This is a genomic window from Shewanella sp. 0m-6 (assembly GCF_052977325.1).
On the sequence record NZ_JBRIMD010000016.1, the window covers coordinates 1 to 57,671 of the forward strand.

At 42.6% G+C, this 57,671-nt stretch carries 52 protein-coding genes and 1 other RNA gene (1 of these 53 running past the window's edge); 28 read left to right on the forward strand and 25 right to left on the reverse strand.

What is annotated here, in order from left to right:
• Positions 1 to 390: 390 nt before the first annotated feature.
• The 7 genes from fabV to pspF form a co-directional block, all read right to left on the reverse strand.
• Positions 391 to 1,593, reverse strand: a complete 1,203-nt coding sequence (gene fabV / locus ACVBJC_RS13055) for an enoyl-ACP reductase FabV (RefSeq protein ID WP_447161204.1) — start codon at positions 1,591 to 1,593, stop codon at positions 391 to 393.
• Between the two features lie 178 nt (positions 1,594 to 1,771).
• Positions 1,772 to 2,557: a peptide ABC transporter ATP-binding protein gene (locus tag ACVBJC_RS13060; protein ID WP_447161205.1), complete on the reverse strand. Its 786-nt coding sequence runs from the start codon at positions 2,555 to 2,557 to the stop codon at positions 1,772 to 1,774.
• Complete coding sequence (locus tag ACVBJC_RS13065; protein WP_447161206.1) at positions 2,538 to 3,545, reverse strand: peptide ABC transporter ATP-binding protein; 1,008 nt, start codon at positions 3,543 to 3,545, stop codon at positions 2,538 to 2,540. The genes ACVBJC_RS13060 and ACVBJC_RS13065 overlap by 20 nt, the downstream gene beginning before the upstream one ends.
• Positions 3,546 to 3,549: 4 nt before the next feature.
• Positions 3,550 to 4,440 carry an ABC transporter permease subunit gene (locus ACVBJC_RS13070; RefSeq protein ID WP_447161207.1) on the reverse strand — a complete coding sequence of 297 codons (891 nt, stop codon included), beginning with the start codon at positions 4,438 to 4,440 and terminating at the stop codon, positions 3,550 to 3,552.
• The gene (locus ACVBJC_RS13075; RefSeq protein WP_447161208.1) at positions 4,427 to 5,458 is read right to left on the reverse strand and encodes an ABC transporter permease subunit; all 1,032 of its coding nucleotides are present in this window, start codon (positions 5,456 to 5,458) and stop codon (positions 4,427 to 4,429) included. The genes ACVBJC_RS13070 and ACVBJC_RS13075 overlap by 14 nt, the downstream gene beginning before the upstream one ends.
• The gene (locus ACVBJC_RS13080) at positions 5,458 to 7,086 is read right to left on the reverse strand and encodes an ABC transporter substrate-binding protein (RefSeq protein ID WP_447161209.1); all 1,629 of its coding nucleotides are present in this window, start codon (positions 7,084 to 7,086) and stop codon (positions 5,458 to 5,460) included. Before ACVBJC_RS13080 ends, ACVBJC_RS13075 begins: the two co-directional genes overlap by 1 nt.
• A gap of 64 nt (positions 7,087 to 7,150) precedes the next feature.
• On the reverse strand, positions 7,151 to 8,224 hold the full coding sequence (pspF, locus tag ACVBJC_RS13085) for a phage shock protein operon transcriptional activator (RefSeq protein ID WP_447161210.1): 1,074 nt from the start codon (positions 8,222 to 8,224) through the stop codon (positions 7,151 to 7,153).
• A 177-nt stretch (positions 8,225 to 8,401) separates the two neighbouring features.
• Between pspF and pspA the strand changes: the two genes are divergently transcribed.
• The 6 genes from pspA to ACVBJC_RS13115 all read left to right on the forward strand — a co-directional run bounded on the left by pspA (position 8,402) and on the right by ACVBJC_RS13115 (position 14,034).
• Entirely contained in the window at positions 8,402 to 9,079 is a 678-nt protein-coding gene (pspA, locus tag ACVBJC_RS13090) for a phage shock protein PspA (protein WP_447161211.1), read from the forward strand.
• A gap of 21 nt (positions 9,080 to 9,100) precedes the next feature.
• Positions 9,101 to 9,334 (forward strand): envelope stress response membrane protein PspB, encoded by a 234-nt coding sequence (gene pspB, locus ACVBJC_RS13095; protein ID WP_447161212.1) that lies wholly within the window; start codon positions 9,101 to 9,103, stop codon positions 9,332 to 9,334.
• Positions 9,335 to 9,399: 65 nt separating this feature from the next.
• Entirely contained in the window at positions 9,400 to 9,792 is a 393-nt protein-coding gene (gene pspC / locus ACVBJC_RS13100) for an envelope stress response membrane protein PspC (RefSeq protein WP_447161213.1), read from the forward strand.
• A gap of 105 nt (positions 9,793 to 9,897) precedes the next feature.
• Positions 9,898 to 11,343 carry a YcjX family protein gene (locus ACVBJC_RS13105; protein WP_447161214.1) on the forward strand — a complete coding sequence of 482 codons (1,446 nt, stop codon included), beginning with the start codon at positions 9,898 to 9,900 and terminating at the stop codon, positions 11,341 to 11,343.
• A gap of 42 nt (positions 11,344 to 11,385) precedes the next feature.
• Complete coding sequence (locus ACVBJC_RS13110; RefSeq protein ID WP_447161215.1) at positions 11,386 to 12,501, forward strand: TIGR01620 family protein; 1,116 nt, start codon at positions 11,386 to 11,388, stop codon at positions 12,499 to 12,501.
• Between the two features lie 351 nt (positions 12,502 to 12,852).
• Positions 12,853 to 14,034, forward strand: coding sequence for a trans-sulfuration enzyme family protein (locus ACVBJC_RS13115; RefSeq protein WP_447161216.1), 1,182 nt, complete (start codon positions 12,853 to 12,855; stop codon positions 14,032 to 14,034).
• An 86-nt stretch (positions 14,035 to 14,120) separates the two neighbouring features.
• Here ACVBJC_RS13115 and ACVBJC_RS13120 read toward each other — a convergent pair whose 3' ends face one another.
• Positions 14,121 to 15,515: an SLC13 family permease gene (locus tag ACVBJC_RS13120; protein WP_447161217.1), complete on the reverse strand. Its 1,395-nt coding sequence runs from the start codon at positions 15,513 to 15,515 to the stop codon at positions 14,121 to 14,123.
• Between the two features lie 387 nt (positions 15,516 to 15,902).
• Between ACVBJC_RS13120 and ACVBJC_RS13125 the strand changes: the two genes are divergently transcribed.
• On the forward strand, positions 15,903 to 16,217 hold the full coding sequence (locus ACVBJC_RS13125) for a ComEA family DNA-binding protein (RefSeq protein WP_447161218.1): 315 nt from the start codon (positions 15,903 to 15,905) through the stop codon (positions 16,215 to 16,217).
• Between the two features lie 212 nt (positions 16,218 to 16,429).
• An RNA gene (gene ffs, locus ACVBJC_RS13130) (signal recognition particle sRNA small type) lies at positions 16,430 to 16,526 on the forward strand.
• Positions 16,527 to 17,178: 652 nt separating this feature from the next.
• On the opposite strand, the gene ACVBJC_RS13135 is transcribed toward ffs, so the two are convergent.
• From ACVBJC_RS13135 to dinG, 6 genes are read right to left on the reverse strand one after another with little or no spacing between them, the layout of a single operon-like run.
• Positions 17,179 to 17,439 (reverse strand): late competence development ComFB family protein, encoded by a 261-nt coding sequence (locus ACVBJC_RS13135; protein WP_447161219.1) that lies wholly within the window; start codon positions 17,437 to 17,439, stop codon positions 17,179 to 17,181.
• A 47-nt stretch (positions 17,440 to 17,486) separates the two neighbouring features.
• Positions 17,487 to 18,389 carry a histone deacetylase family protein gene (locus ACVBJC_RS13140; RefSeq protein ID WP_447161220.1) on the reverse strand — a complete coding sequence of 301 codons (903 nt, stop codon included), beginning with the start codon at positions 18,387 to 18,389 and terminating at the stop codon, positions 17,487 to 17,489.
• A 25-nt stretch (positions 18,390 to 18,414) separates the two neighbouring features.
• Entirely contained in the window at positions 18,415 to 19,116 is a 702-nt protein-coding gene (locus ACVBJC_RS13145; RefSeq protein ID WP_447161221.1) for a DUF2057 domain-containing protein, read from the reverse strand.
• A 9-nt stretch (positions 19,117 to 19,125) separates the two neighbouring features.
• The gene (locus tag ACVBJC_RS13150; RefSeq protein WP_447161222.1) at positions 19,126 to 19,788 is read right to left on the reverse strand and encodes a primosomal replication protein; all 663 of its coding nucleotides are present in this window, start codon (positions 19,786 to 19,788) and stop codon (positions 19,126 to 19,128) included.
• Entirely contained in the window at positions 19,785 to 20,558 is a 774-nt protein-coding gene (locus ACVBJC_RS13155) for a sulfite exporter TauE/SafE family protein (protein WP_447161223.1), read from the reverse strand. Before ACVBJC_RS13155 ends, ACVBJC_RS13150 begins: the two co-directional genes overlap by 4 nt.
• 8 nt (positions 20,559 to 20,566) lie before the next feature.
• Positions 20,567 to 22,639, reverse strand: a complete 2,073-nt coding sequence (gene dinG, locus ACVBJC_RS13160; RefSeq protein WP_447161224.1) for an ATP-dependent DNA helicase DinG — start codon at positions 22,637 to 22,639, stop codon at positions 20,567 to 20,569.
• A 100-nt stretch (positions 22,640 to 22,739) separates the two neighbouring features.
• Here dinG and ACVBJC_RS13165 point away from each other — a divergent pair, with 100 nt between their 5' ends.
• The 11 genes from ACVBJC_RS13165 to ACVBJC_RS13215 all read left to right on the forward strand — a co-directional run bounded on the left by ACVBJC_RS13165 (position 22,740) and on the right by ACVBJC_RS13215 (position 37,318).
• Positions 22,740 to 25,175 (forward strand): DNA polymerase II, encoded by a 2,436-nt coding sequence (locus ACVBJC_RS13165; protein WP_447161225.1) that lies wholly within the window; start codon positions 22,740 to 22,742, stop codon positions 25,173 to 25,175.
• A 234-nt stretch (positions 25,176 to 25,409) separates the two neighbouring features.
• Positions 25,410 to 26,624 (forward strand): porin, encoded by a 1,215-nt coding sequence (locus tag ACVBJC_RS13170; RefSeq protein ID WP_447161226.1) that lies wholly within the window; start codon positions 25,410 to 25,412, stop codon positions 26,622 to 26,624.
• An 849-nt stretch (positions 26,625 to 27,473) separates the two neighbouring features.
• The gene (locus tag ACVBJC_RS13175; RefSeq protein ID WP_447161227.1) at positions 27,474 to 30,443 is read left to right on the forward strand and encodes a TonB-dependent receptor domain-containing protein; all 2,970 of its coding nucleotides are present in this window, start codon (positions 27,474 to 27,476) and stop codon (positions 30,441 to 30,443) included.
• Positions 30,444 to 30,565: 122 nt separating this feature from the next.
• Positions 30,566 to 31,078 carry a TonB-dependent receptor gene (locus ACVBJC_RS13180; RefSeq protein WP_447161228.1) on the forward strand — a complete coding sequence of 171 codons (513 nt, stop codon included), beginning with the start codon at positions 30,566 to 30,568 and terminating at the stop codon, positions 31,076 to 31,078.
• Positions 31,011 to 31,541, forward strand: a complete 531-nt coding sequence (locus tag ACVBJC_RS13185; RefSeq protein ID WP_447161229.1) for a hypothetical protein — start codon at positions 31,011 to 31,013, stop codon at positions 31,539 to 31,541. Before ACVBJC_RS13180 ends, ACVBJC_RS13185 begins: the two co-directional genes overlap by 68 nt.
• A gap of 825 nt (positions 31,542 to 32,366) precedes the next feature.
• Positions 32,367 to 33,149, forward strand: coding sequence for a DUF3450 domain-containing protein (locus ACVBJC_RS13190; protein WP_447161230.1), 783 nt, complete (start codon positions 32,367 to 32,369; stop codon positions 33,147 to 33,149).
• Positions 33,149 to 34,504 carry a MotA/TolQ/ExbB proton channel family protein gene (locus ACVBJC_RS13195; protein WP_447161231.1) on the forward strand — a complete coding sequence of 452 codons (1,356 nt, stop codon included), beginning with the start codon at positions 33,149 to 33,151 and terminating at the stop codon, positions 34,502 to 34,504. Before ACVBJC_RS13190 ends, ACVBJC_RS13195 begins: the two co-directional genes overlap by 1 nt.
• On the forward strand, positions 34,504 to 35,028 hold the full coding sequence (locus tag ACVBJC_RS13200; RefSeq protein WP_447161232.1) for a MotA/TolQ/ExbB proton channel family protein: 525 nt from the start codon (positions 34,504 to 34,506) through the stop codon (positions 35,026 to 35,028). Before ACVBJC_RS13195 ends, ACVBJC_RS13200 begins: the two co-directional genes overlap by 1 nt.
• A gap of 13 nt (positions 35,029 to 35,041) precedes the next feature.
• Positions 35,042 to 35,446 carry an ExbD/TolR family protein gene (locus ACVBJC_RS13205; RefSeq protein WP_220759443.1) on the forward strand — a complete coding sequence of 135 codons (405 nt, stop codon included), beginning with the start codon at positions 35,042 to 35,044 and terminating at the stop codon, positions 35,444 to 35,446.
• Between the two features lies 1 nt (position 35,447).
• Entirely contained in the window at positions 35,448 to 36,068 is a 621-nt protein-coding gene (locus ACVBJC_RS13210; protein ID WP_447161233.1) for an energy transducer TonB, read from the forward strand.
• A 2-nt stretch (positions 36,069 to 36,070) separates the two neighbouring features.
• On the forward strand, positions 36,071 to 37,318 hold the full coding sequence (locus ACVBJC_RS13215; RefSeq protein ID WP_447161234.1) for a tetratricopeptide repeat protein: 1,248 nt from the start codon (positions 36,071 to 36,073) through the stop codon (positions 37,316 to 37,318).
• Positions 37,319 to 37,378: 60 nt separating this feature from the next.
• Here ACVBJC_RS13215 and ACVBJC_RS13220 read toward each other — a convergent pair whose 3' ends face one another.
• Entirely contained in the window at positions 37,379 to 37,885 is a 507-nt protein-coding gene (locus ACVBJC_RS13220; protein WP_447161235.1) for a GGDEF domain-containing protein, read from the reverse strand.
• 65 nt (positions 37,886 to 37,950) lie between these two features.
• Between ACVBJC_RS13220 and ACVBJC_RS13225 the strand changes: the two genes are divergently transcribed.
• The 6 genes from ACVBJC_RS13225 to ACVBJC_RS13250 all read left to right on the forward strand — a co-directional run bounded on the left by ACVBJC_RS13225 (position 37,951) and on the right by ACVBJC_RS13250 (position 43,567).
• Positions 37,951 to 39,783, forward strand: coding sequence for a DUF885 domain-containing protein (locus ACVBJC_RS13225; RefSeq protein WP_447161236.1), 1,833 nt, complete (start codon positions 37,951 to 37,953; stop codon positions 39,781 to 39,783).
• A gap of 131 nt (positions 39,784 to 39,914) precedes the next feature.
• Complete coding sequence (locus ACVBJC_RS13230; RefSeq protein ID WP_447161237.1) at positions 39,915 to 40,193, forward strand: peptidylprolyl isomerase; 279 nt, start codon at positions 39,915 to 39,917, stop codon at positions 40,191 to 40,193.
• Between the two features lie 31 nt (positions 40,194 to 40,224).
• Positions 40,225 to 40,758 (forward strand): GNAT family N-acetyltransferase, encoded by a 534-nt coding sequence (locus ACVBJC_RS13235; RefSeq protein WP_447161238.1) that lies wholly within the window; start codon positions 40,225 to 40,227, stop codon positions 40,756 to 40,758.
• Positions 40,759 to 40,836: 78 nt separating this feature from the next.
• Positions 40,837 to 41,067 (forward strand): RNA-binding S4 domain-containing protein, encoded by a 231-nt coding sequence (locus ACVBJC_RS13240; RefSeq protein WP_447161239.1) that lies wholly within the window; start codon positions 40,837 to 40,839, stop codon positions 41,065 to 41,067.
• A 19-nt stretch (positions 41,068 to 41,086) separates the two neighbouring features.
• Positions 41,087 to 41,473: a ribonuclease E inhibitor RraB gene (locus tag ACVBJC_RS13245; protein WP_447161240.1), complete on the forward strand. Its 387-nt coding sequence runs from the start codon at positions 41,087 to 41,089 to the stop codon at positions 41,471 to 41,473.
• Between the two features lie 117 nt (positions 41,474 to 41,590).
• Complete coding sequence (locus ACVBJC_RS13250; protein WP_447161241.1) at positions 41,591 to 43,567, forward strand: NERD domain-containing protein; 1,977 nt, start codon at positions 41,591 to 41,593, stop codon at positions 43,565 to 43,567.
• Between the two features lie 23 nt (positions 43,568 to 43,590).
• Here the strand turns inward: ACVBJC_RS13250 and gcvA are convergent, their stop codons facing one another.
• Positions 43,591 to 44,481 (reverse strand): transcriptional regulator GcvA, encoded by an 891-nt coding sequence (gene gcvA / locus ACVBJC_RS13255; RefSeq protein ID WP_447161242.1) that lies wholly within the window; start codon positions 44,479 to 44,481, stop codon positions 43,591 to 43,593.
• A gap of 120 nt (positions 44,482 to 44,601) precedes the next feature.
• Here gcvA and ACVBJC_RS13260 point away from each other — a divergent pair, with 120 nt between their 5' ends.
• The 3 genes from ACVBJC_RS13260 (at position 44,602) to ACVBJC_RS13270 (ending at position 46,865) form a co-directional block, all read left to right on the forward strand.
• Positions 44,602 to 45,375 carry a TSUP family transporter gene (locus ACVBJC_RS13260; RefSeq protein WP_447161243.1) on the forward strand — a complete coding sequence of 258 codons (774 nt, stop codon included), beginning with the start codon at positions 44,602 to 44,604 and terminating at the stop codon, positions 45,373 to 45,375.
• 203 nt (positions 45,376 to 45,578) lie between these two features.
• Positions 45,579 to 46,448, forward strand: coding sequence for a class D beta-lactamase (blaOXA, locus tag ACVBJC_RS13265; RefSeq protein ID WP_447161300.1), 870 nt, complete (start codon positions 45,579 to 45,581; stop codon positions 46,446 to 46,448).
• A 165-nt stretch (positions 46,449 to 46,613) separates the two neighbouring features.
• A complete protein-coding gene (locus tag ACVBJC_RS13270) occupies positions 46,614 to 46,865 on the forward strand; it encodes a GlsB/YeaQ/YmgE family stress response membrane protein (protein ID WP_447161244.1) in 252 nt (83 codons plus the stop codon).
• A gap of 200 nt (positions 46,866 to 47,065) precedes the next feature.
• Here the strand turns inward: ACVBJC_RS13270 and ACVBJC_RS13275 are convergent, their stop codons facing one another.
• The 9 genes from ACVBJC_RS13275 to ACVBJC_RS13315 all read right to left on the reverse strand — a co-directional run.
• A complete protein-coding gene (locus ACVBJC_RS13275) occupies positions 47,066 to 47,938 on the reverse strand; it encodes a spore photoproduct lyase family protein (protein ID WP_447161245.1) in 873 nt (290 codons plus the stop codon).
• A gap of 44 nt (positions 47,939 to 47,982) precedes the next feature.
• Positions 47,983 to 48,765: a nuclear transport factor 2 family protein gene (locus tag ACVBJC_RS13280; protein ID WP_447161246.1), complete on the reverse strand. Its 783-nt coding sequence runs from the start codon at positions 48,763 to 48,765 to the stop codon at positions 47,983 to 47,985.
• A gap of 56 nt (positions 48,766 to 48,821) precedes the next feature.
• Entirely contained in the window at positions 48,822 to 49,529 is a 708-nt protein-coding gene (locus ACVBJC_RS13285; protein WP_447161247.1) for an aspartate/glutamate racemase family protein, read from the reverse strand.
• Positions 49,526 to 50,491, reverse strand: coding sequence for an L-histidine N(alpha)-methyltransferase (locus ACVBJC_RS13290; protein WP_447161248.1), 966 nt, complete (start codon positions 50,489 to 50,491; stop codon positions 49,526 to 49,528). Before ACVBJC_RS13290 ends, ACVBJC_RS13285 begins: the two co-directional genes overlap by 4 nt.
• Positions 50,484 to 51,638 (reverse strand): ergothioneine biosynthesis protein EgtB, encoded by a 1,155-nt coding sequence (gene egtB, locus ACVBJC_RS13295; protein WP_447161249.1) that lies wholly within the window; start codon positions 51,636 to 51,638, stop codon positions 50,484 to 50,486. The genes ACVBJC_RS13290 and egtB overlap by 8 nt, the downstream gene beginning before the upstream one ends.
• Positions 51,639 to 51,909: 271 nt before the next feature.
• Positions 51,910 to 52,686, reverse strand: a complete 777-nt coding sequence (locus tag ACVBJC_RS13300; protein ID WP_447161250.1) for a nuclear transport factor 2 family protein — start codon at positions 52,684 to 52,686, stop codon at positions 51,910 to 51,912.
• Between the two features lie 375 nt (positions 52,687 to 53,061).
• A complete protein-coding gene (glsA, locus tag ACVBJC_RS13305) occupies positions 53,062 to 54,000 on the reverse strand; it encodes a glutaminase A (protein WP_447161251.1) in 939 nt (312 codons plus the stop codon).
• Positions 54,001 to 54,053: 53 nt separating this feature from the next.
• Positions 54,054 to 55,568, reverse strand: a complete 1,515-nt coding sequence (gadC, locus tag ACVBJC_RS13310) for a putative glutamine/gamma-aminobutyrate antiporter GadC (protein WP_447161252.1) — start codon at positions 55,566 to 55,568, stop codon at positions 54,054 to 54,056.
• A gap of 584 nt (positions 55,569 to 56,152) precedes the next feature.
• Positions 56,153 to 57,671: the end of an SslE/AcfD family lipoprotein zinc metalloprotease gene (locus tag ACVBJC_RS13315; RefSeq protein WP_447161253.1), read on the reverse strand. It continues 2,762 nt past the right edge of the window; 1,519 of the gene's 4,281 nt are visible here — the last part of the coding sequence; its start codon lies beyond the right edge, outside the window — the gene reads right to left on this strand; the stop codon is at positions 56,153 to 56,155.

Consider the following 57,671-nt stretch of genomic DNA (forward strand, 5'->3'; position numbering starts at 1 on the left):
CCACGAAGCGCTCCGCTTTCACGGAGATCACGAAGGAGAGCAAAAAAGCAAAGCTATTATCTTATAGTTAATCTTGCTGATGCATTTCTTCGTGTAGCGCAGCGCTCTATGTCCTTCGTGGTGTATCGCATTGATTTTTAATTCAGAAATTTTTACCACGAAGCGGTTAGCTTTCACGAAGATAAAGATTAAAAGCTTACTGCTTTTTCTACTGCCCTCGTTGTTTTTTGGATGAAGCAATATTTAATTTCAACGGTACTCAGAGATAGGCCTGACGACAAAGTCAGTTAGGCAAGCGGTAGGGTGAAGGAGCTTGCGAAGGCGCAATAACAAACGCCGCAATGTACTATTGCGGCGTTTTATTATCGAACCAAACCTAGCGGTTGCTCGTTAAATTGAAACCACATCAAACTCAACATTTGGGTTGACGTCAGCTTCGTAATCGATGCCTTCGATACCGAAACCGAACAGTTTTAAGAACTCTTCTTTGTATTCACGGTAATCGGTCAGCTCGCTTAAGTTTTCAGTGGTCACTAGTGGCCACATGTCACGGCAATGTTGTTGGATCTCTTCACGAAGCTCCCAGTCATCTAAACGAAGACGGTTTGAATCGTCGACATCAGCCGCAGTGCCATCAGCCTTGTATAGGCGTTCGCTGAACATACGGTTAATTTGCTCGATACAGCCTTCGTGTAAGCCTTCTGCGCGCATTTTCTTAAATACCATCGCAATATATAGAGGCATAACAGGGATGGCAGAACTTGCTTGAGTCACAACACTCTTAAGTACTGCAACGTTAGCGCTACCGCCAGTAGCAGAAAGCTTAGTATCTAACGCGTGAGCGGCTCTATCGAGGTCCATCTTAGCTTTACCCAGTGCACCATGCCAGTAGATAGGCCATGTCAGCTCGGTGCCGATGTAGCTGTAAGCAACGGTTTTGCAGTTATCGCTTAACACGCCAGCTTCAGATAAGGCTTGCATCCATAGTTCCCAGTCTTCGCCGCCCATTACTGTGACAGTATCGGCAATTTCTTGCTCAGATGCAGGCTCTACCGTTGCTTCGATGATAATGTCTTTGTTGGTATCAACAGCGGTTGCAGTATAAGTTTCACCGATTGGCTTTAAAGATGAGCGAATTAGCTCACCACTGTCAGGCATTTTTCGAACAGGAGACGCGAGTGAGTAAACGACCATATCAACCTGACCTAGGTCTTGCTTGATAATTTCAATCGCTTTTTGCTTTGCTTCGTGGCTAAAAGCGTCGCAGTTGATGCTTTTAGAGTAAAGGCCTTCTGCCTTAGCAAACTTGTCAAATGCCGCTGAGTTATACCAGCCCGCTGTGCCAGGTTTAGTTTCAGTACTTGGCTTTTCAAAAAACACACCTAACGTGGCGGCATCGCTACCAAAAGCGGCTGTGATGCGTGAAGACAGACCGTATCCACTCGATGAGCCAACGACTAATACTTTTTTAGGGCCGTTAGCAATTTTGCCTTTAGCTTTGGTAAAGTTGATTTGCTCAAGAACATTAGCTTCACAGCCAACAGGATGGGTCGTAGTACAAATAAAACCACGGATTCTAGGTTTGATGATCATATTTTTTGATTCTCTTAAAAAATTGTCTCTAGGATAATTAAACCGACATCAAATGGCACTCGTTTTTGTTGAAAATCGGCTTTTTTATCAGTGGTTGGAGCAGTTTACAGACTGGAAAAGAGGCCTTAGAGGCCTAATCCTACGAGTTTATGCCCAGTCAAAGCGAAACAAACCCTTGTTATTTTTTTCGGGTAAACAAACTTTGCTCTTGGATCAGCCTTTGGGTGTATTCATGTTGAGGTGCATTAAACAATTGTTCTGTAGTTGCTTTCTCAACCATCACCCCTTTTTTAAGTACCATTATTTTATCGCTGACATGGCGGATAATATTCATATTATGGGACACGAATATATAAGACAGCCCCATATCTTGTTGCAGTTCGAGCAATAGGTTTAAGATCTGTGATCTTACTGATAGATCGAGGGCGGTTAAGGCTTCGTCAGCAATGATAATTTTTGGGTCAAGCATTAACGCTCTCGCTACGGCAACGCGCTGTTTTTGTCCTTCAGAGATCATATGTGGATAAAATTCAATATGCTCCGGTAATAGGCCAACCTTTCTAAGCTTATCAATCACCTGGGCCTTGCGTTCACGACTATCCAGTTTAGTATTAAATTTCAGGGGTTCATCCAACAATTCGCCAATGGTCAGCCTTGGGTTAAGTGAGGTATTGGGATCCTGAAAAATCATGCGGATCAGGCGACAACGCTGTTTTAGATCGTGTTTATCTAATGGTTCCCCTTCGAAGAAAATCTCTCCGCCACTTCTAATTTCCGCACCGACCAAAATTCGAGCTATTGTACTCTTGCCCGAACCCGCTTCACCAACAATGGCTAATGTTTCACCCTGGTTTAACTCAAATGATACCGGTGAAAGCGCCTTGTTGTATTGACGCTTAAAACGTTTGTAGCCAGCATAATAACTTTTACTGAGATCATTAACTTTAAGAAGTGGTGTCGTCATTGCATGGCTCACTGTGGTAGGGGAAATGACAAGCAAAATAGCGGCCTTTTTTATGGCACAAACTAGGTTTACTAACACAACGTTTCTGCGCCTGCGGGCAGCGCGGTCCAAGTCGGCAACCTATAGGCAGATGTTGCAATGCTGGCGACGATCCAGGTAAGGTTTTCATCACGGATTTATGGGCCAATACTCCGGAGTAGTCGGGCATATTATCGAGTAACGCTTTAGTATAAGGATGAAATGGTTGCTCGAGGAGTTCGGATGTCGGGCCCGATTCCATCACTTGACCGCAATAGAGTACGGTCAGCTGATCGCACCAGCCCGATAAGGTTTCTAATTCATGGCTGATAAGTAAAATGGATACATTGTGTAGTTGATTAAGTTTACTTAAAAGTCTAAATATCTGCGCTTGAGTGCTGATCTCCATCGAGTCTGTGGGCTCATCTGCAATCAATAGGCGTGGCTGATTGGCAATGGCCATTGCTATCATCACTTTCTGACACTCACCTGCAGAGAGCTCCCAAGCATAACTGCTCATGACCTCTTCAGTGTTTTTAATACCAACCTTATGCAACCATTTTTGCGCCGTTGCTTTACGCGCTTTATTGCGTTTCCAAAATGAAACTTGTTTATCTTGAGGCATGGCTTCAACGAGCTGACTACCCACTGTAATCGCTGGATCTAGGCTACCTGTAGGATCTTGGAATATGACTGCGATTTCACTGCCCATTAAATTGCGGCGCTGCTTGGTAGACATGTCCATTAGGTTTTGGCCATCCCACATCATACGATCAGCAGTAATGGTCCAGTTATGGCCAGGCACCCCTAAAATCGCGCGAGCGAGTAGAGTACGACCTGAGCCTGACTCACCCACAAGGCCGTGTAATTCGCCGGGGTTTATGGTTAAGCTAACGCGCTCCAGAGCCTTGACTCGCCCTTGAGGCGTATCAAGTTCAATGGTGAGGTTACGTATATCAAGTAAAGGCATAGTATTAATTTCTGATGGGCGATAACGCCGATCTCAAACCATCACCGACTAAGTTAATAGCAAGCACGCTACATAAAATAGCAACACCTGGGATGGTTACAGTCCAAGGTGCGGTCAATAAGTTATCTAATCCTTGAGACACCATAGCGCCCCATTCAGGGCTTGGGGCTTGCGCTCCAAGGTTTAAGAATCCCAGTGCTGCAATATCCAAAATCGCAGCTGAAATGGCCAGCGTCGTTTGGATGATCACGGTTTCCCATACGTTTGGCATAATGACATACCAAAAAACCTGTACTGAGTTAGCGCCGTCTAACTTGGCCGCTGTCACGTAATCTTTTTGCAGTTCTTCGTGCACAGCTTGGTGAATTGCCCTTACAAACTGTGGCGTTAGGGCTATACCCACAGCCCAAAATACGTTATCTAATCCTGGCCCCATAACCGCTACAACCAATATTGCCATTAATAAAGATGGAATGGATAACAGCGCGTCGAGAAGGTGGCTTAAAATTGATGATTTTAGCCCCTTCATCATGCCAGAAATTGAGCCAATGATGAAACCGACTAACAAGGACGCCAGTACAATAGCCAGCGCCATGCCAAACGTAAGGTGCGCACCGTGAAGCAAGCGACTAAAGATATCTCGGCCTAAATCATCGGTCCCGAGAAAGTGCTCAACCGTGCCACTCGCATCCCAAGACGGCGGTAAAAGCAGTGCCAATGGATCCTGTTGCTCTGGTGAAAATGGCGCTATCCATGGGCCAAAAATTGCCACTATAAGTAAACAACATACAGCCCAAAGCCCTATTAATGCGAACGGGTTATCAGCAAATGCCTGCCACACCTTTTGCATTGGCGAAGGGATATGGTCTTCTTGATAAATTCTAATTCGCGGCATAAAGTTCTTTCCTGCTTAGCGGATTATAAGCGTTATGAAGTACTTCAATTAAGATGCTTAAAAAAATGATGATAAGTGCAACGCCTAACACGCCACCTTGGATCACTGTGTAATCACGCTGATAAATACCCGATACTAACCAGTTGCCGACTCCGGGCCAGGAGAAGATAACTTCAACAATCATGGCGTAACTTGCAAAAGTCCCCAGCATTAACCCCAAGTTTTTTAGCACGGGAATAAGCGCATTTGGCAGCGCATGGCGTAGCACAATGGTTCCAGTATGTAATCCGCGAGCTTCAGCTGCCTTAATGTAAGGTTGGTCCATAATGTTTAACATGGCGGCGCGGGTAATTCGTACCACCACTGTAAAAGGCAATACGGCTAGGGTTATCGAGGGTAATATAATATGAAACAGGGCATCTTTAAATGCGGAGAAACGGTATACCGAGTCAGAGAAGAGGGTATCGATTAGCATAAATCCGGTCTTTGGCTCGATTTCATATAATAGGTTAATCCGCCCTGATACTGGCAGCCAACCAAGTTCGACACCAAACCAGAGTGATAAGGTGAGGCCTAACCAAAATACCGGAATTGAATAACCGGTTAAGGTGATCGCCATAATACTGTGTTGGGTGATTTTATTCTTACTTAATGAGGCGAATATCCCTAATGGAACGCCCAGTAGTACTGCAATTAGCCCTGCAACCGTTGCTAGCTCAAATGAAGCAGGCAATGCCTGGGTTAATTCTTCAATAACTGGACGTTGAGAGGTGATAGATAAGCCTAAATCGCCACTCAAACGCGTCTTTGCATAGGCAATAAACTGCTCTAGTTGATTGCCGTTTAACTGATAAGTCTCTTCTATTTGCTGTAATTGCTCTGCGCTCGGGGCCGCTATTCCGCTTAAAGCAAATGCCTTATTAACGGGGAAATGTTCAGTCGTCACAAACAACACGCCAACTAATACAAGCGTTGTGGCAAAAAATAGGTTTAATCTGCGTAAAAGATATCGACCCATTATAAGTCTCCCTCAGGCGCTATATTTTTGGCTCGTTCAAATGAAATCCCGCCAAAAGGAGTAAGCTGTGTTTGTTTGACGTTTCTGTTTTTAAAGGTCAACTGGGTAGCGTGGGCAAATGTCATCATAGGCACATGTTCGATAAATAACGCTTCAGCTTGCTGATAAAGTATTTTTCGTTCGGGTTCTGATGTCGTGGCTTTGGCCTTTGCTAAGATGCTATCCATTTCTAAATTACACCATTGGGCACGGTTACTCGACGAGTCGAGAGAGTCACAACTCATAATAGGTGAAAAGAAATTATCAGGATCGCTATTATCAGCATTCCAACCAATTAACACTGAGTCATAGTCGTTACGATTAAGTTTTTGATTAAATACACTCCAATCGTAAGTGACAATATTGACCTTAACACCGATATTGGCCAAGTCGGCCTGGATTAGTTCGGCTGTTTTAAGCGCATTAGGGTTATAAATACGTGCAACGGGCATCGCCCAGATATCAATGCTTAGGTTGGTTATTCCAGCATCCTTTAACAAGGCGCGTGCCTTTTCAGGATTATATTGATAGCGGCTCTTATTGTAATGGTAGGCCCAAGACTGGGGGGGCAGCATTCCCGTCGCTTTTATCGCTGTTTCTTGGTAAACCACCCTTAAGATGTTGTTTTTATCGACGGCGTAGGCCAATGCCTGACGAACACGAACATCATCAAAAGGTTTCTTTTGGGTGTTGAAAGCCCAAAATGCGACATTGAAACCAAGTTGGGTATCAAGCTCAAGGCTAGGGTGGCGCTTAATCACAGGTAGCTCGCCAGCTTTAGGGAGCGCAGATACACTACAATCACCCGTGATGAGCTTGGTTAATCTGGCACTACTTTGTGGGGTAATATTAAAAACAAGCTGTTCCAATTCAGGTAAAGTGCGCCAAAAATCATCATTTCGGTGGTAACGGATAAGCTCATTTTTGACATATTTGACCAACTTAAACGGACCCGTACCGACAGGGTTTCTGTCCAGCAGCTCAGGGGTTCCTTGGTTGATGAGGTTATCGGCGTACTCTTTAGACAAAATAACAGAGAAACCGGTTGCTAAATTGGCAAGAAATGATGCATCACTTTGATTCAGGTGAAAAATCACTTCGTCATCAGCCACTTTTTCTATATTGGCGACAGTTTGATTAAAACCGATACTTTGAAAGAAAGGGTAACCACTTTTTGATACTTGATGGTAAGGGTTGCTGCTATCTATGATGCGATTAAAAGAAAACAGCACATCATCGGCGTTTAATTCGCGAGTCGGTGTAAACCAAGGGGTATGATGAAATTTGACACCTGATCGTAACTTAAAGCGATAGCTTAGCCCATCTTCAGAGGTGTCCCATGAGGTCGCAAGAGAAGGCACTATTTCACCCGAAATCGGGTCATAATCGACTAAACTGTCGTAAATTTGTTGTGAAGTGGCGTCAATTGTCGTTCCTGAGGTCACTAACTGAGGATTAAACGTCTCAGGGTTGCCTTCCGAGCAGTAGACTAAACCCGCGGGAACTTGCTGTGGCCCACAGGCGATGAGTAACAAGTTAATCGCAACGATCCCGGTGATCAACTTTATTCTCTTTAGCAGCTGTTTCATTAAGCAATCATTTTTTAGCTGAACATTGTCAGCCATTTTAACAGTGCCCGCTAGCTAACAGCAATTATTTATCCAGCAAGTTGTATTTCTTTAAGATCCCGCGAAGTTGATGGTAACTAAGGTCGAGCAATTCAGCGGTCTTCTTTTGGTTAAATTGGCCCGCTTCTAACGCGAGTTTAAGAATAGCTACTTCGTTTTGCTCACAGTGTGTTTTGAAGTCGATAGGGAAGTTAACCGTATTGTCGACCTTTGTTATTGGGTTAGCACTTACTTCTGTGCCATTGTTAGTGAAATTAACGTTTTCAGGAGACACACTTTGCTGACGCTCTTTTGTTTTAACGCGCTTTGTTGGTCGATAGGGGGAAGCAAAGGGGTCAATAATGATCTGATCAATGGCGATGTTGGTATCGGCATTGCGATAAACGCTACGTTCAACAACGTTTTTAAGCTCGCGAATATTACCAGGCCACTGATACTCCATAAGCTGCTTAGTTGCATTTGGGCTAAAGCCTTCAAATAGCTCAAGCTTTAACTGTCTTGCCATACCGACCGCAAAATACTCTGCAAGTGGCATAATATCTTCTGTTCTGTGTCTTAAGGGGGGCAAAGTGATCACATCAAAAGCGAGTCTGTCGAGTAGATCTGGTCTAAATTCACCCGCTTCAGCAAGAGAGGGAAGATCTTCGTTGGCGGCACAAATAAGGCGCACATCGGTTTGTACCGTTTTGCTTCCACCGACGCGTTCAAATTCGCCGTATTCAATTACGCGTAATAACTTTTCTTGAATTAGCCCTGAAGTATTGGCAAGCTCATCTAAAAACAAGGTGCCGCCATCGGCGCGTTCAAAACGGCCTTCATGTTTTTTATTCGCTCCGGTAAATGCACCGGAGTCATGGCCAAACAACTCACTTTCGAGTAAGTTTTCACTTAACGATGAGCAGTTGAGCTTGATAAAGCTTTGATCCCAGCGTTTTGATAAATAGTGCAAACGCTCAGCGATAAGCTCTTTACCTGTACCGCGTTCACCAATAATGAGTACCGGCTTAGATAAAGGCGCTACTTGTGAAATATGTTCAAGGACTTCCAGTAAAGCATTGGATTGTCCAATCAGGTTATCTTGCTGAAATTGCTTTCTCACAGTAATTTTTAGTCTTTCACGCTAATAAGTGGTGAAAATAATAATATGACGGTCAGTTTATAAATGAAAGTAAAAGTTAAATAATTGTTTAAGTCGTTGTATTGTTGGGTAAATAGAAAGTTGGCACGGAATGTGGATTATATTTATCGAATCCAACGTTAATTAGAGGAAATTATTATGGGAATCTTTTCACGCTTTGCAGACATCATAAACTCGAATATCAGTTCATTACTTGATAAGGCTGAAGATCCAGAGAAAATGGTTCGTCTTATCATTCAGGAGATGGAAGACACGTTAGTTGAAGTGCGCTCTACCTCTGCCAAAGTATTGGCTGAGAAAAAAGAGATCATTCGCCGCATCGCTAAAGTACAAGAGCAGGTACAAGATTGGGAAAATAAGGCTGAACTTGCTTTATCGAAAGACCGTGAAGATCTTGCGAAAGCGGCTTTAGTTGAAAAACAAAAAGCGAATGACCTAGCGCAAACACTTGCTGCTGAATTAGTGGTTGTTGAAGAGCATATCTTGCGTCTTAAAGAAGAAGTTAACTTGCTACAAGATAAGCTAGCCGATGCTAAAGCACGTCAAAAGACTATCATCATGCGCAAGCAGACAGCTTCATCACGCTTAGAAGTAAAGAAGCAGCTTGATTCAAGTAAAATTGATAATGCCATGAGTAAGTTTGATCAATATGAGCGTCGTGTAGAAAATTTAGAATCTCAAGTTGATTCATACGATTTGGGTAATAAGCGCACGCTGAACGATGAATTCGCTGCGCTAGAAGCTGAAGATTCAGTTAACGCCGAGCTTGAAGCGCTTAAAGCGAAAATGAAGGGCAGTAAAACTAAAACTAAGTAATAACCTAAAAGGAGGTGAGTTATGGACCCGGATATTTTAATGGCCCCGATTATTATTTTTATGGTAGTCGTGGCTCCAATATGGTTAATACTGCATTACCGCAGTAAGAGACAGGTTAGCCAAGGCCTTACTGAAGAAGAGTTTAACCAGCTTAATGAGCTGATTGCCAAAGCTGACAAAATGTCACACCGCATTGAAACGTTAGAAGCAATCTTAGACAGTGAGGCACCACAGTGGAGGAGTCGAAATGATTAAACAACCTCGACTCATTACTGTAGAACTGCGCCACTATTTAATTAAATAACAAGGAGGAAGTCAGGATGAACGATGGTAAACGAACGTTATATCGGATTCCTCAGTCAGGTAAAATAGCGGGTGTGTGTGCCGGTATTGCTGATTACTTCAATTTTGAAACTTGGTTAGTTAGAGTACTTGCCGCTTCAATCTTCTTGTTGGGTGGCTCAGGGATTGTGCTGATCATCTACGTGTTGCTTTGGATGATCTTGGATATTAAACCTGGCACAGGAAAGAACGAGTTTGCAAGCAAAGAGATTGAATTGAAGAAAAAGTTTTGGCAATCAGGAGAGCCAGCTAAAATGGCCCTAAAGGATGTGAATAGCCAGTTTAGAACTTTAGAAGTGAGGCTACAAAATCTAGAACGTCACGTCACTTCTGACAATTACGATCTTAAAGATCAAATCAATAATTTATAGATGAATCATCTGTAGCCAATGATCTATAAGCAATTATCTATAGTTCAATGACGGGGCAGGCTATACTGCCCTAGAACTTTCTCAAAACGAGTTTTACTTCATTTTATGGCAAGTCTTAAACGCTCTCTCAAAAAGCTCACTAAGAATACCCAAGCCGTTGCGCTTAGAACAACCGATAGAAATCTACGCCTAGCGGTTACAGGCTTGGCTGGGGCGGGTAAAACAGCGTTTATTACTGGCCTTGTTAATCAACTGCTGCATTCCGGTATTGCAGAAACAAGCTCACACTTACCCTTATGGCAAGTCGCGCGTGATGGTCGCTTGTATGGCGTAAAACGCGATATGCAACCTGATTTAACTATTCCAAGTTTTAATTATGACGGGGCGATGAAGTCGTTAACGACTGAACCTCGGGTCTGGCCAATATCTACCCGTAGTATCAGCGAGCTCAGACTCGCCATAAAATATCGTCCAGCTAAAGGTTTACTGTCAAAGCTTACCGATAGTGCCACCTTATATTTAGATATTGTCGACTATCCGGGTGAATGGCTACTCGATCTGCCCATGCTAAAACTGTCATTTCAGCAGTGGTCAAATACGCAAGTAGAAAGAAAGGCCGTTTTTCAGTGTTCGACTTATTATGCTGAATTTACTCAATTACTTAATAGCATTGATTTGGCCAGCGAAGCTGATGAACTTAAGCTGCAGCAAATTGCAGACAGTTACCAAAAGCTACTGCAAGACTGCGTGACGAATCATGGATTTTATTATGCTCAGCCGGGGCGATTATTGTTACCGGGTGAGTTAGATGGCACGCCTGTTTTGGCATTGTTTCCGCTGCTTGATATTGATGAGTTAGGCTTTCAAACACTTGAGCAATCGGCCTCTAACAGCTTTTATCACACGCTAAAGCAGCGCTATAAAGAGTATGTCAGTCGGGTCGTTAAACCTTTTTATCATGATTACTTTGCCAAATTTGATAGGCAGCTATTACTTGTCGATTGCTTTACCCCACTAAACCGTGGCCGTGCTCAATTTGATGACATGAAATCAGCAATCCATGCGGTGATGGAAAGCTTTCAATTTGGCCAGTCGAGCTTACTCAAAAGACTTTTCTCGCCAAAAATAGATAAGCTGTTGTTTGCAGCCAGTAAAGTTGACCATGTTACTCGTGATCAGCAAGGCAATGTTTTATCTTTATTGACTCAATTAGTTCATCAAAGTCAGCAACACGCTAAGTTTGAGGGTTGTGAGGTTGAAACCATGGCGATCAGTGCGATTAAATCAACTAGCCATGGCATGGTCAAACAAGATGGACGCGAAATAGAAGTGGTACGTGGCACCGAGCTTAGCGAGCAAGAGCCTGTGACCCTGTTTCCAGGAGAGGTGCCTAAGTCTTTACCCTCTGCTGATTTTTGGGATAATCAGGGCTTTGAGTTTGTCAATTTTGCGCCAGCAGTGAATCAACATCCGCAGCGCAGTAACGCCGATTTTGAGCACATACGTTTAGATCATGTTTTACAGTATTTGCTCGGTGACAAGTTGAAATAATACTAGATCAGTCTTTAGGTAAACGTAGACGAGTGAGTGTGTATGTCACAAGGTGATAATTCCATTAAAAAACAACAACGATTCGACAATAGTGACTCTGATAGCAATGAGACAGATATAAAGCTAGCTGCAGCGACTAGCTTTGATCCACAGCTCGAGTTTATCGAAACCGCTAGCTTCTCAGAGTCAGAGCTTGAAACCCTAGTTGACGAGCGTTTAGCGGCGTTTGATCCGTTAGCGCAAGAAACGACAAAAGATCCGCACTTAACGCGTAAACGCAGTTGGTTGGGGAGGTTGTGCCTAGTCGGTATCGCTGTGGTCGTGGTTGTAGAAGCCGTTCTTAGCCTACAAGCGGCTTTTTTACAGAGTAGTTGGTTATTTGGCCTTTATGCCAGTGTCACCGTTCTTGTGACATTATGGGCTGGTAAGATGACCTTTGTTGAATGGCGAAAGCTAAAAGCCTTAAAGGCTATCGAAGACAGTCAAAGTGTTGGTAACCGTTTAGTGCACAGCATGCAGATGGGAGAGGCCGATCCATTTATTGATGAGATCATTGAGAAACTCCCTAAAACCGTGCAGGTTAGTCGATATCAGCAAAGTGTTACAGCGGAACATAACGACGCTGAAAAACTCATATTGTTCGATTCACTGGTATTGAGTGAGCGTGATTTAGCCGCTAAAAAAATTGTGCGACGTTTTGCTCAAGAATCGGCTTTATTACTGGCTGCGAGTCCTTTAGCGATGTTAGATATGGCGATTATTCTTTGGCGTAACCAGAGCATGATTAATAAGCTTGCAGCTTGTTATGGCGTTGAGCTGGGTTATTGGAGTCGCATAAAACTGATCCGCAGCATTATAGGCAATATTATCTACGCCGGCTCGAGCGAGATTATTACCGACTTAGGCACTCAATTGTTGTCGGTAGAGATGTCAGGTAAATTATCTGCCAGACTCGCTCAAGGGCTAGGTGGCGGACTTCTAACGGCAAGGCTCGGTTACCAAGCAATGGCATTATGTCGTCCGCTTGAGTTTACTGCGCAATCTAAGCCTAAGCTTTCAGGGATCCATAAAGAACTGCTACTCAGTCTAAAAGAGCTATCGGCGAGCGTATTGTCTAAAAGCGTTAAAGCAGAGAAGACAACGGTCCATAAAGACTAGTTTGTTATGTTAAACGATTTGATGATGCTCGCGACTGAGGCTTCGCGCTAACTTATAAGTGCTATTTAGCAAACACTTATAAGTTAGCCACTCACTAAAACATCGTTGATAATCCCACTTGCCTCCTCACATTTTCCGTTGGCTGTAACATTCAATTTACATGCTGCTTAAGTCAAATTCCTCCCAAATAGTATGATCTTTAGCCTGAGTAGTTCATGTTGAGCGCATAAGAGTTAGCCCTGTTGTTTGATTTTTAGATTTAATGGGTTGGTAAATTCATTTGAGCTTGAAGAGAGTTAACTGACATTCACAACGATTAAAAAGTCAGTGTAAATTAGTTGGGAGAGCAATATGCAAGATAGATGGAAACTCGCCACAAAAGTAATCCATGCTGGACGTGAGAGTAACCCCGTCGGTGCGCTGGTGACGCCATTATGCCAAAGTGCTACTTTTGTGTTTGATAGCGCAGAGCAGGGCGGAGCGAGATTTTCGGGAGCTGAACAAGGTTATATTTACACGCGTTTAGGAAACCCGACGACAGCAGAGCTTGAGCGCAAAATTGCTGCACTAGAAGGCAGCGAAGCGGCGGCTGCGACGGCTTCTGGCATGGCGGCGGTATCGGCAGCATTATTGGCAAACTTAAGTCATGGTGATCATTTAGTCGCATCTAATGCAGTTTATGGATGTACTTTTTCGTTAATGACTTCGCTGTTAGTGAGGTTCGGCATTGAAGTATCATTAGTTAATTTCAATGACGAAGCGGAAATTAAGGCCGCAGTAAAGCCTAATACCAAAGTAATTTTTTGCGAGACACCGGTAAATCCACATTTAGATGTGTATAACCTGGATTTGATAGCTGGTATCGCTAAGCAGCACAATTTGGTGAGTGTGGTGGACAACACCTTTATGACGCCTTTATTGCAGCAACCCATCAAGCATGGGATCGATATTGTTATTCACAGCGCCACTAAATACCTCAATGGTCATGGTGATGTTATTGCCGGGCTGATCTGCGCGAGTCATCAGCAGATGGAGGTGATTAAATATGAAATGATCAAAGATGTTGGCGCAGTGCTTTCTCCCCATGATGCATGGCTCATCCTGCGAGGATTAAAAACCTTAGATGTTCGCCTTGAAAGGCATTGTGATAATGCTGAAAAAATCGCTAGTTACCTTGAGTACCACCCGAAAATATCTAAGGTGTACTACCCAGCACTTAAAAGCCATCCTGGTCATAAATTGCTTGGCACGCAGATGCGAAGAGCGGGCGGCGTAATAGCGTTTGAGCTTGATGCCAGCCTTGAGGAATCGATAAGCTTTATTAATCAGTTGCCGTTATTTTCTATTGCGGTCAGTCTTGGCGATGCTGAATCGCTTATCCAGCACCCAGCTTCAATGACACATTCTCCTTATACAGATGAAGAGCGAAGTCGAGCGGGGATCACGGATAATTTGCTGCGGATCTCGGTGGGACTAGAATCGGTAGAAGATATTATTCAGGCACTTGAGGCGGGCTTAGATAAGCTGGGGTAATAACCAATTCGTGTGAGGTTAATACTTGCTGATTTTTACAATGAATAATAAGAGCCCGACCTAAGGTTGGGCTCTTTTGTGTTGGGTTAAATATCCCAGAAAGTATGCGCGATGATATAAAGCACTACCATACTGATAAAGTTGATAATCACACCAGCCTTCATCATTTCAGACTGCTTAATATAACCGGAGCCATAAACGATAGCGTTTGGTGGTGTGGCAACAGGTAGCATAAAGGCACAAGATGCAGCGATACCAATTAATACTGACAGCATAACAGGTGACAGGCCTAAAGCTTCGGCTATGGCAGCAAACACCGGAACCAATAATGCTGCACTGGCCGTATTACTGGCAAATTCAGTTAACATGACCACAAAGGCTATTACTGCAAATGTAAATAGCGCCATGTGGGTATTACCAAAAATATCGGTGATCCAATGGGCTAGAAATACACTTGTGCCCGTTGCTTTAAGTACAGCACTTAAGGTTAAGCCGCCACCGAATAGGATAAGTACGCCCCAATCTGTTGTGGTTTCAATTTTTTTCCATTGGACTAACCCAAGACCTGCCAATAGTACGACCGCACTCAGGGCTACAATTGTATCGAATTTAGCGATGCCGCCTAAGGCTTGTGAAAGAGGTTTACTGAAAATCCAGCAGCACACTGTTGAAATGAAAATAAGTAGGGTTAATTTACCTTGGAAGTTCAATGACTGCTGCTCGGCTTTCACTTCACAGATCATCGAAAGATCGGGCTTTAAGTACAAATAAAGTGCAATCAGCATCATTGGCAGCATAATTGCGACAGTAATAAGACCAAACTCAAGCCAATCGGCAAAAGATAGTCCTACTTGAGCAGCCGCAATCGCATTAGGCGGGCTGCCCACTAAGGTACCTATCCCGCCGATGTTGGCCGAGTAGGCGATACCTAGCAACACAAACAGGTAGGTGCTTTTATGCTTAGCGATATCGATTTGATGCAAAATACCAAGAGCAAGAGGTAACATCATTGCGGTTGTGGCGGTATTACTGATCCACATAGATAGACCCGCGGTGATCCCAAATAGCATCACACAGGCTACTGAAAGGCGACCTTTCGAAGCGCCAAGCACTTTCTGGGCAATCAACCTATCAATACCTTGGTGGTTTAACGCAGCAGCTAGCACAAAACCACCAAAGAATAGATAAATGATAGGGTTCGCAAAGTGACTCATTGCCGATTGTGTTTCGAACACACCAAATAGAACGGCCAAAATTGGAATTAGAATTGCTGTGACACTGATATGAATGGCTTCTGTTAACCACAGAATTGCTGTAAATACCAGTAAGGCTAAACCCGTATTAACGCCTTGTTCGAAGGGAAGGAAGTTATACATCAAAAATAACAGTATGATATCAGCAGCCAAAATGATTAACTTTTTCTGCTGTTTTGACATCATGCCATCGGTATTATCGGGTACTTTTGTTGATTCAAATGACATTGTCATGTCCATTATTATTTTAGGTTGACTCACTCTAGTTCAGCTTTAGCTAAGTTCAAAATCTGGCATGGCGTTAAAAACTTACAGATTTGGCATATAAAAAGCGTGCGAGCTCTCCCGAAAATAGTGCATTTGAGATTACTGTCACTTAAAGTTGTTCTGTTAATTCGACATTTATTCATCAAACAGGCATTTTTTGTATGTGCAATACAAGTTACTGAAAGTTAGCCATTATACCTTTAGTGTGATCGTGATCTCTTTCGTGTTGGCGTTGGTGTGATGGTGCGCGCTGACTGGCTAAATTCGCGACAGTGATCTATCTTTTAGTTGTGGCGATGGAAAAAGGATTGCGGCCACACATTTATGGATAAATAAAAGGAGTTTTCTATGTATAAAGTCATTTTGTCTATTTTATGCCTATCGAGTTTATTAATATTTCCTGCAGTATCGGCAACGAAAGTTGCAGAAGCACCCACGTCACAGCAAGCAAAACAATCTAAAGCTAAATCCGAGTTGATTAAAATTAATAGCGCAACAATTGCTCAGCTATCCGCATTAAGTGGTATCGGTGAGGCTAAAGCCGCTGCAATTGTTGAGTATCGTCAACAGCATGGAAATTTTAATTCAATTGAACAACTCACCGAAGTGAAAGGGATTGGTGAAAAGCTAATCGAGAAAAACCGCAGCAAACTTAGTTTATAGCTACCTACAGTTAAACTGATAACCAACCCCTTACGCGATAAGCTCTAGTTTATAGTGTGAAAAAGCCCTTATTTAAGGGCTTTTGTTTATAGAATCGTCGATTAAACCCAAATTGGGTAAACTTGGGTGATAATCACTTGATTGCTGGTGATGCATGATAGATAATGCAGCCGTTCTTTGGAGTAACGCTCTTAAAGAAATCGATGGTGACCCTAGGGTCCCTCCGCAATGATAACTTGTGAACTCGGCCAGGCCTGGAAGGGAGCAACCGCAGCAAGTGACTCATGTGCCGGAGTGCGGCTCTAGGGGAGCCTCCAAAACTCCCCGCTTTTTGTAACACCTAAGAAATAACTATTTGTTTTCATACTTTTTTTAGTGCTAATCCAACTAACGTTATCAGTTCTATTGCGCCTTTTTTATATTAGACTCCCTACTTGTACAATTCGTGTGTACCACCTCATGTAAAAAATCGGATTAGCTTGTCCTGACCCTGTATCTGGATTAGGCTCTGAATGTTCTAGCTGCTGGATATTGACTCCACAAGACGCCATGAACTCATCCCTGAGGGCTTAACAACAGCATCCATGCTGCAGAGTCTTGCTCGTTCAATATCTAGCTGCTCCTTATTGAGCTGTAATAGCCTGCCTTTTATAAAACGTCATGAACGATAATGAGGCTTACTAAAGCCAATGGGTAATTTGTTGATACTGGCTGGTCACTTACGATGGTGTCATCTAACGGTGGTTTGATGAGCCTAATGATTCTTAGGGCTTGGCTTTGGTTGCTTTAGTGTTTATGTTCACAGGTTAAAGGAATAGGGCTAAAGCTAAAGGTTTGTCTTTGTGTTGTATTTGAGGGGGCTGGGGGGAAACTCGCTGAGGCCTTATTATTAAAAGACCTCAGATAATTTTGTGATATTTTGATACGTGCGAATAGTCGTGACTTAAACTCTGCGAAGCGACTACTGCTTATTAGACTCTTTTAAAAACACCCGCGACTTTTCTAGCGCTTGCTGTATTTCAGCCTTCATCTGTTGTAGTTCGTTGTAATCTTCAAAAAAGTAGGTATCGACTAAGTGTCTGATATAACGTACTGGAAGTTGATTGAGTGTAATACAGCAGAGATCGGCGAGATAATCTTCGGGGAGTTCATCCAATAGACCTTCATCTGACAATAGTTCGAGCAATAAGACTTCATAGTAGTTTCTTATTTCTAATTGCATATAACACCCCTTGTGTTAAACAGATTTGAATCTTGATAACCCTGACATTACCACATTGTATTAGCGGCAATAAATAGCTGACTATGACGAAGGTTAAGCTGTTGTGGTTCTTTACTGTAGCCGCCACCGATGACACAAGCAATGGGAATTTGTGCTGTTTTAGCTTGAGCAATAACTTCTTTGTCTCGCGCGTAAATGCCATCGATGCTGATATTTAAATGGCCGAGATTGTCATCACTATGTATATCAACGCCAGCGTCGTAAATAATGAGATCGGGTTTATGTAGCCGTATAAGGTAAGCAAGTGTTTGGTTGACGGTTTCTAGGTATTGCTTATCTTGCGCGCCGCGGGGGAGCTCTACGTCATAGTCGGACGATTGTTTGCGTGCTGGAAAATTCTCTTGGCAGTGAATAGAGCAAGTGATTATCTGGCTTGATGATTGAGCCATAGTGGCTGTGCCATCACCCTGGTGCACATCACAGTCAAAAATAAGCACGGTCTCAATATTGTCCAGCTGTAAGCTAGCATTAGCAGCTAAAGTCAGATCATTAAAAATACAGTATCCACTACCAAATTGCTGGTGGGCATGATGGTAACCTCCACTTAGATGTATTGCGCAGCCGTGCTCTATTGCGAGCTTACAAGTAAGTGCGGTTCCTGCAACGGAGTAGAGGGTGCGTTCAACTAAAGAATTGCTCCACGGAAAGCCGATGCGACGCATCAGTTTGCTGTCTAGTTCACCTGAAATAAAGTCTTTAACATAGCTTTGATGGTGTAATTGCGTGAGATATTTGAAATCGGCTTTTGTTGGTGAGTTAAATTGCGCTGGTGCTGCAATTCCCTGATTGAGTAGGTACTCGTATAAAGCGCCGTATTTGGTAATAGGAAATTGATGCTGTGATGGCAACGCCAGCTTAGAGTAGCTGGCGTGATATACCAATGGGATCATACTCAATGTAGGATCAAAACCAAGGTTAAAGCTGTTTAATGGCCCAGCTCATGAACTCTTTACGTGTTTGTTCATCAGCATGTAGCCACCAGTATTGTAGCATTTGCTCTGCTTTGGCGGCGTCTTCTGCTGAAGTCGCTGGTGCAGCGCCTACAACTGCTGGCATTGTTGCCGTGGCAGCTGGAGATGGTTTGCTAACTGGGGCGCTAGGTGTTGATGCGACGGCTACCGCGGCACTCGTTACTATCGCCGCTTCAGCGTCTATGTCTGTGGCGTCGTTACCACTAAAAAATCGGGACACGAATGATTCTTCGGTGATGTCGGTTTGAGTGACTTTGTAACTCACATTGCCTTTGTCTTCACGAGTAATAATGACTTGTGGCGCTTTCGCAAAGCTTTTTGGGTTTTTAACAAACTCACCATCGGCTGGTTTTAATTGGTAGCTGTAATCACCATCCACATCAATCGTGACGATAAATGCATTTGATTTAATATTAGATTCACTGTCGCTAAAATCATCTTCAACTAAGTCGTTATAGCGAATAGCGATTTTGTGAGTGCCTTTATCAAGTTCAATCTCTGACTTATGATTAAATAGGCTACTCTTTATCTCTTGTCCATCAACTGCGATGTATTCAAAAGCCATTGGGATGTTGAAGTCAGCGGCAAAAGCTGCTGAAGAACCACAGAGAGCAAGAAGTGCGGTAATGGTTAGACGTGGTTTCATTTTTGTTCCTTAACGATTTTGACTCTTAAAAGGTCGCTCGAATAATTGGATGCGATCTTCGATATAACTCGTAGCTTGTCGACATTTTCCTAGCCGACTGTGCAGCGAAAGGATCTCATTCTGCAGCTTGATTTTGTCAGCACTATGACAGTTTTCAAGTGAAGATTGCAAATTTTCAATTTTTTGTTCAATAATCTTAGCCCAGTTCAAATGTTTGTTAAGTTCTTCATAGAGTTGATGGCTATTTTGCATCACATTTGAGGCTATCCAGCTAAAGCCACTTTGATTGTGGGACTGAATTCCTCGCTTAATGGCATAAGCTCTTCGGCTGCGTTTTTGCTGTTCAATTGACTTAACATTAATACCGGTTGTTAATAGCGCACGTCTGAGTGCACTAAATCTATCTTGAATTTTCTCGCAGCTAGAGACAATCGTTTGAGGCGAGCGCTTCGCTTTTAATAGCTGTTCAAGTTGGGCAATGCTTTTTGAAAGTTGATCGATACAGGGCTGGAGTTGGCCACCCGCTTGAATAAATAGTTCGTTATTAAAACGTTCAATATCTTGCATCATTTTACGCTGCCCTGGTGGCAGGCGAGAATCATGCTGTAATACCTCTTGCTCCAACTGTTTTAGCTGTAACTTGAGTTTTTTGATGAGCTCATCTGTGGTCATAACCAAGCACTCCAAACTAACTGCGCCGCTATTAAGAGTATAACGGTGATAAAAACAGGGCGGATAAACGGCAGGCCAAATTTAATGGCTGAGTGCGCGCCGATATATGAGCCTACCATCATACACAGCCCCATAGATAAACCTATGACCAAGTGAACCTTGCCTAACATAATAAAAATAATCAGTGAGGTGAGGTTACTGGTAAAGGTCATGGCTCTGGCGAGTCCACAGCTATAGAGTAGAGGCAATTTGTGCAGACCAGTGCTTGATACTGTCCAAAAAGCGCCAATACCAGGACCTGCAAAACCATCGTAAAAGCCTAATGGCAAGCCTTGTAGCCATTGTTTTAGTTTACTCTTAGCTTTAGTCGGGATCTTGTGGTTGTTATCGCCCATGGCATTAGGCTGAAATAGGGTATAAAGCGCGATAGCGATAATCATGATAGGCAGCCATTTTTCAAGCCATTGATTATCTATTAAATAGACGATAAAGGTACCGATTACTGCGCCTATAAAGGTGGCAATAAAAGTGTGATACCACAATGATGGTGAAAATAGGCGTTGCTTATAGTAGGTGTAAGCTGCCATTGAGGAGCCAAAACTCGCGGCTAGCTTATTGGTACCTAGTGCCATATGGGGTGACACGCCCATGGTTAGCAATGCCGGGATCGACAACAGTCCGCCGCCGCCTGAAACAGCGTCGATAAACCCGGCAATAAAACCGACTAATGCGAGTATGGCCCAACTACTTGGGTCGAGAAATAAATCCAATGGTTGTCCTATTCAATTACACGGCGAAAAGGTGGCAGGGCGTCGAGCAGAGATTTTCCGTAGCGTTTAGTCACTAAACGTCTGTCTAAGATTGAAATCCGGCCATAATCCTGTTCTTTACGTAACAATCTACCACAGCTTTGCACCAGTTTGCGTGAAGCATCTGGGATCGTAAGCTGCAGAAATGGGTTACCACCCTTAATCTTGATGTATTCTGAGTGTGCTTGCTCTACGGGAGAGGTCGGCACGGCAAAAGGAAGCTTGGTAATAATAAGGTTAGTTAAATAGTCGCCTGGCAGATCGAGACCCTCAGAAAAGCTGCCTGTGCCAAATATAATGCTTGGTTTGCCTTCATCACATCGGGCCTTATGCTGCTTCAGAATTTCTTGTCTTGGCAGGGTTCCTTGGATCAGTAGTCCTGTTTTAATTTTACTTTCGACTAAGTCGGCGACTTTTTCCATCTGCCAATAAGAGGCGAACAAGACTAAGCTTGCCATCTCGTCTTCGACCAATGCGATGATATGCTTGGCTAACTCATCGGTATACTTGTCATCCGTTGGATCGCAGTCCATTCTAGGTAAAAATAGGGTCGCGTTTTGCTCAAAATCAAAAGGCGAGTCTAAAGCTAAATAGCGACTGCCGTCATTAATCGATAGCCCGACTTGATGAGTAAAGTGATTGAAGTTGTTTAACGCGCGCAATGTGGCACTACAAAGTACGACACCAGCGGCCTTATTCCATAACAGGTTTTCTAGCATAAATCCGACCTCTATTGGCGAGGCGCTAAAGAGGTAATCGGCTTGCTTACCCGTTAGTTGCTCAATCCAACGTGCCATAGGTGCACCTTTCGGGCTGTCTTCTTTGGCCATCATCTTCCACAGCTTTTGTGAACTCTCAAGCCGTTGCAGCATAAAGCCTGTTTCAGATAGTAATGCTTCTGATTGATGCTTGGGGATCTCGCCATCTTTTATTGCTTCGTTTAGCAGGCTAAGCATTTTATTAAATTGCTTTAGTGCCAAATTGGATGCCGTTGCTAGATTTTCAGCTTGAACCGATAATGCAGAAGGCAATTTACCGTGTTCGAACCGGAAGCGATTTTCTGGGTTATCAAATTTTGCTGATTGCGCGTCACAAAACTGCGCCACTTGATTAAGTAGACCCGCAATATCACCGATATGGTCGAGCATCGACTGCGCGGGCGCGATAATATAGTTGCTTTTAATCTGGTTTTGCAGTTTGCTGGTGGTCTTGCTCAGTTTATCAAGCCAGTCAGTTGCGCCGCGCACGGTCGACTGTGCGCTACTAAAGTCTCTGGCGACAATAGGTAGGTGGTGCGCTTCATCGATGATGTAATATAGATCTTCGGGATCAGGCAAAATTACGCCACCACCGAGCTCTAGATCAGCAAATAGCAAGCTATGGTTAGCAATCAGCACATCCCACGTATCGATATCTTCACGTGCCTTATGAAAAGGACAGTTTCTATGGTTAGCAAGTTGGCGATGACAGCTATGTTTATCGCATGCTATCTGTTGCCATAGGTGATCTGGTAGTGGCTTAGTTAACGTATCGCGTTCACCATTCCAAGTGCCTGCTTGATAGTCTTTTAATAAACCTTCTAACATGTCGACTTGGCTTTGGTCTGGCTTGGTTTGCCACATTGCCATTTGGGTGCTGTTATCTGGGCCAACTAACATTTCTAACTTAGATAAACATACATAGCGTTGACGGCCTTTGACTAAACCAAAAGTAAAGTCGAGCCCTGATTGTTGCAGAAAAAAAGGCAGGTCTTTATGCAGCAGCTGCTCTTGCAGTGCGACTGTCGCCGTTGCAATACAGACCTTTTTCTTACTGGCCAATGCCAGTGGAATTGAGCCCAGAATATAAGCCAGTGATTTACCAATACCCGTGCCAGCTTCTACCACGATAATACGGCGGTTCTTGTCATATTCTCCAGCAAGCGTTTTTGATATTTCCGCAACAATATAGTTTTGCTCCCGACGAGGACGAAAGTTAGGCAAGGATGCAGAAATGCCCTTATATATAGTACGAATTTGAGTTTTAACGTCTGCGGATAACATGAATGCACTGAGCTAATAAATAGTGCTGTACATAATAACAGTGATTACTTAGCCTAAGAAGCGTTTAGTGATTAATAGTGTATTTAATTGAGTATAAAGTATGAATTCAAGGTTGAGCATGCAGCAAGTGATTAAAGGTAGAGTATTGACTCGCCATGCCATCCACCGGCAGGGCAGCCTTATTTTACAGTATTTTATTCAAACCCAAACGGGCCCTATAACAGTTGAAATCCCTCATCAGGAGCATGTTTGCTTTATACATTCGACTGATGCATCTCGCTTATTACACTGCGCTGGTCTCAGAGGGATCCGCCGTCGTGAACTCTCACTTAAGAGCTTTCAAAATATCCCCGTATCAGGACTTTATTGTAGCGATGCTAGGCAGTTACGCACGTTAGTGAGAGCTGCAAAAGATCTCGATATTGAGCTGTTTGAAGCCGATGTTAAAGCTGAACATCGATTTTTAATTGAACGCTTTATTGCATTAGATGCAGAGTTTCAGGGACAGTTCCAAGAGCATTTTATAGACAAACAACAAGTTGCAGCTGAGGACTTAGATCCGGTTAAACATCAACCACTGTTTATTGCAAGCCGCGCGCGTAAGACTGAATCAAGCATAAGCCTCAAAGCAATTTCTTTAGATTTTGAGTGCAGCTTTAGCGGCGAACTCTACTCAGTTGGTCTGTATGGGCAAACGGTCGAGGGTATCGTCTACCAAAAGGTCATTATGGTCGGACAGAGCCAAGCTTGTGAGCAAGATTATATTGAATGGGCACAAACTGAAGCCGATTTAATACATCGCTTAATTGCCTGGTTTAATGAATATGATCCCGACATTATTATTGGTTGGTCAGTGGTCACTTTTGATTTGGCCTTGCTTTATCGCCGAGCGAAACACCATAACATCACCCTTAATATTGGCCGTGATAACCACACTCTTAGTTGGAAGGTCGAAGATAAGTTTAGACCCGAAACCTTGTCGCTTCCTGGCCGTGTCGTATTAGATGGTATTGATTGGCTTAAGGCCGCTTTTTATCAATTTGATCGCTATTCATTGGAGTTTGTAGCGCAGCAACTGCTGGATGAAGGTAAAGCGATTCATAATGTTGATAATCGTATTGATGAAATCAACGATCTATTTTTAAATGATAAGCCCGCGTTGGCGCATTATAACCTAACCGATAGCCGCTTAGTTTGGGATATTTTTCAGAAGACCCAGTTATTTGATTTTGTCATTGAGCGCGCCAAACTTACAGGTTTAGAGCTTGGCCGTGTTGGTGCATCTGTCGCGGCATTTAACAATCTATACCTTCCTCATTTGCATAGATCGGGCTTTGTTGCGCCGAGTAAACCTGTTAGTGATGGCATAGAAAGCCCTGGTGGTTATGTGATGGACTCGGTACCGGGTCTGTACCGCCATATTTTAGTGCTCGATTTTAAAAGCTTATACCCTTCAATTATTCGCACCTTCCTTATAGATCCTAAAGGCTTGGTTGAGGGGCTAAATCTTGCAAGTCATCAACAGCAAGACAAAGCCGTTCAAGGCTTCTTAGGCGCATGGTTTAGCCGTGAGCAGCCCATTTTACCTAGGTTAATCGAGCACCTTTCATCGGCACGAGAAGACGCAAAGTTACATAATAATGCCCCCTTGTCACAAGCGATAAAGATCATCATGAATTCTTTATATGGTGTGCTCGGTTCGCGCGGCTGTGTTTTTCACGACGCAAGGCTTGCGAGTTCAATTACCATGCGTGGTCATGAAATCATGAAACAAACGCGGCTCTGGATCGAAGCTGAAGGCTATGAGGTCATTTACGGTGATACTGATTCTACCTTTGTTTGGCTGGGAAATGACTTTGAACTGGCACAAGTCCAACAAACCGGCAAATCGCTAGCAGAAAAAGTGAATCAATTATGGAGCAGCAAGCTTAACAGTGATTTTGAGCTAGAGAGTTTTCTAGAGTTGGAGTTTGAAACTCATTTTGAACAGTTTTTTATGCCCACACTAAGGGGCTCCATAGAGGGCTCAAAAAAACGTTATGTTGGCACTAAGCGCAACAGCTTAGGTGATTCCGAGTTGATATTTAAAGGAATGGAACAGGTCCGTAGTGATTGGTCGCCGTTGGCAAGGCGAGTTCAATATGAACTCTATGAGAGACTATTTCAGCAACAAGCTGTCGAGTCTTACCTCAGAGACACTGCAGAGAAGTTGAATCGTGGTGAACTCGATAATGAGCTCATTTTTACAAAACAGCTTAGACGAGATCTAAGCGAGTACACCGCCAAGTCTGCTCCCCATTTAAAAGCAGCACGTAAACTATGTGAAACAACAGGGGATCCTCAGTACGGTAAGCGTGGGGCCAGAATTGAATATGTGATGACATTAAATGGGGCTGAACCAGTGTCACATACATCCGCATTAATTGATTATAATTACTACCTTTCTCGGCAACTAGAGCCTATTGCTGAACCAATACTTTCAATTATGAAAACCAGTTTCACTGAGGTTACCACAAATCAAATGTCGTTAATTTAGTTTGCACTGCATTAATGGGCTGCTAAAAAAATGTTAACAAATGGTTCTTTCCTTCGTCGTTTCTGTGTTTGCTAGTTAATTAAGTGCAAAATCTAGCGAATAGTGTGATGTTCGTCTTTGAGTGGTTGCAGATCTTTTGATAATCTCATTTGTAATCAGGATAGAAAGAAAACAACGGAATGGAAGACGATTTGAATGAAGCAGACTGAACAACATTAAGGTTAGGCAAATTAAATGAAAAAGACTCTAGTAGCATCAGCTTTGGCAGCAGTTATATTTGTGCCAACAGCATCAGCGATTGAAATCTATAAAGATGATAAAAATGCAGTAGAAATCGGTGGTTTTGTCGATGCTCGCATCATCAATACACAGGGTGCTACGGAAGTAGTTAACGGCGCTTCACGTATTAATTTCGGTTTTACCCGTCAGATGAGCGATGGCTGGAAAGCCTACACCAAGTTAGAGTGGGGCGTAAACCCATTCGGTGACAGTAAAATTGTTTACAATAGCAACAGTACTTTTGAGTCTGAAAGTGGTGATTTTCTTAATAACCGTTTAGGTTACGTGGGTCTTAGCCACGATACTTACGGTTCTATCACTATCGGTAAGCAGTGGGGCGCATGGTACGACGTAGTTTACAACACTAACTACGGTTTCGTATGGGATGGTAATGCATCAGGTACTTACACATATAATAAAGCAGACGGTGCGATTAACGGTACTGGTCGCGGTGATAAAACTGTTCAATACCGTAATGCGTTTGGTGATTTCAGCTTCGCTTTGCAAGCACAGCTAAAGCAAGATACGTTTGAAGTGGATGAAGTGCCAAACGCTTCTAATCCAATTTTCCCTACAGCTGATTTTATGTCAGTTAAAGCTGCTGGTGTAAATATTAAGAGCTCAGTGACAACTGTTGAGTACAACTACACCTACGGTGGCGCAGCTACGTATAATGTAACTGATATGCTAACGTTGACTGCAGGTTTCAACCTAGGCGAGTTTGAAGCAACTACTTCAGCAGGTAAGCGTCTAACTGAAACTGATTCTATCTATGGTGTCGGTGCAACTTGGGGTAACTGGGATGCAGAAGGTGTTTACGCAGCATTTAACGTAAACAAGCAAGAGTACCACGATACTGATAACCTAGGCCGTATGATGCCTGAAGCTAAGGGGCTAGAGTCTCTAGCATCTTACAAGTTTGAAAACGGCATTCGTACTTTCATCTCTTACAACATCCTAGATGCGGGCAGTGAATACGAAGCGGCATATGATGGTGATGTATTTAAGCGTCAGTTTGTGGTTGCTGGTGTTCACTATGTTTGGGATACCAATACCGTGCTTTATCTAGAAGGTCGTAAAGACTATAGCGACTTCACTGGTGTAAATGCTGCAGCAATGGCTAAATCAGAAGATGACGGTATCGCAATAGGTATCCGTTACACGCTTTAATGTGTAAAACAGGAAAGTGAACAAAGCGCCTTATTAAGGGCGCTTTTTTTTGCTTTTATATTGGCTGGTTATGCTATTTAGTTATATCTATTATAAAAGTTGTATTTTACGGTTCGGTGTTTGGAGTGGTTTGGAGTGGTTTGAGGTGGTGTCAATCTAGGTAATGAGTATGATTATTCATATTGTTAACGGCAGGCGCTTTCTTTCTGTCTGAAAAACACTCAGTTAGCACATTTCCATGTTTTTTTATTTTTCAATAGATTTAATTTCCCCTTCCAGTGATTTATTTCTTTTTTATCAGGGTTTTGCGTTCCACTCTCGGTGTTTGTAATGGTCGAGCTGTCTGGAATGAATTGTTTACATATAATGCGTATCAACTGTCTTTAGTGTTATTCCCCCCTTTAAATACTGCTGGTTTATTTGCAAAGCAATCAAAATCGGTGGGCAGTACTTTTGTGTTACCTGCGTTAAAAATAACCAAAAAAAATCAGGTCGGGGTGAAGTTTTTTCATTGTTTAAAAATGTCACACCTCTATTATTTCTTTGACTTTCAGTCATTTGTGTAAGTTGATTTGTATTTTTATAAAGTAGGGTCTGGCTGTTGAGTAAAACTTAAATCCTCTCAGAACAATCAAGTAATCCAGTAAGTATTCGTTAAAGATAATTTAGCTGCTTAGTGTTTAAGAGGTTATCTTTTTGTAATTGTATCGAAAAAAGCTTGATGAGATGCAGATGTTGTAAATATGTTTCCAGTGTGTTTTTATTTGTGTGTAAATTCTCATTTATGTAACTTTTCGTTAATTGATGTGAATTGCTAAAAAAATAAAAGAGAGTCCAGGGAGATTTACAATGTATAAGAATAACTTTCTATCTAACTCAGTGCGTTTAGCACTAGTTAGTGGTGCAATGACAGCAGCTTTTACCGCTCCAGCAGTATTCGCAGCTGAAGAGTCTGAATTAGAAACAATTGAAAAAATTGAGGTGACAGGGTCACGACTTCGTACAACTGATATGCAAGGGTTTACACCTGTTCAGGTTATTGATGCGTCAGAAATTGATACGTCAAGTGTTGCAAATATTCAGGAACTATTACTTAAAAATCCGGCATTTGGTACTCCAGGTATTAGTCGTACTAACTCAAATTTTTCCACAGCTAGTGCTGGTGTTGCGACTGTTGACTTAAGAAATTTGGGGAGTGCACGTACTTTAGTGCTTGTTAACGGCCGCCGCTTTGTTTCTGGTGTACCAGGTTCATCGGCTGTTGATTTAAATGCAATTCCGACTCAATTTATTGAGCGTATAGAAATCATGACCGGTGGTGCATCAGCTGTATATGGTTCTGATGCGGTAGCTGGTGTTGTTAATATTATTTACAAGAAAGACTTTGAAGGCATTGAATTTGATGTTCAGACTGGTCAAAGCCAAGAAAGTGATTCAAAAGAAGATCAAATTCAATTCACTATGGGAACAAACTCTAGCGATGGTAAAGGTAACGTCATGGTTCATGGCGCTTACACTAAGCAAGGAGCTGTTTATTCTCGTGACCGTGACCGCTCGGCTGTCGACCAGGCGTCTCTAGGTGCATGGTGGACTGGTGATCCTGATGATTTTTTCACCCCTAACCGCCCATTCTACTCTAGCTATGCGCCACAAGGACACTTCTGGGCTGGCGATGAGGAGTATACTTACGATAGTAATGGTAATTTAATTAACGGTTGGTCGACTAACGGCAGCGATACTCAAGAAGCTAATGGTTTCAATCGTAGTGCATACCGTACCATTGCAATCCCTACAGAGCGTTACTTGTTAGCCGCTACTGGCAAATATGAGTTTGCAGATGGCTGGAATGCCTTCCTAGAAGGAACTTATGCGGCAACTCAAGCTACGACCCAGTTAGAACCATTCCCAATGGCTTCAGATGATGTTTTTTCTGCTTCTGGCGGACAAATGCCACTTGAATATGAAACATTTATTGAAAGTGCAATGAATCCTGGTGAGTACGAGCGTACGATTGTTAGAAATGCGTTTGTACCAGATGCCATTTTCAATTCAGCAACAGATACAGATGGCGACGGTTTACGTGATATTTTCTTCACTCGTCGTCTAGCCGATGTCGCAGCACGAGGAAATGTCGCTGATCGTGGTACATTCCAAATTGTTGCTGGAGTTGATGGTGAGTTGACTGAAGGTTGGTATGTCAATGCACATTATGGGTATGGACAAACATTAGAATCTCAAGTTTCTAGCGGTCAGTTTAATTCATTAAACTTCCGTTCTGCTTTAGAGGCTGTTGAGGATGAAAATGGCGACATCGTTTGTCGTGACGCCGATGCCCGTGCTGAAGGTTGTGTGCCTGTAAGCGTATTTGGTGCAAACTCAATTACTGCTGCAGGTGCAAACTACATCCAAGCGCCAGGTTTATTAGCAACGTTTACATCGCAAAAAACCGCTGGTTTAAATCTTTCTGGTGACTTATTCGAAATGCCTGCTGGTATCGTGGGGCTTTCTGTAGGTACAGAGTATCGTGAAGAGTACTCCCGTAGTGAGTTCGACGCGCTTCAGCAATCAGGTTTGAACGGTGGTAACGCAATTCCTCGTACAGAAGGTGAATTTGATGTTATTGAATACTTTGCTGAAGTTAACGTTCCTCTTTTAGATGGCGTATTTATGGCTGAGCAGCTAAATTTACGTGGTGCATATCGTTACTCTGATTACTCAACTGTAGGTAACACAGATAGCTGGAATGTGGCGCTAGATTGGGCTCCAATTGAAGAGGTACGCTTTAGAGCTATTAGAGCAATATCTACTCGAGCGCCTAATATTAATGAATTATACTCACCACCTAGTCAGACTTTCCCTACAGGCCTCACAGACCCATGTCTAGGGGTTACGGCAACAACGAGTGGCGCGCAAGCAGAAGCATGTCGAGCCGATGCTGGTGTTATGGCTAACATTGCTGCAAACGGAGAGTTTACTCTTAACCAGGCAGATCTGCAGGGCGTTAGTGGCTTTAACCGCGGCAACCAAGAATTGGGCCCTGAAAAAGGTAAATCTACGACATTCGGTGTCGCTATTTCACCTGAAGGTCTAGCAATTATTGAAGATTTTGACTTCAATATCGATTACTTTGATATTGAAATTGAAGATGCAATCGTATCAACTCCGCGTCAATTCATCCTTGACCAATGTTACGGTGGTGATGCATCTTTGTGTTCTTTTGTGACTCGTCGCCCACAAGATGTTGGCTCGAATAGTGCTGGTTCTCTTGAGTATATTGATTCAGGAGATACAAACAGTGGTGGTTACGTTACAGAAGGCGTAGATTTAGTTGTTAGTTATGCTAAAGACTTCGAGGATTATAATCTAGCTGGGCAAGTGAATGCTCGACTGGCTTATACTCATGTAATCGAAGGTTATACAAATCCGCTTCCTGGTTCTGATAAAGATACATTCAAAGGTGAAATTGGTGCACCTGAGAATAAGTGGTATTTAACCCTTGGTTACAATTATGAAGATTTAACCGTTTCTTGGAGCACTACATTTATCGGTGAGTCTTACCTAGATGATGATTGGCTATCTGGTTATGACTTAGCACCTGAATCTGTAGGTATTGGGTCTGTTACTTATCATGACATGAATATTGCGTACCAACCTTGGGATATGGCTGAATTCTATGTTGGCGTAAATAACTTGTTTGACCAAGCACCACCTCCAATTATTACAGGTCTTCCTGGAAGTAATACAGGTACTGAGACTGATGCAGGAACATACGATGCTGTCGGACGTCGTTATTATGCTGGTGTAAGGTTGAAGTTCTAATTATTAATCAATAACCTAAAGCCCTCTTAAGCCAAAACTTAAGAGGGCTTAATTTATTCCATACAAAAAGTTAAGCTTTATATAGTTGCTCGATTGCATGTCGAAAACGTACGTTTAATCTTATGTGCACTTCAGCTTACCGGTTGTCCCTGGTGGTGTATCGTGCTCCAACCGTTGGCGAACTATATGCTGGTCAGTCTGACAGCTTCCCAACAGATCAAGACCCTTGTAATACTAAAGGTTTTGGTTATTTATCTGCAGAAGGCCAAGCGCTATGTTTAGCACAAGCTGTTCCAGCTGGCGGTGCAACACAATCTGATTCACAGTTGCGTGCTCGTGTTGGTGGTAACCCAGACTTGAAACCTGAAGAAGGTGATACTGTTACTGTCGGTATCTCATATTCACCTGAGTTTTTAGAAGGCTTCAACGTAACTGTTGATTACTGGGATATTAAGTTAGACAACGTCATCGACTCATTGTCTGCAACGAACGTTCTTAACCTATGTTATGACGATTTAAATACTAATGAATGTCAGCAGATTACTCGTAACCCTGATGGAACGATTAATGCAATTTTTTGCTGCAAACCGAAACTTAGCTTCTCGTACTGCATCAGGTATCGACTCAGAGTTTAGTTATAACTTTGATACGTCTATTGGTGATTTCAAAGCATTTATTGGCTGGACTCACTTATTGAAGCGTGAAGATACAGACTATGTTGGTGCAGAAGCTCGTGAAATGGTTGGAACATTTGACTTCAGTCTTGGTGAGACGTTTGCTGAAGATAAAGTTAATTTCAACCTAGATTATTACTGGAATGATCTATCTGTAAGTTATGCCGCAGAGTACATTGGTGCTACAACTGCTGCGACAGCGTTCTGGGAAGAAGGCTACCTTCAGAAAATCGATTCTCAGCTATATCATGATTTAGCGTTTGCATATTCTTTCGAGACGGGTACACGTGTTTCTTTGAATTTCACTAATATTTCAAATGAAAAACCACCGTATATCGATAATGGATTTAACGCGAGTACTGATCCATCAACATATCGTATGTTTGGTAGTTCATACTCATTGCGTCTAACGCAAAAGTTCTAATGATTCGCTAACGTAAAGTTAGTTCTCTAAGCTAAAGCCGCTGACAAGTTCTCTTGTTGGCGGTTTTTTATTTCCATAACATTTAGTTTTCACCTGTTTTAGTTGATGGCAAGCCAGCTGATTGGGGGGGCTATATCGAGTTAATGAGCTAGTTTTGCCTGGTATCAAATTTTATTTTTTGAATGATTTTCTATTTAGCACCGAAGTGTAAATTTAGTCACGATTTGAGTGTGTACAGACTTGTTCCATCTATCTCTTAGCGCCAAACTTTATACAATAACCTTATAAGTTATTGCTAATAACTTAAAACCTGCCACAGGGCTTACTATCTAATAATTTGACTACCAGTCTAGCGTTTTTGCCTGCTAGTTTTGAAAGACTAGGCTTATATTGCATCCATTTCACGCAAATCTTTTACAGGTTTTACTAGCGCGTGTTAATAAAATGTTAATTACGGTCTCGTTACTGGTAATGTTATAAGTCTTATTAATCAGCTATTTGCAGGTGTGCCTGTGCATTTGCAATTTTTTTAAAATTATTATATTTAACACTCGTTTATGGAAAAAGCCTCTTTTGATTGTTTTCCATCCTCTAAGCTCGTTTTCCAGCAGTTTTAGGCCTTTCGAAATGTTGACACAGGTCAACATTTTGTGAAATGATGCCAGCGGGTCTACATCCTCGAAGATGTAGAAAAGGGAAGATAATAATTAACAATCACAATAGAAAGACGGGCTTAGGCAATAGGGAACTAAAGCAAAATAAGCGCACGCACCCTGTTGTCGATAAGTTAAAGCTTTTTTAATCACTTCAAATTGGTTGGGAACTATGTCCAAGGTAAGCAATAAAACAAAAATCGCTACAGCGCTCATTGGCGCACTAGCCTTAGCAGGCAGCAACTTAGTGATGGCCGATCCTCTTTCTGATGTTCAGAAAGCTGACGCTAAAATTCACGCTGAAGCAGCAACGTCTCAGAAGAAAGTTGATAAGTATTTTGACCAGGCTCAGGACATGTTGTTCGAGTACGGTTCAGTTGCTGATGAACGTGAATCACTAAAATCTTATAACGACTACGTAGCAGGTCTGGTTGCAGACCAAGAAGCTACTATGAAATCTATTCAGAATGACATCAACGGCGTTGATTCATTACGTCAAGGCGTAGTGCCATTGATGTTTAAGATGGTTGACGCATTAGAGCAGTTTGTGGCTTTAGATCTTCCATTTAATAAGGAAGTTCGTGTAGAGCGCGTTGAAAACCTCAAGAACCTCCTAAACAGTGCTGAAGTAACGCTTGCTGAAAAGTATCGTCTAATTTTAGATGCATACTCAATCGAGCGTGAATACGGTACAACATTAACTGTAAAAACCGGCAAGCTAGATCTTGATGGCAAGGAAGTGTTAGTAGACTTCTTTAACTTTGGTCGTGTTTCACTGTATGCGATGAGCTTAGACGGTAAAACAGCTTGGATGTATAACGATGAAACTAAAGGTTGGGATCAGTTAGAAGATGGTACGCTTCGTGAGCTAACCAAAGGTATTCGAATTGCACGTAAACAGGGTGCACCGGATCTATTCTCGTTACCAATTCCTGCTGCGGAGGCTGCACAATAATGAAGAAGTTTATCACTACAGCAATCGTTGCTGCGAGCTTGTCTTTAACGGCCGGTATAGCTAGCGCTGCAGATGCGCCTAAAACAATCGACCAATTACTTAATCAAGTAAAAGTTGATCGTGCTAATGCATCTAAGACTAACGTAAAGCGTGAGCAAGAATTTAAAAATGAGCGTGGCGATAAAGCTCAACTACTAAAGCGTGAAAAAAATGCTTTAGCTGCAGAGCGCCAACGCGGTAAAGACTTAAACCAAGCGTTTTTGGATAACGAGCGTAAAATCGGTCAGTTAGAAGAAGACTTAAAAACGGCTCAAGGTGACTTGGGTGAGATGTTTGGTGTTGTTAAAGGTGATGCGGGTGATTTCGCTGGTAAGCTAGCGGGTTCTAATATCTCTGCACAGTACCCTGGTCGTGACGTATTTATTGCAGACCTTGGTGCACGCAAACAACTGCCAAAGATTGACGAGCTAGAGCGTTTCTGGGAAGAGCAGCTGTTTGAAATGGCTGAATCTGGAAAGGTTGTTAAGTTTGAAGGCACTGTTACTGGTATCGACGGTAGCGTGAATGACACGACTATTACTCGAGTTGGTGCATATAACCTTATTGCCGATGGTCAGTATGTTGTTTACAACGCCGATCTTGGCCTAATCCAGGAGCTGTCACAGCAACCTGATGGTTATCAAGTTAAATCTGCTGCCGCTTTCGAAAATACAACGTCAGGTACAGCTAATCTTTATATCGACCCTGTTCGTGGTGTTCTTCTAAACATCTTTACGCAAAAAGCAACGATTGAAGAGCGTATTGAAGCGGGTGGAACTATCGGTTACATCATTATCGCTTTACTTGTTCTTGGTGCAATCATCTCTATCGAGCGTCTAATCACGCTAGGAGTTGTTGGTGCTAAAGTTAAGGCGCAGCGTAAGAACCTAGATAACCCAGGTAACAACCCGCTTGGCCGCGTACTTAAAGCATACCAAGACAACAAAGATGTTGACGTTGAAACACTAGAGCTGAAACTTGACGAAGCAATTCTGAAAGAAACACCAGCGTTAGAAACTCGCATCTCTATCATCAAGGTTCTAGCAGCTATTGCACCTATGATGGGTCTACTAGGTACAGTAACCGGTATGATTGCAACCTTCCAAAGCATCCAGTTATTCGGTACTGGCGATCCTAAGCTAATGGCTGGTGGTATCTCTATGGCACTTATGACGACAGTTCAAGGTCTAGTTGCTGCACTACCGCTAATGCTTATGCATGCAATCGTAGTTGCACGTAGCAAGACAATTGTTCAAGTACTTGAAGAGCAAAGTGCGGGTATTGTTGCTTCACACGCTGAGAAGAGGAAAGCCTAATGTTATTCCTGATGGATATCTGGGATTCCGTCAGGGGCTTCATGGCCTCCGGAGGCGACGTCCTCTGGTTAGTGGCAGCTGTATTGTTTGTTATGTGGGTATTGATGCTTGAACGCTACTGGTATCTAAATTGGATATCACCAAAAGAGCACAAAGCAATCATTGCTGCATGGGAAGCACGAGAGGATTCAACCTCTTGGTATGCACACCGCATCCGTGAAGCTTGGGTATCCCAAGCGAAGCAAGATTTAACGGCACGTATGCTGATTATCAAAACTTTAGTAGCAATCTGTCCAATGATAGGTCTACTAGGTACCGTAACCGGTATGATTTCAGTATTCGATGTGATGGCAGTTCATGGGACGAGTAATGCTCGTATGATGGCAGCTGGTATTTCAATGGCGACCATGCCGACAATGGCGGGAATGGTGGCAGCATTATCGGGAGTATTCTTCAGTACTCGCCTTGATGCAAAAATGAAAATCAGTTTAGCAAAGCTAAAAGACAGCATGCCTCACCACTAGAGAGAGATTGAACATGGCACGTAGAAAGCATTCAAGCGTAGAAGAAGAAGCTGAGATTGATATGACCCCGATGCTCGACATCGTGTTCATCATGCTTATCTTCTTTATTGTAACAACATCGTTTGTAAAGCCATCAGGCCTTGACTATAACAAGCCTGAAGCGTCACAAGCGACGAAGAAGCCTTCAGCTAACATCTTTATCGGTGTGAGCAAAACGGGTGTCATCATGATGGAAAACCGTCAAGTTGATATCGAACGTGTAACTGCAAACGTAGAGCGTATGCTTGCAGAAGCACCAGAGGCTGCAGTATTGATTCAAGCAGACCAAGAAGCTAGACATGGTTTAGTGGTTAAGGTTCTTGATAACGTTAAAGCTGCGGGTATCGATAAGATATCTGTATCGGCGGGGAACGAATAATATGCTGAGAGGAATAGTATCACTGATAATTGGTGCTGCTGTGACTTTTGCTTTGTTTGTCTTCATGGCATTTTTGGTAGGTGGCGGTCCAACCCGCCACGATTCCTCGACAGAAACACCTGTCATAGAAATCACCATGAACAAAGATGATGCATCAGCGCAGAAAAAGCCAAGGGTTAAGCCTAAACCGCCAACACCCCCAGAGCAGCCGCCAAAACCGGATACTACGCCACCAGATAGTTCATCTGACATTGATACAAATATGTCATTTAACATGGGTGGGGTTGATGCCGGTGGTGCAAACACTGGATTTAAACTAGGCAATATGATGACACGAGATGGTGATGCTACACCTATCGTGAGAATCGAGCCTCAGTATCCAATTGCTGCAGCACGTGATGGAAAAGAAGGTTGGGTACAACTTAGCTTTACCATTAATGAGCTAGGTGGTGTTGAAGACGTTAAAGTCATCAAAGCCGAGCCAAAGCGTTTATTTGATAAAGAAGCGCGCCGTGCACTTAAAAAGTGGAAGTACAAGCCAAAGATTGTTGACGGTAAAGCCCTTAAACAACCTGGCATGACGGTCCAACTTGATTTCACTCTAGATAAAGGAGGTAGATAATTATGCGTAAAGTTAATTCGATTGCTGCCGCTTTATTACTTTGTTTAGGTGGAAGTATCGCGCTAGCACCGGTTGCTTATGCTGCCGAGAAGTGCCCGATTGAGAAGCGTAAATCGAAAGCCGTTGGCCAAAGTGCCTCTAAGAAAGTGCAAAAGTCTTTTCAAGCCTATACCGAAGGTAATCTTGATGAAGCTATTGCCATTCTTCTAGAGGCCAATGTTAATAACGATTTTGATAAAGCTTATATCGACCGTATGTTAGGTAACTTCTATGCGGAAAAAGGACAGATGGGTAGGGCGACTAAGCACCTTAAGTCTGCGGTTGAAGCTGATATCTTAGGCGGCACGGATCACGCGCAAACTCTAAGACTCTATGCAGACCTCCTGATTGGAGAGAAGCAGTTCAAAGAGTCTATACCAATGTATTACAAGTGGATGGAGTTTACCTGTAAAGAAGATGCACAAGTCTATAAGCGTATAGGTATTGCATATTCTGAGCAGAAGCAGTGGGACAAGGTGATTGCGGTTGCAGATAAAGGCTTAACCCTGTCTGATAAGCCTGATAAAGGTTTATATCAGATGAAGCTGACTGCTTACTTTAATAAGAAGCAGTATAAGCAAGCGGTTAATGTGCTTGAAGTCATGGTGCCATTATTTCCAGACGACAAGCGCCTTTGGGTTCAGTTAGCTCAGTTTTATCTAATGACCGAAGACTTCACTAAGTCACTTGCTACATATGACTTAGCTTATAAAAATGGATTTTTGGAGACGGCGGGTAATATTACGCGTTTGACTCAACTGCTTGCACAAAATGGCGCGCCATTTAATGCATCGCAGATCTACGCTAAGCATATGAAGTCTGGGTTAATTAAGGAAGATGAAAAGAGCTTAACGACTCTTGCTGGTTTTTATCATAATGCTAAGGAGCTGAAAAATGCTGCTCAAACTTATGGTAAAGCGGCTGCAATCAATAACGCTGGTAAGCTTTACCTCAGACAAGGCCGTATTTTGTCGCTAGATGGTCAGCATAAAGCTGCTATTACAGCACTTAAGAAAGCGTTGGATGCGGGGGTTAAAAGCCCTGGTGAAGTTCAGTTCGAACTTGCCCTTGCTTACTTAAATCAAAAGCAGTACAAGACAGCATATAAGTATGCCAAGCTTGCTGCTAATGATAAGAAGACTGCGCGTTCAGCTAAGAGCTATATCTCTTACATTAAAGAAAAAGCGCGCGTTCATAACGTCGCTCTTTAATTTAAGCTTCTGTATAAAAGCCCCTTTTTAGGGGCTTTTTTATTTTCAGCTTATCTACTCTTAGAGGTTAATAATGATATGTTTATCAGCCAAGGACTCTTTCATGTGCTTGGTGTGTTTTTCAACAGTGCTAAATAGAGTTTCTAAATAAATATCTTTGTTTGGCTGACATACACAGCCACCCAATTCATACTCAATTTGATTATGGCGCTGCGACTTCAAATTGTGATTAAACTCTGCGATTGCAAGCTCTAATCGCTTAATCACCACGTTAGCACCAGTAGCATCCACTTCAAAAAGACCTAATGCAAAAGCCTGATTATCAAGTCTAGCGACTAAATCGGTAGCTCGTTGCAGAGCTTGTTGTACTTGCTTCATGAATAATTCTAACAATTGTGGTTGAGAAATAGTTTCATGAATGTGTGGGCATAGATACAATAAGGCAAGACCTTGACGGTCGCGCATATGGCGATGCCATTCGCGATTGAAAACTTCCATAAAATAGGTTTGGTTATAAACACCTGTTTCAGGATCCCTAAAACCAGAGTTACTAAATGAATAGATCATTGAAGACTCCTTATGTACCTCTGGTTTAAGTATAGAAAAGAACAATAAATAAAAAGGAATAAAAAATGAGGAAGGCGGTACTCGCGCTGTCAATTGGCGCAATTTTAGGCTTAACAGGCTGCGGTGAAAGCGAAAGTAAACAGGCACAGCAATCAGAGATTACAGCACAAAAAACAGCAGAGCAGGCTGCTCAAATACAGTCAGCTGAACAAGCTTATCTATTGTTAGTGGATAATTACTTTAATGATTTATTGAAGCTCGAACCTATCTACGCCACATTTGTTGGTGTGAATGACTATAACGAACAATTTGGCGATGGTTTGTCTGATGCCTATTTAACGCAGCGTCACGAGCTCAATACGCGTTATTTAAAAGCCGTTAAGAAAATAGACCGCAGTCAGCTCTCAAACGAGTTGAAGCTTAGTTATGACATGTTTAATTATGATCGTAACGTAGCTTTAGCCGATGAGACATTCCCAAATCACTTTATGCCGATGAACCAGTTTTATAGCACTGTGATTAGCATGGTTCAGCTAGGTAGTGGTGAAAGTGCGCAGCCCTTTAAGACTGTAGAAGACTACCGCAACTGGGAGAAACGACTTCAAGGTTTTATTGAGTGGCTTAAGCTTGCTCAAGTGCGTATGGATGAAGGTATCGAGAGCAAAGTAGTACTGCCACGAGTGCTGGTTGAGCGTATTATTCCGCAGTTGAGCGCCCAGCTTGTCGATAACGCGACTGATAGCTTGTTCTATACACCGATCACTTTGATGCCAGAGTCATTTTCAGATGCGGACAAGCAAGCACTGACTCAAGAGTATACAGCGTTAATTGCAGAGCAGCTGTTGCCAGAGCTTACAGCGCTTCGTGATTACTTTCAAAATACTTATATTAAATCATCTCGCGCAACAGACGGTTGGTGGGGGCTACCAAACGGTAAAGTGTGGTATCAACACCTTGCTAACTCTCACACAACAACGACTATGCCTGTCGATGAAATCCATAAGATTGGTTTAGACGAGGTGGCGCGAATTTTATCTGAAATGGATAAAGTGCGTGTTCAAGTTGGCTTCGAAGGTGACTTAACTGAGTTTTTTGCATCATTATCATCAGAGCCGCAGTACTTCTTTACAGAACGGCAAGGTTTGATTGATGGCTATATGGAGCTAAAAGAGCAAATCAATCGTCAGATGCCAGAGTATTTCAACGTCATGCCTAAAGCTGATTATGTGGTTAAGCCAGTGGAGAGCTTTAGAGAGCAATCGGCAGCGGGTGCATCATACGATGCGCCAGCGGTTGATGGCTCTCGCCCAGGTGTATTTTATATTAATACCTATAACCTTAAGGCGCAGCCTAAGTGGGGCATGACCACTCTATCATTGCATGAGGCGGCGCCAGGGCACCACTTCCAGATTGCTATCAAGCAAGAGTTAACCGGTGTACCTGAATTTCAACGTTTTGGCGGTTATACGGCATTTGAAGAAGGCTGGGCACTTTATGCTGAGTACTTAGGGATTGAGATGGGGCTGTTTAATGACCCGTACCAATACTTTGGTAAGCTTTCAGATGAAATGCTGCGAGCCATGCGTTTAGTGGTTGATACTGGTCTGCACGCTAAAGGCTGGACTCGTGAGCAAGCGATTCAGTATATGAAAGACAATTCGCCAATGGCGGAATCAGATATTATCGCTGAGGTTGAGCGTTATATGGCAATTCCAGGTCAAGCACTAAGTTACAAAGTCGGTCAGTTAAAGATTTTGTCACTGCGTGCACAGGCAGAAAAAGAGCTTGGCGATAAGTTTGATTTAAAAGCTTACCATGACCAAATCCTCACTTCAGGTTCTTTGCCGATGGAAGTGATGGAACTAAAAGTAAACGATTGGATAGCTGCGCAAAAGTAAGTTAATACTGATGCGATAACCCTGTTGGTATGGTCATTATTTGCAAGTCGTTTGGCTATAAATAATGGTATATACTGACAGGGTTTTATTTTGCCTAAATGGCAATGACATTTATTTTATTGGAGTAAACCATGGTACAAGCGACTGCAAGACATCTACTAGTTGATAATGAAGCACAATGTTTAGAACTTAAGCAACAGATCCTTGATGGTGCTGATTTTGGTGATGTAGCGAAAGCAAACTCTTCTTGCCCATCTTCTGCCCAAGGTGGTGACTTAGGCTCATTTGGCCCAGGTATGATGGTAAAAGAGTTTGACGAAGTGGTTTTCAGCGCGCCATTGAACGAAGTTCAAGGCCCTGTAAAGACTCAGTTTGGCTACCACCTTCTAGAAGTAACAAGCAGAGGCTAAATACTGCTTAGCTTGTTTTAGAGGAATTAGCATGCTCGAACTGTATACCGATAGGCTCAGGTTAAGAACGGTTATCTCAAGCGATTGGGATAGTTTTTTATATACTCATTCAAGTGAACAACTAAATGAATATGTTCGTAAACCTCAGGCTGAAGCCGTTATACGAGATAAGTTCGAGCGTGTATTAAAAGCAAATGATTTCGATGTAGGCGAGTGGTTACTCACTATTATCGAAGATGTGCATACACAAGACTTTATTGGTTTCATTGGGCTGCATAATAGTGATGCAGAAATGGGACAAATAGAGGTTGGGTATATGATGCATCCAAGTGCTCATGGGCGAGGTTATGCCAGTGAGAGCTTAAAAGCCATTGTTGATTGGGCATGTCTGTCCTACGGGCCCCACAAGTTTATCGCTTATTGTATAGAGCAAAATATTGCTTCAATCAAGGTACTGGAAAAGTGCGGCTTTAAGCGTGAAGGCCTGTTGCGAGAGAATTGTAAAATCGGTGAGCAATGGTTTGATGATTGCGTTTATGGACTCTTAGCAGCAGAAAGAGTTTAACGACACTCGAAAGCATGCATAGGCATCTCAATAGGGTGCTATAATGCTGACAGTTTTGATTATTTAAGGCGAAATACCGTGAGTTCAGATACTCCAACGTTGACATTAAAGTCAGGCGAAGAATACATAGAATTATACAAAGTGTTGAAAGTTCAAGGAATGTTAAGTGCTGGCGGCGAAGCTAAGCACGTAATTTCTGAAGGACTCGTGACAGTAAATGGCGAAGTTGAAACCCGCAAGCGTAAAAAAGTGATTGCTGGTGAAGTTGTGAGTTTTAACGGCGAAAGCGTTAAAATTATCGCTGAGTAAGTGACAAGAGAGGAATAACATGCAATTTCCAGATGATGATAATGGCAAAATGCTTGAAGCCATGGCTGATGCCGGTATCGACTTATCGGTAGCACTTGATGTCGACTTCTTCTTAGTTTTTGAAGATCAACGTGATGCAGAGTCAGCACTTGAAGAGCTAGGTAAATCTGATCTTGAAGGTGAAATTGAACTACTGCTGAATGATGATTCAGGTAAGTGGGAGCTGATCGTTTGCCTAAACATGGTGCCAACCTATGACACTATTGTAGAGCAAGAGTTGAATCTACATGAATTTGCCCAAGAGTTTGGTGGTATTACCGACGGTTGGGGAGTGATGCAACATCAAGAAGGCGATGACGATTTTGCCGATGACGCACATGAGTGCGGTGATGGTTGTAAACACTAAATCAAGCTGCACAATCAAATTTAAATTAAGCCACTTATATTAGTGGCTTTTTTGTGCCTATCAGATGAAAATGAAGCCAATAGAAAAATAAAATAATTGCCACAGAAGGAGACAAGAATGGCAAGAATGATAAGTTTTGGAACCCCAGTTAACGATGCGGAACGTTGGGCTTTTTCGTTGTTAGCTGATGAGCTCCCTGAAGATTATATCCTACTGACAAATGTTGAGATCCCTGCCAAATCGGGTCAAGCAATGGAAGTTGATGCGCTGGTGATTGGCGAGTGGGGCGTGTATGTGGTCGACGTAAAGGGCTATATCGGCCGTTTAGATGCCGGTTTACATGCATGGTCATTAGATGGCCGAGAAGTGGATAACAGCTTAGCCAAAGCTAACTACGTTGCACGTGTTTTAGCGGGTAACGTCAAGCACAAAATTCCCGTTGGCGTATATGCGCCTTGGTGCCAAGGCATGGTATTTGTCACCGGCCGTAAAGGTGAAGAAATTGAGCTTGAAAAACAGCAGGGCTCGCTCAGTATTTATACCCCTAAGCAAATTGTCGACGCGTTAACCAAGGAGTGGGGGCTAACTGCGCCAAGGAAGCATCAAGTAACCGATACCCAAAAAGAGCTGGTATTGGAAACCATTGGCCAAGTTGCAGTGGTAGAGAAACGTAATAATCAAATTCACGACTTCACTAAACTTAAATGCTTGTTTATACAAAGTGGGCTCGAAGTCTGGCAAGCTGAATATAATCCCGGTGAATGGACTGCCCCCTGGTTACTAAAAGTGCTTATCCCCACCCAATTTACTGACAGCAATCAATCAGAGGCGCATGAAGCACAGCTCAGAAGTGAGTTCTTGCGTCTGCAATCTCTATCTGGATGTTGTGGTGTTCCCTATTGTGCACCACTGATCCAAGACGGTGAGCAGTTAGTGCTTCCTATCCGTATGCCACGTGGTGTGCCACTTAATGTGCTCCAGTCTGAGCAGATGACCACCTATCAATTACTTGAAATACTGCGGCGCAGCGTAACTGGACTGCAACAGATCCATCGCAGAGGTTTTACCGTAGGCGGTTGGACCAGTAATTGTATTTTTGTCTCTGATATGGGGGACGTTGAGTTTATCGACATCAAAGATAATGTTAGCAATAACGAAGACATTAAAGCCTATGCAGAAGGTTTCCTTACGATTGCAGAGCAAACGCAACAACCTCGGATTTATCAATGGTATCGCGAGGCAATAGCTGGCAGCACAACCGACTTAGATGCCCTGCGTAGTGACTTGTCGGCATTGATCGATCATGGGGTATGCGACACTGTTCCTGAGAAAATTGACATCACTGCTGGTGCGATTATTGATCACCACTTTAAGCTAGAGCAGTTTATTACGGCTAAAGAAACCAGTCAGTTCTGGCGCGCCACGCATCTGCAAGGCCAATATCAGTGCGGTGTGTCAATCTACAGTAAAGTGCAAGCTAACTGGCCGATGCTGAGCAATATCTATCGCACACTTGCTAAGGTTTATCACCCTCATATTGAAAAAGTATTGGCCTTTGGTCAATTGCCTCAGAGTGACAATCTGTTTATCGCACGTGCGTGGGAATATGGCGTATCTATCGACGAGCTTGAAGAGATCCGTCTTGGGCAACCCTTAATGTGGTTTACTCAGTTGCTAACCGGTCTGCAATACATGCATCAAATGGATATTTATCACGGCGCAATCTGTCCTAAGAACATCATTTGTAATCCAAATAAAGCGATATTGGTTAATTTTGGTATTGGCCTAGATATTGCGGCGAGTCATTATGCATCTCAGTATGCAGACCCAAGGCTGTGGGAAGTTGAAGGCGAAGCTGAGAGAGATCTTTATGGCTTAGTCGCAAGCTTTGTTGATGCCATGGCACCGGAGAGTTTGAAAGGGGATTTAGGCCATGCTGGCATCATTAAAGCACTGGAAGCGTTTGATAGGCAGTGGTTTGGCGAAGCACTGTATGATGTTTGTCATAAAGTGCTTAACTTCGACTTGAGTGTTCATGCCGGTATGAATTACTTAGAGATGTTTGATTTAGCTGAAAATAATGTTACTCAATAGGTTAAGGTTATTATCAAACAGGGTTAGTGCTGCCGGTAAGGGCTAAAAAGCTCGAGTAGCCAGTCGATAAAAGATTGTACTTTTAACGGCAGGTTGCTCGATTTTGGCGTTAATAAGTAATAGCGATAAGGACTGGTGAAATCTGCTTTAAATGGGATCACCAGTTTGCCGCTTTTAAGCTCATCTTCAATAAAAAAGCGTGGAATAAGAGCCACTCCCATACCACTAGCAGCTGCTTGGCTCAGCATATAGAAATGTTCTACACCAAATTTCTTTTCTGTGGTGAGGGTAATACCAACACTTTGTGCCCACAACTGCCATAAACCCGGTCGAGTCGTATGCTGCAGCAGCGTCATATTGTTGATGTCGTTAAGGTTGGTGAGAGTAAGGGCTAACTCTGGTGAGCAGACTAGACACAAATCTTCATCCATCAAGGTTAATACATTGGCCGCTTTGGGCACGGTGGTGCTACTGCGTATGGCTATGTCAAAGTTTGCCTTGTTAAAGTCGACCTCAAAATCTCCGATTGATAAGTCAACATAGAGATGAGGATAGCGTGACTTAAACTCTTCCATTCTTGGGATAAGCCAACTGATAGTCAGGCTAGGTAAAACATTAATCGCTAGGGTTTGGGTTCTAAGAGGTTGAGTCATTAAGTCGCTAGTTGCATTATTAATAGTTTGTAGGGCAGCTTGTGCATTAATAAAGTAGCGTTCACCTTCATCTGTTAATTTAAGACTTCTATGTTGCCTAATAAACAGCGGCATCCCCACAAACTCTTCCAGTAGTTTAATCTGCTTGCTAATAGCACCATGTGTAACAAATAGCTCTTTGCCTGCCAGCGTAAAACTCATTAACCGAGCTGAGGCTTCAAAGGCTCGAAGTGCATTTAAAGGAGGAAGGTGTAGGTACATTAGGTGGGCCTTATTTGTCTTTAGTATGAGATAAACTCACTTATAATGAACAATAACTCCTTTGTGTTTTAACTGCAAACCACGTCTAATAACACCACTCTAATTATTTGTTATTAAATCATGACTCTAGATCTTACTGTTGAGCTTATTACACTGTTATTTTTTGTGGCTATGTTGGCGGGCTTTATTGACGCTATTGCGGGGGGAGGCGGGCTGTTAACCATACCAGCTTTAATGTGGGCGGGCTTGCCTCCTACAGTTGCATTGGCGACCAACAAACTGCAAGCGTGTGGTGGTAGTTTTTTTGCGAGCTTTTACTTTGTGCGCAAGGGCATGGTGAAGCTCAGTGATATGAAGTTGAGTATCGCGTGTGCATTTGTTGGTGCAGCGTTAGGCACGATTGCAGTTCAGATGATCGATCCCGCATTCTTAGAGGTGTTTTTACCTTTCTTGATGTTAGCCATCGGTGGTTACTTTCTATTTTCGAAAAAAATCAGTGAAGAGGATAAGTTGCAAGTACTCACTCCGGGTGTATTTGCTTTTACTGCAGCCTTAGGTGTCGGTTTTTATGACGGATTTTTTGGCCCAGGAACAGGCAGCTTCTTTGCGCTAGCGTTTGTATCGCTCGCGGGTTATGGGCTGGCAAAAGCCACCGCGCATGCAAAAATTTTAAACTTTTCTACCAACATCGCATCGCTTATTTTCTTCGCCATTGGTGGTAAAGTCTTTTGGATGCTAGGCGGCGTGATGTTAATTGGTCAAGCGATAGGAGCAACACTGGGTTCTCGCTTAGTATTAACAAAAGGCACCAAAATCATTAAGCCACTCGTGGTAGTGATGTCGATAGCGATGAGCGTTAAGCTGTTATCGGCGCAGTATGACTGGTTTGCCTGATTCTAGATGGTTCAGATGGGCCTAGAGAAGGTAGTTATAGACCCGACAACAAGAGACCCGATGGTAATTGTTTTGAGCGGTGTTGCCTAGATAGTATGGTCTAGGTGGTATTGTCTAAGTGGTAAGAGAAGAGAAACTTAAGGAAAAAACGTTTGCTAAGTGTCATGGGGTTTGATTTAAAAAAGCTGGCAGTAAAGGTTGTTATGCCAGCCATACTCAATAGGTGCTCTGTTATGAGGTCTGGTCTGATATTGTTCGCTATAGTCACCTCTGTTTGTTTACCGTTAATTGCAGAGGCAAACCCGCTAGAAATTGCACTTGATGAACGCCCAGATTGGCAGCGGTATTTCAATCAATTTGAAGCTAAAGGCACGATAGTTGTCGTCGATGAACGTCAAGTCAATCCTATGACTCAATCTAACAAGTGGGTTTATGATAAGACAAGGGCCGCTAAACGCTACTCTCCAGCATCGACGTTTAAAATTCCCCACAGCCTGTTTGCACTGGACTCAAAGATCGTCACTGATGAGTTTCAAGTGTTTAAATGGGATGGCGTTAAACGAAGTTTTGCGCCGCATAATCAAGACCAAAACCTGCGATCAGCCATGCGTAATTCGGCGGTGTGGGTTTACGACATCTTTGCTGAGCAGATAGGTGAGCAAAAGGCGCAGCAATATTTATCGCGAATTGGATACGGAAATGCTGACCCGCGCTTTGAGGTAGTAACCGCAGACGGCGGCAGCTATTGGATAGACGGTAAACTGGCAATCTCAGCCACAGAACAAATTGAATTTTTACGGGCTTTATATCGAAATCAATTAGTGTTTGATTTGGCTGATCAGTTAATAGTTAAAGATATTATGATTGTTGAAGCGGGTAGGGATTGGGTTTTACGGGCTAAAACGGGTTGGCAAGGTCAATATGGCTGGTGGGTAGGTTGGGTTGAATGGCCAACTGGTCCAGTGTTTTTTGCGTTGAATATTGATACGCCAAATCGGATAAAGGATCTTTATAAACGAGAGGCCATCACACGGCTGATCTTGCAATCCGTAAAAGCCTTACCAGCAAATTAAAGCATAAAATGCGTGTGAGTCGCTGACTGATTACTCAATTATGGGCTACCACTAACAAGCGATATAATAATGACTCGGCACTGACATTTGCGGCTGGACTATACTCATTGATGTTATTCAAACATAGTTGATTTTTATCAACCATATATTAAAGGAACACACATCATGGATATTACAGCATTATTGATTTTCTTAGCCATTGGCGCGATAGCGGGGTGGTTAGCTGGCAACATTATCAAAGGTGGTGGCTTTGGCTTACTCGGTAATATTGTAATTGGTATTATCGGTGCGATTGTCGGCGGTTATGTATTTGGTTTATTTGGTATTGAAAGCGGTGGCTTTATTGGTGCAATCATTACCGCGACAGTGGGGGCGGTATTATTACTGTTTGTTGTCAGCTTAATTAAAAAAGTTTGATGCCAATGTGTAAACGGTCTGACTGTAGAGACAGGTTTGCTGTTCGTGAGGAGTGAGCCATAGCTCTATTCAGCCAAGTCAGGCAGGTTTTTAACTCAGCCAATAAAACATCGTAAATGTCTGAAGTAAATGCCTAAAAGACTGAGCTGTCATCTTATCAATTCAAATTAAATATTTGTTGTTAAGTTTTGGTTGATAGCTCATTTCTCTTTTAGGTTTTGATTGGTTGTATGATGAATGATTTCATCAAACCGCAATGTTAATCCATGCTTAGCAAGATTAGCTCTTAACATTGGCTCCATCTCATCTCGATACTGTTGGAGTTGAGATGTTGCGTAAATGTCCTGAACGTCTTTCGGCTCTGTTTTTAATAATTCATTTAATTTCGGGCGGACATATTTGGGTAAATTTAGGTATTCAATCTTTATATCGTTTGTGCCAGTTTGTTTGATTTCAAAAAAGAGTTTATCGATCAGTTCAGGTCTCAGAGTCATATGGGGTAATAATGGCCCAACAAATACATAGGTCTTTATCCCTGCATCATTGAGCTTTTTTAATGTTTTTAATCGGGCGCTTGCTGAGGGAGCTTGAACTTCTAAAAAACGGCTTAGTTTATCATCCGTTGTGGTGATCGAAATGCCGACCTCAGCATTCGGAATTTTTCTTAATAGCTCTATATCGTCAAACACCATGGGCGATTTGGTTAATATACTCACTCGACCTTGATAATTCTTATCTGCAAACACTTGTAAAATTCCACGAGTTAACCGGTATTGCTTTTCTACTCTTTGGTAGGGATCGGTAACAGTACTGATTGAAATCCTTGGATGTGGGGATTTTTTTAATAGGCGCAATATTTCCTTTTGCATCAATTCAACGGCATTGGTTTTTACATAGACATAGTTGCCCCAGTTGTTAATCTTTTCCCCAATAAATCGTCCCATAAAGCTGGCAAAACAATACATACAGGCAAATTGGCAGCCAGTGTAAGGGTTTATAACATAATCTGCACTCGGCACTTTAGTGGCACATACGATTGATTTAGCTTGGATCTCTTGAATGTTAATAGCCATGCTACCACCTAGTTACTTACTCCCTAATAAGCGGGGAGGTAAGCTTAGAATTTACCGCTATTACCCCATTGCGCTTTGGGTAAAATCTTTTCCTGGATATCCCAATGCTCGACGATTTTCCCATGTTTGACTCGAAACAGATCAAATACGCACCAATCAGCGTCATTTTTTATTACGTGGCTAAAGGCCACTACAAAGTTTCCCTGTCCGATGATACGGTGGATTTTATGATATGTTTCGCTGACCCCTTGCTCAGCCAATAGTTTTAAATGTTTATCCAATCCGAGTAAATTATCGGCAATATAGGGGTTGTGTTGGTGGAAGTCTTGTTCTGAAATAAACTGGTCGATGGTATCGACTTTGCCATCGATTAAAATCTCCTGACAAAACTGACTGACCAGAGCTTTGTTTGCATCGGTTTTCTGCAAGTCTTCAACTGTCGTGGGGCCATCTATCATACTGCGCCCTGATACGGTATGTTCTGCATATTCTTGTATCACATCCCAATGCTCAATAATCTTGTCATTACTGTCGGTATCAAATAGATCGGCTGTGACCCATTTTGCTTCACCATTGTTGAGGCTTTGGTAAACGTGGCAAAAAACATATTGGCCGTCGACAATAGCGCGAATAACTTGGATATCTCTTACAGGGCAGCGCTTAATAAAAGGCTCAAAGAAGGCAACAAATCCCTCAATGCCATCACCAACCCCTGTGCTGTGTTGAGTATAGCGATCTCCGGTATAAGCTGTGACGGCTTCTCTAGGGTGGCCATCTCTAATCCCCTTAAGGTAAAGGTTTTTGGCGTTTTCTAGTTTCATACTCATAGTTTTATACTCATAGTGGTGAAGTCCTTAGTGTCGTCAGTCTGCATAAGCTTGAGCTATAAAAGTGGCTTGATGGCCTCGTGCAATTGAATCGTCACCATATCGTAAATCGACGCCGATTTAGCTTGGGAGACAATAGATAGTTCAGTGCACGCAATTACAACGGTGCTGTGAGCTTGATAGCTTGCGATTAAGGTTAATAGCTCATCACTATCTTGCTCATGTTCACAATAGCGATATACACGTTTACGAATAGCATCAATCCTCCGCATTATTTGCTCGCTAGGCACTGTCACAGCAATCCCAGCATCATTAAATTGCTTGAAAAGTTTGCCGGAATTCATACTGTAAAAGGAGCCTATAAGCACGACTTGCCATTGTTTATCCTCTTTTAGCCGCTCAATGGTTGCCGCTATCGGATTAATAATCTCTGGGTACTTCCCATCATCTAATTGGATGTAGTCGACACTCTCGTGCAAGGTAATATTGGGAATAATGACGCGTTGTACATTAATACGCTGCAATCGTTCTAAATAGCGAATTAAGGCAGGTTGTAGTTTGCTATGTTGATCGGGTAAGTAGGGATTAAATTCGTCAAAGTTGGTATTTAACAGCAATAAAGGGCAGGTGCTATCTTTAGAGAAGTGAGCATGATATTGGCGATTTAATTGCTCGAAATAGAACTGGGTTGTTCGACTCCCCAGCCCCAATAACCCCAATTCTTGGAGATTGTTCGCACTTGACTGTTGCTTTGCGATATTCATTTATTGGGTTTAGTACATACGCGAGTTAAAATATAATCGGCAAAGTACTGCTGACTGTCAGTGAACTTGCTTGTAATGACGAAATCGGTCGGAGACAAAATGCGGTCAAAAATCGCATCACTGTATTTACGGGATATTTCGGTATGAATTTTTTCGCCTGTACTGAATTGATAAACCTTTCCTGTGGCCTTAATGCTGACGCTCTGATCGCATAAACTCTTAAGGTAGCTCTTTGCTATTCCTTCTTGCTCAGTGTATTCAGGGCTATGGTCGAATAATTCAAGATTAAAGTCAGCATCGAGTTCGGTATTGATCCGCTGAAGTAGATTGAGATTAAAATCTCGGGTGACTCCTTGTTGGTCATTATAAGCGGGTAGCACAATATCTGCGGACTTAACCATATCTAGGCCAATCAGTAATTTATCACCATCACAGAGGCTTTTACCCAGATTATAGATAAACTCTGTCGCAGTATTGTCAGGCATGTTGCCAAGATTGGAGCCTAAAAACAGCAATACCTTGGGATGATGGCTATTTTTTAATGACTCTAGAATTGAAAAGTAATCCCCATGTTGTTGTTTAACACAGACATTGGGCAACTCCTTAGCGAGTGAGTGCTCAAGCTTATCTAATGCATTTTTAGAGATATCAATGGGCATATAATCATATTGGTAACCTTCATCGGATAACGCTTGCAGCAATTTTCGGGTTTTAGTGCCATCGCCAGCGCCAAGCTCGATAAGTTCAAAGTAGCTCGATTGATTAAGCTTTAGGGCAGCGATAATGCTGTGCACCTGTTCGCTAAAGATCTCCATTTCAGATCTTGTCAGATAGTACTCTTTTAAACTCATAATTTTAACAAACAGCTCATCGCCTTTTTTGTCATAGAAATATTTAGAGGGTAGCTGTTTTTGTGACTGACTTAGGCCGTTATTTACGTCATCAATAAATTGTTTAATCATGATCTTTTACCAAGCGTATTCCTGACAATTGCCACTGCAAATGCGGATGAAAAAAATTGCGGTAAGTGTAACGTTGGTGACTCTTAGCGGTAGCAACAGACGCGCCGCGAAGTACCATTTGGTTTACCATGAATTTGCCGTTGTATTCACCGACAGCGCCAGCACTTATTTGAAATCCTGGATAAGCTTGGTAGGCGGAGGATGTCCACTCCCAGCGTTTGCCCCAATCAAGGTGTTGTGATGCCGCTTCCCATTCAAACTCTGTAGGTAAACGCATCTTCTTCCAGCAGGCAAAAGCATTGGCCTCATAAAAGGAGATATGAGCAAGAATCGCATTGGGGTCGAGTAACTTAAGTCCTGCTAGGGTGTAGTAATGCCATTGGTCGTTGATTTTTTTCCAATAAAGAGGAGCGCTAATCTGTTCGGATTTGAGCCATTCCCAGCCTTCATCTAACCAATAGCTAAACTGGGTATAGCCGCCATCTTCAATAAATGCGATATATTCGCCATTAGTCACCAATGCATTTGCGATTTGAAACTTCGATAGCCAAACCTTGTGCAGCCCTAGTTCATTGTCATAGCAAAAAGATTGTTGCTGATGGCCAATGTCATACATACCTTCTTTGATTCGAGTCCAGCCATCTCGTTGGTTCTTATCTGCAACGAGAGAAAACTCGGGTGAATACTCCGGATAGAGTGGATTTAATGCCAGCATATATTTTAAATCAGTTATTAATAACTCTTGGTGTTGCTGTTCATGATTGATGCCTAATGTGACAAGCTCATAGAGCTCATCTGAGAGGGGGCGGCTCAATAACAGACGCATCTGCTCATCAACATATTGGCGATATAGATAGACTTGTTTAACGGTTGGGCGGGTAAATAAACCACGCTGTGAACGTATGGCGCGCTCGCCCAGCGTTTGATAATAGCTGTTGAATAGAAAATCAAAATCGGCATTGAATTCGCAGTAATTATCAGCGTAGGCCTTAAGAATTAAGCGCTCAAAAAACCACGTTGTATGGGCTAGGTGCCATTTAGGCGGGCTAGTATATTCAATAGCTTGTGGAACATAATCTTCAATTTCCAATGGGGCACATAGTGTTTCTGTGTAGTGGCGAGTTGATAAATAATGCTTTAATAACATAAGGATATACACTTCCCTTTGATGGCTATAAATCACATGCTTAACATGTTTTATTTAGTCAGTAACATACTTATTCTCAAAAATATTATTCGCACTTTATACCTTAGTGTTCAGCGCTATGTTTGTCAGATTTTAGTCGGAGCTAAATCTTTAACTCACCTTGTTTGTGTTAGTTAGTCGCAGGGCATCCATTGCTATATAAAGCGCAGCTTAGCGTTTTATTAGCCAATGAATGCCCAGCCATAAACGGTTTGATATGAAGTCAATTTGATTATTTAAACCCAAATTTTCCATTATCATTTTTCCATTCAGATTTATCAGGGATCGTCGACATGACTCCCCAATGCTCTACAATTTTGCCATTGTCTAATCGTAATAAATCAAAGTAGGCAGTTGGGTTACCGGCAAAATTGCCTTCACTCACAGCTAAAGTAAAGTTGCCTTCACCTAAGGTAATATGATTAACATCATAGAGCATGTGGATCCCATTCTCGCCCATATGCTGCAGCGCCATAGCGAACCCTGAAAGGTTATCTGCAATGTCGGGGTGGTGCTGGGTGTAATTATTGGCGTCAACAAAGTTTGGTGCCTGGTCAAATTGTTGTCCCACTAATACGGTGGTGATGAACCCCTTGGCAGTGGCTTTGTTCGCATCAGTCTTATCGAAGTCTGTTATCTTTGTTTCACCATCGATTTGAGTATGGCCGCTCGGATTGGGCTGTGGACTTTTTGCGATTAAATTATCCCAGTGTTCAACAATAAGCCCATCTTCAAATCTAAAGATATCAATGCCAATTTTTTCACCAAAAAAATCGTAGTCGCTATGGGTAAATACGTAATCACCATCTTCAAAGGCGCGTATCACCTTAACTTTAAATCCGCCAACGGGTGCATTTTTCATGACGGCACCAAATCCAGCTAATCCATCAGCAATATCTAGATTATGTTGGATGTATTTATTCGGATTGATGTAGGCAATTGGCGCGTTACTGCCACTTTGAATACTGTTTAACAGGGAGACGGCCTTTTCTTTGTTCGATAAGGGCATGATATTTCCTCGGCAATTGGCGGCAGTAAAATTGTCTATTAATTCGCGGCTTGTAAATGATATTAGTCTGTAGGTTTACTGCTTGCTGAGTATTTTATTTTTTATTTTTTGCTTTTTGCTTTTTGCTTGTTGTTTTGTTTACGCCCCAACCCCAGCCTAGGCGAGGGTTGATTTTGTAAACTAATTTAAATGGTGTGTTCACTGTGATGGAATTGTAAGTCTAGTCAGTTGTATAGCTAATCAATGCCAAAAGGCTTACTGCTAGCTTAGCTTTTGTGACTGAGGGAACGATGAATTTTAAGAGCGTCAGAGAGTGCCGGTTGAGCACTCTCTGAGTCTTTTTTGGGGATGGTTTAATACCGTATTTTTAACTAATTACTGCTCAATCTGAGTGTGAAACATATTCCAGCCCATTAAACGGCAGATATGTTTTATCATCAGCTGTCCTTTGACACTGTTTCCGGCAGGATCTAAAGGAGGCGAGAAGCTGGCAAGAGCACCAACATTTGGGATAACAGCAACAAGACCGCCCCCCACGCCACTCTTACCCGGTACTCCCACATCATAAGCCCAGTCACCAGAGCGCTCATACAGCCCCTCCATCATCATATCGGCAAGAATATGCGACACGTTTTTTGAGTGGATAACGGTTTGTTTGCTACATGGATTAAATCCACTATTAGCAAGCGTGGCTCCCATTGTTGCAAGCTCTATGCAGTTAATTAACGTTGAGCATTGACGCGTGTAAACATCACAAGCCTCAAGGGGATCGCTATACATATTGCCAGCTGACTTTAATAGTAAAGAGATAGCTTGATTGTGAGTATTCGTTGTTTGCTCTGATTGATTAACCTCATCGGATAATTGAGTCGCACTGTTAGTGAAGCGTGACTGACAGTCGAGAATTTTTTGCCAGCGTTGCTCTTTGTCATCCGCCTTGATTAAACTCACCGTTGCAATCGCTCCAGCATTCACTAGAGGCGTGAGCGGCTTGCCATTATGCATCTCTAGTGCAAGAACAGAGTTGAAAGGTAGTCCTGTTGGATCTGCGCCAATTTTGCTATGGACTGCTTCACTGCCCGATTCTTCTAATGCTAAGGCTAAGGTAATCACTTTTGAGATTGATTCAATCGCAAAGTGATAGTCACTGTCACCAAAGGAGGTGATTTCACCGTTAACAGACACAAAAGCGATTCCGGTTAACTCTGAAGGCACTTGTGCTAAGTACGGAATATAGGACGCATTTTTTCCGCCATGTTTGTCTTTGTACTTGTCGTATGCTTGCTGCATAACATCGGCTAATAAGACCATCATTTATCCTCGAATGTTTATCTTTAACTACTCGAATTCGACTGCTTGCAAACGAGTTAGTTAGGCTGATGTAACGTGTGAGTCACTTTATCGGATGTATTAATCACACCAGGATGCTTATCTTCAATTTCCCAAGTGAAAGGTGCAAAGTCCGTGACTTCAGGATCGCGCCAATGTGGTTTACGTGCTTTATAAATAAACAAGGGGATTGAGACAAAGACGATAGTGAGTATCACCAAAATAGCGACAAAGGTTTCGGGACTTCCGACTGCGATTTGTGATGGTGGAATGAATGAGAACAGGAAAGCGGTTAATGAGCCAATAAAGCCTAAACCTGCAATCAACCACATACCGGTACTGCCACCTGGAATCTTATAAGGGCGAGGACGATTAGGCTGGCTGTAGCGTAAGTAAATGGCTGCGGCAAACATCATTAAGTACATGATGAGATAGAGCACAATCGTTAACTGGCTTAAGATTTGGTAAGCCGCTTGCACTGAAGGTAAGACTACAAAAACCGTTGAAATTAATGTAACCAGCAGCGCCTGCGCCATCATGATGTGCGTAGCCATGCCATGCTTATTGGTTTGCTGCCAAAAGCGAGGAAGGTAACCGCCTTTTGCGACCACAAGCAATGCCGAAGATGGGCCTGCAACCCAGCCAACAACCCCTGCTAATACGCCAAGCGCTAAACAGGCGGCCATCACAGGTGCAGCCCAGCCAATTCCAGCCCAAACAAACATGTCGTGATAGGCCACTAATAAACTCTGGGTTAAGTTAATCTCTGACTGAGGAATAACAAAAGCAATTGCCAACGTACCTAAGACGAAAACTAACACTGTACCTAATGCCGCAATACCAATGGCAATAGGGTAATTTCGAGGAGCATTATCAACTTCTTTAACGTGGATAGCGTTCATTTCCATACCGGCATAGAAGAGGAAAATACTGGCTGCAAGAACAACGTTATTAAAGTTAGAAAAATCGGGAATAACATCTTTCCAAGCTAATTCGATTTGTGGCGTATTACCTGCAAAAAGATATGAAAAACCTAATACGATAAGGATAATACCTGGAATAACAGTACCGACTAAACCACCCCATTTAGCAAGTTTTGAGAAGGCTTCTGTGCCACGTAGGGCGACAAATGTTGCTAGCCAATAAATGGCAAGCACAATACCAAGAACAAAGAATTTATTTTCGGATAAGGATTGATCCCATGTTTGGTCTGGGCCCATAAACGCAAGAGATACCGAACCAAAAGTTAACGCGGTTGGGAACCAAACTGTTACCTCAATCCAAAGCATGAAAATGGCAATTAGGGCAAGTTTGGGGCCAAATGCCTCACCTACCCAGCGGAATATCCCTCCTTTTTCCGACCAACCCGTTGCTAGCTCGGCAGCGACTAAAGAAACAGGCACTAAAAAAACAATAGCGGCAAAAATATAATAAAATATTGAACTCAACCCATATTCAGCTTCTGCGGGTAACCCTCGTAAACTCACCACAGCAACAATGTTAAGCATCGCTAAGGCAAATATACTGATCCCTTTTTTTTCTGTTTGTTTCATATTTTTCTCTCAAATATGTATTAAATCGTTCTAAGTTGTTTGTTCTCTAGTAGAGCTAACAAACGATACTTAGCCAGTCAGTGATTAAGGTATTTGTTATGCAGTGGTTTTGTTTGCTTTAGGCTTACAGTTTTTTAAACAAAAAAACCACTATGTAAAAAATAGCACATGAATTGAAAATTACTTTTTTGCTCTAAGTCATTACGTTCATCCGTGTAAAGTCCGATAAAAGTTAAAGGCCAATGATGTGCCTTAAACGACCCCTTATCTTTTCATTGTTCTATTGCATTTCGAATACAGTGCAATGAGTTAATACAATTGTTAGTTAAATCAGTATTTGAAAGGGTGATCTGCATCACGAAAGTGGTTTAATTAAAACGAATATCTCACTTTCTTTTCGACGTGAGCTTGTCTGCAGCGCGTTAGGCTTAAAGTTATCTAAACAAATAGATGGGGTAACTGCATTGACTATTTGTAAGCTGACGCGTATTGACAGAGTATTGTGCGGAGGTTTTAAAAAAGCCCCTTAGTTGTATAAGGGGCTTTAAATTAATGACTAATCAGATCAATGAAAATGAATATGGTCAATGCAAGTGAATGCTATCAATGGCTTCAGGTTTTTGCTCTGGGACTGGCAGCGCTAAAGACTGCACATAATTAAGGCCTTTTGCAGTAATACCACCTTGATAATCTCGGCTTCCATCTGCAGTGACGACCGACACCTCACTAGGGTTCCATGCTTCAAAGAAGCTTGAGAGGTCATATCCCGACACCTCTGAGGCACAAGCCATCAGTAAATCACCCTCATTTAAGCGATTAGAGTTTTGCGACGAACACGATTGGTTGTCACTGTTTCTAGCTTCACGGTGCATCATAATTATCATGTTCCAGCCTTCATCTTGGCCATAGTAAGATGGCACTGTTTGGCCATCAAAATGATCTGCAATGTTAAAGTGAGTTTCAGCCCATACTTTTAATTGTGCAAACATCACTAGGCGTGAACCTGCATTACCATGGCTCCATACATGGCCGTGATCTCGGCTGATCAGCATAGGTGCTTTTTGAATATCAGTCTTTACCCGATCCATTTCTCCGTTACCGTTATCTCGATGATTTTGCATGTACAGAGCGAGCAAGTTGTTGGCAACTTCAGTTGCACCTTTGACATTAAACGGCGCAGCAGCCAAGTTATGGCCGACTTCATGCCACAATAACCAGTCATTTTCAGGTTGGGTCGGGATGGTATTGGCATCTCGATTGTAGCTGGTGCTCATTACTGGGTATCCAGAGTGCGCAGCACCAATTGATATTTGCACATCATTAACAAAGCGATGAGAGTGCTCAGGCAATAACTCCCCGGTAAAGCGCATATTGCCCAGGGTGTTATTTCGCGCGTGGAAATCACTGGCTTTTTCAGCAAAATCATTCATACCATCGGCAAATGCTTGAATATTAGTGTCAGTAACATTATTAACCGGGGTTGTGTAAACAAAGTGGCCGCTATTGATTTCTGCAAGTGGCACATCAAGGTTTATTGGATTTTGCCATAGACCATTTTTCCAAAGAGATGCTTCTAATACGCCTGTAAAGCTAAACTCAACTTGATTGTGAGTTTGTGTCGATGCAGGCTTTATATAGATGAGTCCGCCATAAGGGGCAATAATTTCAGTTGTTGCACCTGCTGTATGGGACCAAGACTTTTGCACTCGAGAAGGGCGCTTTAATGCCAGTTCATGTTCATGCTTACCCGTGACATCATCCACAAGAGCCACTGTAATCGTTGCGTCATGATTACCACTGACGGTCACAACGCCTCGCTTAACGGCCCATAACCCGGTGGATTGCATGTTATTTGCCGTACCTACGACAGCATTATTGAACGTTTCAATGTGTACGCTAGCATTGCCGCCACTAGCGCTGGTATTTCCAGGGTAAATAGACGTATCAACACTTATCTCATTGTCCCAATATGAACGGCCAAGCATGATCCTGGTGAGTGGTTTTTCTTGATAGTTTAATGGGTAGCTTGGGTTTAGCTCACCACTATCCGTTAGCATGTGGTAGCTTTTTAGTTTAGCCTCGGTTTCAGTGGCACAGGCATTA

Bases quoted from the DNA above. Each gene is read 5' to 3' on its own strand.
- ACVBJC_RS13230 (WP_447161237.1), top strand. From the start codon at position 39,915: ATGGTACAAGCGACTGCAAGACATCTACTAGTTGATAATGAAGCACAA.
- pspC (WP_447161213.1), top strand. From the start codon at position 9,400: ATGAACGATGGTAAACGAACGTTATATCGGATTCCTCAGTCAGGTAAA.
- ACVBJC_RS13060 (WP_447161205.1), bottom strand. From the start codon at position 2,557: ATGACGACACCACTTCTTAAAGTTAATGATCTCAGTAAAAGTTATTAT.
- ACVBJC_RS13260 (WP_447161243.1), top strand. From the start codon at position 44,602: ATGACTCTAGATCTTACTGTTGAGCTTATTACACTGTTATTTTTTGTG.
- ACVBJC_RS13165 (WP_447161225.1), top strand. From the start codon at position 22,740: ATGAATTCAAGGTTGAGCATGCAGCAAGTGATTAAAGGTAGAGTATTG.
- ACVBJC_RS13210 (WP_447161233.1), top strand. From the start codon at position 35,448: ATGCTGAGAGGAATAGTATCACTGATAATTGGTGCTGCTGTGACTTTT.
- ACVBJC_RS13105 (WP_447161214.1), top strand. From the start codon at position 9,898: ATGGCAAGTCTTAAACGCTCTCTCAAAAAGCTCACTAAGAATACCCAA.
- ACVBJC_RS13120 (WP_447161217.1), bottom strand. From the start codon at position 15,515: ATGTCATTTGAATCAACAAAAGTACCCGATAATACCGATGGCATGATG.
- ACVBJC_RS13110 (WP_447161215.1), top strand. From the start codon at position 11,386: ATGTCACAAGGTGATAATTCCATTAAAAAACAACAACGATTCGACAAT.
- ACVBJC_RS13290 (WP_447161248.1), bottom strand. From the start codon at position 50,491: ATGATTAAACAATTTATTGATGACGTAAATAACGGCCTAAGTCAGTCA.
- ACVBJC_RS13270 (WP_447161244.1), top strand. From the start codon at position 46,614: ATGGATATTACAGCATTATTGATTTTCTTAGCCATTGGCGCGATAGCG.
- ACVBJC_RS13245 (WP_447161240.1), top strand. From the start codon at position 41,087: ATGCAATTTCCAGATGATGATAATGGCAAAATGCTTGAAGCCATGGCT.
- dinG (WP_447161224.1), bottom strand. From the start codon at position 22,639: ATGTTATCCGCAGACGTTAAAACTCAAATTCGTACTATATATAAGGGC.
- ACVBJC_RS13115 (WP_447161216.1), top strand. From the start codon at position 12,853: ATGCAAGATAGATGGAAACTCGCCACAAAAGTAATCCATGCTGGACGT.
- ACVBJC_RS13215 (WP_447161234.1), top strand. From the start codon at position 36,071: ATGCGTAAAGTTAATTCGATTGCTGCCGCTTTATTACTTTGTTTAGGT.
- ACVBJC_RS13135 (WP_447161219.1), bottom strand. From the start codon at position 17,439: ATGCAATTAGAAATAAGAAACTACTATGAAGTCTTATTGCTCGAACTA.
- ACVBJC_RS13175 (WP_447161227.1), top strand. From the start codon at position 27,474: ATGTATAAGAATAACTTTCTATCTAACTCAGTGCGTTTAGCACTAGTT.
- ACVBJC_RS13180 (WP_447161228.1), top strand. From the start codon at position 30,566: ATGTGCACTTCAGCTTACCGGTTGTCCCTGGTGGTGTATCGTGCTCCA.
- ACVBJC_RS13225 (WP_447161236.1), top strand. From the start codon at position 37,951: ATGAGGAAGGCGGTACTCGCGCTGTCAATTGGCGCAATTTTAGGCTTA.
- ACVBJC_RS13195 (WP_447161231.1), top strand. From the start codon at position 33,149: ATGAAGAAGTTTATCACTACAGCAATCGTTGCTGCGAGCTTGTCTTTA.
- ACVBJC_RS13080 (WP_447161209.1), bottom strand. From the start codon at position 7,086: ATGAAACAGCTGCTAAAGAGAATAAAGTTGATCACCGGGATCGTTGCG.
- ACVBJC_RS13070 (WP_447161207.1), bottom strand. From the start codon at position 4,440: ATGCCGCGAATTAGAATTTATCAAGAAGACCATATCCCTTCGCCAATG.
- ACVBJC_RS13170 (WP_447161226.1), top strand. From the start codon at position 25,410: ATGAAAAAGACTCTAGTAGCATCAGCTTTGGCAGCAGTTATATTTGTG.
- blaOXA (WP_447161300.1), top strand. From the start codon at position 45,579: ATGCCAGCCATACTCAATAGGTGCTCTGTTATGAGGTCTGGTCTGATA.
- ACVBJC_RS13140 (WP_447161220.1), bottom strand. From the start codon at position 18,389: ATGATCCCATTGGTATATCACGCCAGCTACTCTAAGCTGGCGTTGCCA.
- glsA (WP_447161251.1), bottom strand. From the start codon at position 54,000: ATGATGGTCTTATTAGCCGATGTTATGCAGCAAGCATACGACAAGTAC.
- ACVBJC_RS13190 (WP_447161230.1), top strand. From the start codon at position 32,367: ATGTCCAAGGTAAGCAATAAAACAAAAATCGCTACAGCGCTCATTGGC.
- egtB (WP_447161249.1), bottom strand. From the start codon at position 51,638: ATGTTATTAAAGCATTATTTATCAACTCGCCACTACACAGAAACACTA.
- ACVBJC_RS13250 (WP_447161241.1), top strand. From the start codon at position 41,591: ATGGCAAGAATGATAAGTTTTGGAACCCCAGTTAACGATGCGGAACGT.
- ACVBJC_RS13200 (WP_447161232.1), top strand. From the start codon at position 34,504: ATGTTATTCCTGATGGATATCTGGGATTCCGTCAGGGGCTTCATGGCC.
- ACVBJC_RS13285 (WP_447161247.1), bottom strand. From the start codon at position 49,529: ATGAATATCGCAAAGCAACAGTCAAGTGCGAACAATCTCCAAGAATTG.
- ACVBJC_RS13280 (WP_447161246.1), bottom strand. From the start codon at position 48,765: ATGAGTATGAAACTAGAAAACGCCAAAAACCTTTACCTTAAGGGGATT.
- ACVBJC_RS13205 (WP_220759443.1), top strand. From the start codon at position 35,042: ATGGCACGTAGAAAGCATTCAAGCGTAGAAGAAGAAGCTGAGATTGAT.
- gcvA (WP_447161242.1), bottom strand. From the start codon at position 44,481: ATGTACCTACACCTTCCTCCTTTAAATGCACTTCGAGCCTTTGAAGCC.
- ACVBJC_RS13220 (WP_447161235.1), bottom strand. From the start codon at position 37,885: ATGATCTATTCATTTAGTAACTCTGGTTTTAGGGATCCTGAAACAGGT.
- ACVBJC_RS13150 (WP_447161222.1), bottom strand. From the start codon at position 19,788: ATGACCACAGATGAGCTCATCAAAAAACTCAAGTTACAGCTAAAACAG.
- ACVBJC_RS13300 (WP_447161250.1), bottom strand. From the start codon at position 52,686: ATGCCCTTATCGAACAAAGAAAAGGCCGTCTCCCTGTTAAACAGTATT.
- ACVBJC_RS13275 (WP_447161245.1), bottom strand. From the start codon at position 47,938: ATGGCTATTAACATTCAAGAGATCCAAGCTAAATCAATCGTATGTGCC.
- gadC (WP_447161252.1), bottom strand. From the start codon at position 55,568: ATGAAACAAACAGAAAAAAAAGGGATCAGTATATTTGCCTTAGCGATG.
- pspA (WP_447161211.1), top strand. From the start codon at position 8,402: ATGGGAATCTTTTCACGCTTTGCAGACATCATAAACTCGAATATCAGT.
- ACVBJC_RS13185 (WP_447161229.1), top strand. From the start codon at position 31,011: ATGCAATTTTTTGCTGCAAACCGAAACTTAGCTTCTCGTACTGCATCA.
- ACVBJC_RS13235 (WP_447161238.1), top strand. From the start codon at position 40,225: ATGCTCGAACTGTATACCGATAGGCTCAGGTTAAGAACGGTTATCTCA.
- ACVBJC_RS13145 (WP_447161221.1), bottom strand. From the start codon at position 19,116: ATGAAACCACGTCTAACCATTACCGCACTTCTTGCTCTCTGTGGTTCT.
- fabV (WP_447161204.1), bottom strand. From the start codon at position 1,593: ATGATCATCAAACCTAGAATCCGTGGTTTTATTTGTACTACGACCCAT.
- ACVBJC_RS13065 (WP_447161206.1), bottom strand. From the start codon at position 3,545: ATGCCTTTACTTGATATACGTAACCTCACCATTGAACTTGATACGCCT.
- ACVBJC_RS13075 (WP_447161208.1), bottom strand. From the start codon at position 5,458: ATGGGTCGATATCTTTTACGCAGATTAAACCTATTTTTTGCCACAACG.
- pspB (WP_447161212.1), top strand. From the start codon at position 9,101: ATGGACCCGGATATTTTAATGGCCCCGATTATTATTTTTATGGTAGTC.
- ACVBJC_RS13125 (WP_447161218.1), top strand. From the start codon at position 15,903: ATGTATAAAGTCATTTTGTCTATTTTATGCCTATCGAGTTTATTAATA.